Genomic DNA, 55,848 nt, shown 5'->3' with positions numbered 1-55,848 from the left:
GAACATGGGTGCGCCGGCAGCATACCAGAGCCGCCGGCGCGCCAGGGAAGCGGAAGGGTCCTTCCCCGGCCGCTCCGGCTGGTGTAGCGGTGCCGCATGCAAGGACGCCTCGAGCTCCTGACCCTCCGCGCGCCGTCGCTCGACGGCAATCCGCTCGGCGACCCGGCGGAGCGCCCGCTCCACCTCTACCTGCCGCCGGGGCACGACGGCGCGCGGGAGCGCTTCCCGGTCGTCTACTTCCTCCACGGCTTCTTCGGGACGGCGGACGGCTGGGTGGCCCGCAGCCCGTTCCAGCCCACCGTGCCCGAGCGGCTCGACGCGCTCGTGGCCGCGGGGGTCATCCCGCCGGTGGTGGCCGCCTTCCCCGACGGCTTCACGGCGCTCGGCGGCAGCCAGTGGGTGAACAGCGAGGCCAGCGGCCGGTACGAGGACTACCTCGCCCGCGACGTGGTCGCCGCGGTGGACGCCCGCGCCCGGACCGTGCCGGCCCCGGAGGCGCGCGCGCTCGTCGGCAAGAGCTCGGGCGGCTACGGCGCGCTCTCGGTCGCGCGCCACCGCCCGGACGTCTTCGGCCACCTCGCGGCCCACTCGGCCGACGCCGCCTTCGAGTACTGCTACCTCCCCGACCTGCCGCGGGCGGCGGCGGCGCTGGAGGGGACCGATCCGGCGAGCTGGCACGCGGAGTTCCTGCGCCGCGCGCGCGAGACCAAGCCCCGCTCCGACGACCACGCCGTGCTGACGGTGCTCGCGATGGCGGCGGCCTACTCGCCGCGCGCCGGGCAGCCGCTCGGGCTCGAGCTGCCCTTCGAGCCGGGCACGGCGCGGCTGCGGACCGAGGTCTGGGAGCGCTGGCTCGCGCACGACCCGGTCCGGTTCGCGCCGCGGTCGCTCGAGGCCTTCCGCCGGCTCGGGAGCGTGTTCGTGGACTGCGGGCGGCGCGACGAGTACCAGCTCCGCTGGGGCGCGCGGCAGCTCGTCGAGACGCTCCGCCAGGGCGGCGTCGCGGTGGTCCACGAGGAGTTCGACGACGGGCACCGCGGCACGAGCTACCGCTACGATCGCTCGCTCGCCTTCCTCGCCCCGCGGCTCGCGCGCGGGTGAGTCAGGCCTGCGCCAGCCGCTCGCGCAGCGCCTCGAGCCCGGCCCGGTCCTCGGAGTAGAGGAGGCCGAGCCGCTGCCGCTCGCCGGAGCCGGCCACCCAGCGCACCGAGAGCCGCCACCGCTTCGAGTGGCAGATCTCCGTGACCTCGTACGTCAGCTCGGCGCCGGTCCGGCGCACCACGTCGAGCGCCTGCGCCGCCTGCGAGGAGAGCTCCATGCGGCCATGAGACCACGGGAGCCCTCCTCGCGCCAGCGGCTAGCCGAGCTCGAAGCCGACGCGGCCGACCGCGCCGTAGTCGGGGTTCCCGAACTCGCCGCCCGAGGTCGGCCAGCGCACGATGCCCGTGATCCCGATCCGGATGGGCGACGGCCAGAGCCGGAAGCTCACGCCCGGGCGCACGCCGAGGAACATCTGCCCCTTGTCGCTCGAGAAGATGTCGCCGAAGCTCGAGTTGCCCCAGCGGCCCACCTCGCCCAGCAGCTCGAGCCGGAGGCTCGGCAGCGGGTCGACCAGGAAGCCGGCCATGATGAACCCGGCCCACGGCTCGGGGCCGCCGCTGTTGAGCGTCTTGTCCACGCCGACGCCCAGGCCGAAGCCCTCGAGCCGCGCCAGCGCGCTGCCGCCGACCATGCCGCTCGCGTCGCGGACGAAGTCGGATACGCCGGTCTGGCTCGCGGCGGGCCGGCGGAAGCTCTGGATGCCGCCGAACCCCTCGATGGTGAGCGAGCTGCCGGCGCGCGCGGGCGCGGCGGCGGTGATCGCGGCGAACGCCGCGGCGAAGATTGCGAGACGACGGATCATGTCCCCTCCCCGGCGGCCGACGGGCCGCCCCGGGGAAAAGTTAGTTCCGCGGCGCGTCGAAGGTGGGTTCCCGCGCGGGTGGACGGCGCTCCAGACGTCCGGCTGGACAGGGGGCGCCCGCGCCGTTAACCCGCACCGGGGAGGCAGGCGACATGCGCGTGTTCGTGACGGGTGGTACGGGGTACGTCGGCTCGGCGGTGGTCCGGGCGCTGGTGGAGGCGGGGCACGAGGTCACCTCGCTCGCACGGAGCGCCGCGAAGGAGGCGGCGCTGTCGCGGCTCGGGGCCAGGGCGATCCGCGGCGACCTCTCCGACCCGGCGGGGATCGCCCGCGCCGCCCGGGGGAGCGACGGCTTCGTCCACGCCGCCATGGACTACGGCCTCGGACCGCCGGCCGACCGGGCCGCGCTCGAGGCGCTCCTCGAGGCCGCGCGCCAGGGCGAGGGGCCGCGGGTGCTGGTCTACACCTCCGGCGTCTGGGTGCTCGGCGACACCGGGCCGGAGGGGGCCGACGAGTCCACCGCGATCACCCACCCCGCCGCCGCCGTGGCGTGGCGCCCCGCGCACGAGCAGCTCGCGCTCGGCGCGGCCGCCGGGGGGCTCGTCACCGCGGTGATCCGGCCGGGGATGGTCTACGGGGGCAAGGGCGGGCTGCTGGCGCCGTTCTTCGAGACCGCGGTGAAGGACGGCGCGGCCGCCTTCGTCGGCGAGGGGCGCAACCGCTGGAGCCTGGTGCACCGCGAGGACCTCGCCCGGCTCTACCTCCGGGTCCTCGAGTCGCGCGCCAGCGGCGTCTACCACGGCGTGGACGGCGAGGCCCCCACCCTCGCCGACCTGGCGCGGGCCGCCTCGCAGGCCGCCGGCAAGGAGGGCGCCGTCCGGCCGGTGCCGCTCGAGGAGGCCCGGCGCGGCATGGGGCCGATGGCGGACGCGCTCGCCCTCGACCAGGTGGTCCGGGGCGAGGCGTCTCAGCGGCTCGGCTGGCGTCCCGCCTGGAGCGGGTTCCTGGCCCGCGCCCGGGACGCCTTCCGGGAGTGGGCGGCCTGAGAAACCCGCCGCGAGCCCGCCCGCCGGCCGCCCGCGTGCGCTACCATGCGCGGCGGAGGAGTGAATGGACCGCGACCTCGAGCAGCTCCGGCTGCTCTCGATCTTCCACTACGTGCTGGCCGGCATCGCCGGGCTCTTCTCGCTCTTCCCCTCCATCTGGATCGGGCTCGGCGTCTACATGGCCACCACGGGCCCCCGCCAGCCGGGCCTGCCGCCGCCGCTCTTCGGCTGGGCGATGGCCGTCCTGGGCGTGGCGCTCGTCATCTGCGGGCTCGGCTTCACCGCCCTCGTCGTCCTCGCGGCGAGGGCGCTGCAGCGGCGCCGGCATCACACCTTCTGCGTGGTGGTGGGCGCGCTCTCGTGCGGCTTCTTCCCCTTCGGCACCGTGCTCGGGGTGTTCACCATCCTCGTGCTGGCGCGCCCCTCGATCCGGGCGATCTTCCAGGGGGATGCGGCCGTCGCGCCGGCCGTTGAATAACCTCGGGGCAGGGCCGTCCCTCGGGTAACCAACCGGGCAACGGAGCCCGAGGGAGGACCAGATGACCCGCACCCTGAAGACCCTGTTCGCCGCTGCCCTGCTCGCCGGCGCCACCGCCGCCCTGGCCGCGCCCCCCACCACCGTGACGCTGCCGGCCAAGAACGGCAACGTGACCTTCGACCACAAGGCCCACCAGACGCAGGGCTGCAAGAAGTGCCACGAGGGCGCGCCGAAGAAGCTCGAGCTGACGAAGGAGACGGCCCACAAGCTCTGCTGGAGCTGTCACGCCGAGCAGCAGAAGGGCCCGACCGAGAAGAACTGCACGCAGTGCCACAAGAAGGCGTAGGCCTTCGGTCCTTGCAGCCCCTCCTCGCCGCTGGCGGCGGGGAGGGGCTTCTCGTTTCCACCGCTCGCTCCCCCGGGGCACCCCGCGCGCGCCGGGTGCGATCGCCCGGGCCCCCGCTTATCTCCCCGGCCGGAGGATCACCTCATGGCCGAAGAGCCCCTCGAGTCCGGCGGCCCCGCCGAGCGCGCCCGCGCGGTGCTGCGCCTCTTGACCCAGGAGCGGACCGGCGTGCTCGCGACCCTGTCCGCCCGCGAGCAGGGCTGGCCCTTCGGCTCGCTCACCCCCTACGCGCTCGACGGGGACGGCCAGCCGCTCTTCCTCATGAGCGGCCTCGCCCAGCACACCCGCAACGTCCTCGCCGACCCCCGCGCCTGCCTCTTCGTGGCCGACGCCGGGGCCCGGGACGACCCGCAGACCGGCGCGCGCGCCGCGCTGCTCGGACGCGTCGCCGCGGTGCCCGAGGCGGAGCTCGCCCCGGTGAAGGAGCGCTACCTCGCGCGCCACCCCGAGACCGAGCCCTACTTCGAGCTCGGCGACTTCCGGCTCTACCGGCTGGCGGTGGAGAAGGCGCACTACGTCGGCGGCTTCGCGCAGGCCGGCTGGGTCTCGGGGGGCGAGTACCGCGGCGCGCGTTGATGACGCGGCGGTGGCGCGGCCCGGGGCCCCGCGCGAGAATGGCGCGATGCGCCTCGAGCTCACCCTCCCCTACCGCCCGCCCTACGATCTCGAGGCGCTGCTCCGCTTCTTCGCCGCCCGCGCCATCCCCGGCGTGGAGCAGGTGGAGAGCGGCGCCTGGCGCCGCGCCGTCTCCACGCCCGGCTTCCAGGGCGTGATCTCGGTCCGGGCCGCCACCGACGGCTCGCCGGCCCTCGAGCTCTCCCTCACCTCGGCGCGGCGCCCCGCCGCCCCGGTGGTGGAGGCGATCCGGCGCGGCGTCACGCGCGTCTTCGACCTCGACGCCGACCCGGAGGCGGTCCAGGCCCACCTCGGCAAGGATCGGCGCCTCGCGCCGCTCCTCGCCGCCCGGCCCGGCCTGCGCATCGCCGGCGCGTTCGATCCCTTCGAGATGTCGGTGCGCGGGATCGTGGGGCAGCAGATCTCGGTGAAGGGGGCGGTGACGATCCTGGGGCGGATCGCGAAGGCGCACGGCGCGCCGCTCGAGGACGCCCGCGGGCTCACCCGCCTCTTCCCCGGGCCGGAGGCGCTCGCCGAGGCCGACCTCGCGCCGCTCGGCCTCACCCGCGCCCGCGCCGAGGCGGTCCGGCGCATCGCCCGGGCCCTCCGCGACGGCGCCCTCTCCCTCGAGCGCGGGCCCTCCCTCGAGGAGACGGTCGCGCGCCTCGTGGCGCTCCCCGGCATCGGCCCCTGGACCGCCCAGTACATCGCCATGCGCGCGCTCGGGGAGAAGGACGCCTTCGTCGCCGGCGACCTCGGGGTGCGGAAGGCGCTGGCGCGCGGCGGCGCGCTGCCCACGGTGGCGCAGGCGGAGCGGCGGGCGGAGCGGTGGCGGCCGTTCCGGGCGTACGCGGTGATGCAGCTCTGGGCGGGAGCGTAGCGGCCGCCCGCCATGGTACGACGCGGGCATGGACCCGTCGCTCGAGACCCCCCGGCTCCTCCTCACGCCGCTCACCCTCGGCGACGTCGGCACCCTGCGCGCGCTGATGATCGACCCGGACGTGCGCCGCTGGGCGGCGGAGGGACGCGTCCTCTCCGAGGCCCGCGTGCGCTACCTGACCCTGCGGAGCCTCGCGACCTTCCAGCGCCACGGCACCGGCGCCTTCGGGCTGCGGCTCCGCGCCGGCGGCGCCTTCGTCGGGTACGCCGGCCTGCTGCCCGCCCACGCGCCCGAGGGCGGGCTCGAGCTCGGCGCCGGGATCTGGCCGCGCTACTGGCGGAGCGGGCTCGCCTCCGAGGCGTGCCGCGCCGTCCTCGACGACGCCTTCGGCCGGCTCGGCCTCGCGCGCGCGCTGGCGTGCGCCGACGCCCCCAACTTCCGCTCCCTCGCGCTCATCGCGCGGCTCGGGTTCCGCCAGATCCGCACGGCCCCCGGCACCTTCGGCGCCATCCGCTGGTTCGTGCGCGAGCGGCCGTGAGCCCGGGCGGGCGCGGCCCCGAGCTCACCCGTGGACCACGCGCCCGAGCTCGCGCATCCAGGCGAGCTCCTCCTCCGACATCGGCCCGCGCTCCAGCGCCAGGAGGTTCTCGCGCAGCCGCTCCGGCGTGCCCGGGGCCGAGAGCACCACGTCCACGTGCGGCGAGGTGAGGCAGAACCGGTAGCAGTCGCCCGCCGTGGGGACCTTCCCCTTCCAGCCCTTCGGCGGGCGCAGGAGCTTCGTCCAGCTCGTCGCCGTGTAGGCCACCACCGCCGGGCGGCGCGCCGCGAGGTGCGGGAAGATCTCCCGCTCCGCGCCCGGGTGCGCGGCGTTGTAGCGGATCATGAGGAGGTCGAGCGGCGAGTCCTCCGCCAGCCGCCCCGCCCGCGGGCGGTCGTGGATGGAGCACCCCAGCGCGCGCACCTTGCCCTCCGCCTTGAGCCGGACGAGCTCGTCCACCACCGCCGGCGTGAAGGCCGACATCTTCCCGAGCCAGTAGAGCTGGAAGACGTCGAGGTAGTCGGTGCCGAGCACCGTGAGCGCCCGCTCCACCCGCTTGCGCAGCGAGCCCGGCAGGAAGCCGAAGGTCGGCCCCGTGGCGAGGATGAGCTCCTCCCGCCGCGTCCGCGCCACCTCGCGCAGCACGCGGGTGAGCTTCTTCGCCATGGGGTTCCAGAAGACGTAGTTCATCCCCCGGTCGAGCGCCTCGCGGATCCCGGCCTCGTCGAGGCCGTAGCTCGCGGAGAGCCCGAGCCGGAAGGCGCGCTTGCCCGCGAAGGCGGGCGGGGCGCGGTGGAGGAAGTCGCCGTCGTTGGCCATGGCGGCGAGCATCCCGCCGGCGGCGGCGGGCGGCAAGGGGAACGGTGGGCGCTCCTGGCGAGCCTTCCGCCCGCTCCGCCGTCAGTACCCGCTCATCCCGGCTCCCCCGGTCGCGGCCCCGGCCGCGGCCCCCTGGCTGGCCGTCGCGAGCGCCTGGCGGGTCGCGTCCACGGCGGCGGCCAGCGCCAGGCGGGCGCCGTAGAGGTCGCCCTGCGCGACCAGGGCCCGCGCGGTCGCGAGCGCCTCGTCGGCGGCGCGCGCCTGCGCCGCCTCGGCCCCCACGCCGAACCGGGCCGCCTCCTCGCGCAGCCGCGTGAGCCGTGCCTGGGCGGCGTCGAGGTCGTCGCCGACCGAGCCGGTGCCGAGCGAGAGGAGCTGGGCCGCCTCCTGGGTCGTGGCGAGCGCCTCCGCCGCGAGGCTCGCCCGGACCTGCGGGCTCCGGGCCTGGGCCTGCCGGTCGGCGTCCACCGCCGAGAGCTGCCCCTCGAGGGCGGTCACCCGCTCCCGCATCGCGGCCAGCGCCGCCTGCTGCGCCTCGTCCCGCGCGCGGAGCGCCCCGAGCTCCGACTCGAGCGCCGCGAGCCGCCGCGCGGAGTCGGCCTGCGCCGCCTCCGAGGGCGGCGTGGTCTCCGGCCGCGGCGACGCCGGCCCCGCTCCACCCGCCGCGGCGGAGGATTCCTCGGGCGGGCTCGCGCCCGCGGCCAGGGCGGGAGCTGCGGAAGCCGTCGCCTCGCGCGCCCCGGACGGTGGTGGCGGCTGGTCGGGCGCGGTCGCAGGCGGCGCCGAAGCCACGGCGGGCGGAGCAGCAGCCGGGGCTGGCGCCGGCGCGCCGATCGGGGACGGGGCCGCGCCCGGCGCGTCCGCGGGCGAGTCGCCGCCGGCGGCTGGGAAGGCGGAGGGCTCACCGGCGCCGTCCCGCCGCGCGTCCGCGGAGGCGACGGTCGCGACCCGCCGCCGGGCCTCCGCCCGCCCGCGCCAGGTCCTCGCCCCGACCGCGGCGAGGGCCACGAGGAAGAGCAGCAGGAGCAGCGCACGGATCCGCGTCATCGCCCTCGCCTCCGGGTCGGCCGAGCGGGGCGCCCCGCCGGTCCGCCCCCTCCAAGCTGGGGGCTCGCCCGTCGGCCCGGCACCCCCGTTCCGGCTGGAATTTCGCGGGCCTGGATCCCCTGGCGTCCCGTCAGACCCGCCTGCTAGAACTGCCCCTCCCCAAGGGAGCGCACCGCCTTGTCCGACTTCGTCCACCTGCACCTGCACACCCTCTACTCCCTGCTCGACGGGGCCATCCGCATCAAGGACCTGATCGAGAACGTGAAGAAGAAGGGGATGACCTCGGTCGCGGTCACCGACCACGGCAACCTCTACGGCGCGGTGGACTTCTACAAGAAGGCGAAGGACGCGGGCGTGAAGCCCATCCTCGGGTTCGAGGCCTACGTCGCCGGCGAGAAGGGGCGCAAGGACCGCTCCGAGCGCGTCGGGCGCCACCTGATCCTGCTCGCGAAGGACAACGAGGGCTGGGCGAACCTCCGCTACCTCTCCTCGATGGCCTTCACCGAGGGCTTCTACTACGACCCCCGCATCGACAAGGAGCTGCTGCGCGGGCACGCCAAGGGGCTCGTCGGCATGACCGCCTGCCTCGCCGGCGAGGTGCCGCGCCTCATCCGCAAGGGCGACATGGACGGCGCGCGCGCGGCGGCGCGCGAGTACCGCGACATCTTCGACCCCGGCTCGTTCTTCCTGGAGGTGCAGTCGAACGGGATGAAGGAGCAGATCGAGGTGAACGCCCGGCTCGCCGAGCTGGCCGAGTCGGAGGGCATCCCCCTCGTCGCCACCGCCGACGCGCACTACGTCTCGCGCGCCGACGCCAAGGCGCACGAGGTGCTGATGTGCATCGCCTCCAACAAGACCTTCAGCGACCCGAAGCGGCTCCGCCACGACACCGACGGCCTCTTCATCACCAGCGCCGACGACATGCGGCAGGCGCTCCCGGAGTACAAGGAGGCCATCGCCAACACGCTGCGCATCGCCGACATGTGCAACGTGAAGCTCGACCTGGGGAAGAACTTCCTCCCCCGCTTCCAGCTCCCCGACGGGCTCTCCGAGGACGACTACATCGTCAAGCTGGCGCGCGAGGGGCTCGACCGGCGCTTCCGGGAGGTCGCCGGGCAGTACGAGGTCGACCGCGACCTCTACCGGCAGCGGCTCGAGATGGAGCTCGGCGTCATCAAGAAGATGGGGTTCTCGGGCTACTTCCTCATCGTCCAGGACTTCATCAACTGGGGGAAGCAGCACCAGGTCCCGGTGGGCCCGGGCCGCGGCTCGGGCGCGGGCTCCATCGTCGCCTACGCGCTGCGCATCACCGACCTCGACCCCATCCGCTGGCACCTCCTCTTCGAGCGCTTCCTCAACCCCGAGCGCGTCTCGATGCCCGACTTCGACGTCGACTTCTGCCAGAACCGGCGCGACGAGGTGATCCGGTACGTCACCGACAAGTACGGGCGCGACAACGTCGGGCAGATCGTCACCTTCGGCTCGCTCAAGGCCCGCTCGGTGATCCGCGACGTGGTCCGGGTGATGGGGCTGCCCTTCTCGGAGGGCGACCGGATCGCGAAGCTCGTCCCGGATCCGGTGCAGGGCAAGACCCCGCCGCTCAAGGAGCTGCTCTTCGGCACCGAGAAGGCGGCGGCCGAGCCGCGGCTCAAGGAGCTGTACGAGAAGCCGACGGTGGTCTCCACCTGGACCGACGCCCAGGGCGCGCAGCACCAGGTCACCACCAAGGACGTCCTCGACATCGCGGTGGCGCTCGAGGGGCTGAACCGGCAGACCGGGCTGCACGCCGCCGGCGTGGTCATCGCCGACAAGCCGCTCTGGGAGTACGTCCCGGTCTCCCGCGACGACGACTCCGGGATGCTGGTCTCGCAGTTCGCCAAGGAGGAGGCGGAGAAGGCCGGCCTGGTGAAGTTCGACTTCCTCGGCCTCAAGACCCTCACCGTCATCGACGACGCCATCCGGCTGGTCCGCAAGAACCACCCGGACCAGGCCGGCCTGGAGGCGAGCCAGATCCCGCTCGACGACCCGGCGGTCTACGAGCTCATCAGCCGCGGCGACACCGCCGGCGTCTTCCAGATGGAGTCCTCCGGCTTCACCGAGATGGTGATGAAGATGAAGCCCTCGCGCTTCGAGGACGTCATCGCCGCCGGCGCGCTCTACCGGCCGGGGCCGCTCGACCAGAAGCTGGAAGACGGCCGCACCATGGTGGACGTCTACATCGACCGCAAGCACGGGCGCGACAAGGTCACCTACGCGCACGAGAAGCTCGCGCCCATCCTGGCCGACACCTACGGCGTGATCGTCTACCAGGAGCAGGTGATGCAGATCTCCCAGGTGCTGGCCGGCTACAGCCTCGGCCGCGCCGATCTGCTCCGCCGCGCCATGGGCAAGAAGAAGGCCGAGGAGATGGCCAAGGAGCGGGTCGGCTTCATGGAGGGCTGCCGGAACCTCCACGTGGACGAGACCGTCGCCGGCGGCATCTTCGACCTGATGGAGAAGTTCGCCGCCTACGGCTTCAACAAGTCGCACTCGGCGGCCTACGGCCTCCTCACCGTCCAGACCGCCTGGCTCAAGGCCCACTACCCGGTGGAGTTCATGGCCGCGCTCATCTCGAGCGAGGCCTCCAACACCGACAAGGTGGTGACCCACATCTCGGAGGCGCGCGCCGACGGGATCGCGGTGCTCCCGCCGGACGTCAACGAGTCGCTGGCCGAGTTCTCGGCCCTGCCCTCCGGGGAGGCGGGGAAGAAGGGGCGCATCCGCTTCGGCCTGGGCGCGGTGAAGGGCGTCGGCGAGTCGGCGGTGCAGGCCGTCCTCGCGGCGCGCGGCGAGGGCGGGCCGTTCAAGGGGCTCTTCGACTTCTGCGCCCGCATCGACCCCCGCAAGATCAACAAGAAGGTGCTCGAGGCGCTCGTGAAGTGCGGCGCCTTCGACTTCGAGGGGCTGCCGCGCTGGAAGCTCTTCTACGGCATCGACGCGGCGCTCGCCGCCGGCTCCTCGGCCGCCGCCGACCGGGCCAGCGGCCAGAAGAGCCTGTTCGGCGGGGTGGCCGCCGCGGCCGAGGTCAAGCCGCGCTGGCCGGAGCCGGGCGACCCGGTGGGCGAGTCCACCGTGGAGGAGTGGCCGGAGCGGGTCCGGCTCGCCTTCGAGAAGGAGGCGCTCGGCTTCTACATCACCGGCCATCCGCTGCAGGGGCACGAGAAGGAGGTGCGCCGCTACGGCTCGGTCACCGCCGCGCAGGTGGCCCAGAAGCGGCCCGGCGACCGGGTCACCGTGGTGGGCGTGGTCTCGTCGCTCCGCGAGAAGGTGAACAAGGAGAAGGGGACGCGCTTCGGCTTCTTCACGCTCGAGGATCTCTCGGGCACGGTCGAGGTGATCTGCTGGGGCAGCCGCCCGGCGCAGGGCAACCGGCCGGCGCAGAAGGGCTGGGCCGACTGGGAGCTGATGGTGAAGTCGGACGAGCCCATCGTGATCCACGGCGAGGTGAAGCAGAACGTCCGCGACGAGGAGAACCCGCGCGCCGAGGTGCAGGCCGCCGACATCCTGCCGCTCGCGCTCATGCGGTCCCAGAAGACCAACGAGGTGGCGCTCCGGATCGACGCCGACCGGCTCGACCGAGACCGGGCCACCGCGCTCAAGGCGCTCCTCGCGAAGCACCCAGGCAACTGCCCGGTGACCGTCCGAGCCATCATCCCCGAGGAGAGCGAGACCACGCTGCGGGTGCCGTCCCGCGTCACGCCCGCCGACGAGCTCCTCGAGGCGGCCCGCCGCATGGGCTTCGAGGTGGACCTGCGCTGAGGGCCGGCGGCGAACGCCCCCGTGAAACACTCCGTCTCACCGGTGAGACGCTCCGTCTGTGTGCACTGGGGGAGAAGGTGCGCGGATTGGCCTGCAAAACGGGCAATTCGCGCGCGACTCACCTGAACGGGGCACCCCTCGATCACGGGGACCCGAGCGCTCTTCGCCCCCGAGTACTGCTTTTGCGCTAGTATTCCGCTCGACTCATTGCGTTGGGGGGAGTCGCCATGGAGTCCAGCGTCCGGGCAGCGATGCCCAGAGGTGCGTCAGCGTACTGTGATGTGAGCGGTGTGCTGGCCTGTGATCGTCAGGCGGAGGAGCTGCTCCGCTCGTTCTGGGGAGACGTCCACGACGGCGCCCCGATGCCGGCGGAGCTGCGCGGGCTCGCGGAGGGGGCGCAGTCCGGTCCGCCGGGCGTGCGTCGCGCGCTCACCATGGAGCGCCCGGGCGAGCGGCTGCGGATCGAGGTGACGGCCGTCGGTCGCGGCCGGACGCACCTCCACCTGTGGCGCGAGCGGATGCTCGCCGCCCTTCAGTCCGCGCCGCCCGCCACCGTCGAGGGTGCCGGCATCGAGCCGCCGCACGTCTCCGACAACCTCACGCAGCGCGAGCGCGAGGTGGCGCTGCTGGTGGCCGACGGGCTGCGGTCGCGCGAGGTCGCCGAGCGGCTCGGGATCGCCGCCCAGACGGTGAAGAGCCACCTCAAGACCATCTTCGACAAGCTCGGCGTGCGCAACCGCGTCGAGCTGGCGCGCCGGCTCGGCGCGTAGCGCCGCAGCGGGAGGAGACGGCTCGCGGCACCGGCGGGAGCGCCCGCTGCCCCTTGCTCCAGGGGAGCGCAGGGGGTAGCGTCGCTCCTCCCCATGTACGTCACGCTCGAAGAGATCGCGGCGGCGCGCGAACGGATCGCGGGCCACATCTACCTCTCGCCCTGCTCGCCGAGCGAGCTCCTGTCGCGCCTCACCGGGTTCCGCGCGCTGCTCAAGCTCGAGAACCTGCAGATGACCGGCGCCTACAAGGAGCGCGGCGCCCTCAACCGGCTGCTGCTCCTCTCGGCGGAGGAGAAGAAGCGCGGCCTCATCGCCGCGAGCGCCGGCAACCACGCGCAGGCGGTGGCCTACCACGCCGGCCGCCTCGGCCTCTCCGCCACCATCGTGATGCCGGAGGCCACCCCGATCATGAAGGTGGCCAACACCCGCGCCCACGGCGCGCGGGTGGTGCTCCACGGCTCCTCCTACGACGAGTCCTACGCCGAGGCGCGGCGGCTCGAGCAGGAGGAGAAGCTCACCTTCATCCACCCGTTCGACGACCCGGCGGTGATCGCCGGCCAGGGCACCATCGGCCTCGAGCTGCTCGAGCAGGTCGAGGGGCTCGACGCGGTGGTGGTGCCGGTCGGCGGCGGCGGCCTCGTCTCCGGCATCGGCGTCGCGGTGAAGGAGCGCGCCCCGCGCGTGAAGGTCATCGGCGTCGAGACCGAGGTGCTCCCCTCGATGCTGGCCTCGGTGGAGGCGGGCGAGCTCGTGACCCTGGAGTCGGCCTCGACGCTCGCCGACGGCATCGCGGTGAAGCGCCCGGGCGAGCGCACCTTCGAGCACGTGAAGCGCTACGTGGACGAGATCGTCACCGTGAGCGAGGAGGAGATCGCGAGCGCGATCCTCTACCTCATCGAGAAGGAGAAGACGGTGGCCGAGGGCGCCGGCGCCGCGCCGGTGGCGGCGGCGATGCACCGCAAGCTCTCCGGGCTCGCCGGCAAGAAGGTCGCGCTCGTCCTCTCCGGCGGCAACATCGACGTGAACGTCATCGCCCGGGTGATCGAGCGCGGCCTGGTGAAGGACGGCCGCCTCGTGCGCATCGACGTGGCCCTCCTCGACAAGCCGGGCCAGCTCGCCAAGGTCTCGTCGATCATCGCCACCCACAAGGCCAACGTGATCGAGGTGCACCACACGCGCGCCTTCACCGACCGCTTCGGCGACACCCGGCTGCAGCTCACGCTCGAGACCCGCGGCCCCGACCACGCCGAGGAGGTCATGCGCGGGCTGCGCGAGCGCGGCTACCACGTCGAGCGCTCCTGAGGCGCGCCGCGCGGCCCCCGCCCGGCCGCTCCGGATCCGGCCCCGCCGGTGCGGTTGACGCGGGCGGGAGCCGCGCCCATCTCAGCGCGGGGCTCGGGCCATGGTGGAGCGCAGGAGCGCGCGAGGAGCGGACGGTGAAGCGGCCCTCCGGGACGCCGCCACCTCGCTCCTGCGCCAGCACGGCAGGCAGATCCTCCGCTACCTCTCCGCCCTGCTGCACGACCGGGAGGCGGCCGCCGACGTCTTCGGCGCGTTCGAGGAGGACCTGTGGCGAGGGCTCCCCTCCTTCCGCGGCGAGTGCTCACGCAAGAGCTGGGCCTACCGGCTCGCCCTGCACGCCGCCATCCGGTACCTGCGCGATCCGTGGCGGCGGCGCGCGGTGCCGCTCGGGCCCGGCGCCGGCCTCGACGCGGCGGACGACCTCGCGCCCGGCGCCGCGCAGCCGACCTCGTCGGATCGGGCCGAGCAGCGGACGCGGGCCGTGGCGGCGCTCCGCGAGCAGCTCCGGCCGGCGGAGCGGACCCTGCTCGCGCTGCGCGTCGATCAGCGGCTCTCGTGGGAGCAGGTCGCGGCGGTGCTGTCACGGCCCGGCGAGCCGCCCGCCCAGCCGAGCGCGCTCCGGAAGCGCTTCGAGCGGCTCATCGCGAAGCTGGGCCGGCAGGCGCAGGCCATCGGGCTGCTCGGATCGACGGTCCCGGCGCGGACCCGAGGCTGAGGTCCCGGTCGCCGTGGCGCGGGTCACGCAGAGGGCCGTCACAAACATCGACCGCCGGACTCCATGATGCGTCCCCACGCCATCCTCGTGGCCGGGACTCTGGAGGTCGCCATGCTGTCGTCCAAGCCCACGCCGTCGCCGTTCACGCTGCCGAGGCGGCACTACGTCCGGGACGCGATCATGGTGACCGCCTGCCTGTCGATCATCGGAGGGTTCGTGGCCCAGGCGTCGATGACGCCCTCCGCGCCGGCCGCCTCGCTCGCGGGCGCGCCGCTCCTGGCGGAGCGCACCCCCTCTCGCGAGCGACTGGGCCGGCGCGGCGCCCAGGACCTCGGGGCCTTCGCGACCGGCACGCCGGCGCTCTACCCTCCGTGCGCCACCGCCACCGTCGCGCGGTGAGCTCGCCGGGCCGCTCCGTGAGGCTCGCCGTCCCTACCGCGGCAGCCCCGCCAGCACGTCGCCGAGCGCGCCGAGGAACCCGTCCACCTGCTCCGGGGCGTGATCCGCCGAGAGCGTGACCCGCAGCCGGCTCGTCCCCGCGGGCACGGTGGGCGGGCGGATGGCGCGCACGAGGAAGCCCCGCTCGCGCAGCCGGCGCGAGGCCTCGAGGGCGAGCCGCTCGTCGCCGAGGATCACCGGGAAGATGGGCGCGACCACCTCGCCCATCGGGAACCCGAGCCGCTCGAGCCCCGCCTTCATGCGGGCGGTGAGCGCGCCGAGCCGCTCGCGCCGCTCCGGCTCGGCCGCGAGGAGGTCGAGCGCCGCGAGCGCCGCCGCGCAGGCGCCGGGCGGGAGCGCGGTGGTGAAGACGAAGGTGCGGGCGCGCGAGACGAGCCACTCGCGCAGGTCGTGGCTGCCGGCCACCACCGCCCCGAAGCTCCCGAGCGCCTTGCCGAGCGTGCCCATCACCACGTCCACGCGGCCGGAGAGGCCGAGCGCCTCGCAGAGGCCGCCGCCCCGCGCCCCGAGGATCCCGGTGGCGTGCGCCTCGTCCACGTACAGCATGGCGCCGTGCCGCTCGCAGAGCGCGGTGAGCTCGGCCAGCGGGGCGGCGTCGCCGTCCATCGAGAAGACGGCGTCGGTCACCACCAGCTTGCGCCGGGCGCGGCTCGCCGCGAGCAGGTCGTCGAGCTCCTGCAGGTCCTTGTGCCGGTAGCGCACCGTGCGCGCGAAGGAGAGCCGGCAGCCGTCCACGATCGAGGCGTGGTTGAGGACGTCGGAGAAGATGGCGTCGTCCTTGCCGGTGAGCGCGGCGGGCACGCCGAGGTTGGCGTGGTAGCCCGAGGAGAAGAGGAGCGCCGCCTCCTTGCCCTTGAGCCGCGCCAGCCGCTCCTCGAGCTCCCGGTGGACCGGGAGGTCCCCGCAGACGAGCCGGGACGCGCCGGCGCCCGCCCCCTCCGCCTCGCTCCGCGCCGCGGCCGCGGCGCGCACGCGCGGGTGGGCGGCGAGCCCGAGGTAGTCGTTGGAGCAGAGGTTCACGAGCGCGGCGCCGCCGAGCCGGACCACCGGCCCCTGCGGCGAGCCGAGCGGCTCGAGGCCGCGGCGGAGCCCCTGCGCCTCGAGCTTCTCGAGGGCGCCGGGGATCCAGTCGAGGGCGCCGCTCACGCGCAGCCCGGCCGCTGGCCCACGACCGGCAGCCGCGGCTTCGCCGTGCGCGCGTCACCCTCCGGCGCCCGCGTGTTCCACCCCGTCTGCCCCGGCGCCTGGCCGCGGAAGGCCCAGCGCTCGGGCTCGGGCGTGGGGCGCACCTCGAGCCCCTGCCCGCGGATCATCGACACCACCTGCTCCGGGGTCATGCCGGCGCTGGTCAGGTAGTTCCCGACCATGGTGCCGTCGGCGCCGGCCTCGAAGATGAGGTCCTGCCGGCCGCCCAGGTTCACCTCGCGCCCGCCCATCACGAAGACGTGGGCCGCCGGCATCACCAGCCGGAAGACCGCCAGCGCGGCGAGGCACTCCTCCGGCGTGATGGCCTTCAGGTCCTGCATCGGCGTGCCGGGCCGCGGGTTGAGGAAGTTCACCGGGATGCAGTCCACCTCGAGCTCGCGCAGCGTGAGCGCCAGCTCGACCCGCTGCTCGGGCGTCTCGCCCATGCCGAGGATGCCGCCGGTGCAGAGCTCGAACCCGAGCGCCTTGGCGGCGCGGACGGTCTCGAGCTGCTCGTCGTAGGTGTGCGTGGTGCAGACGTTCCCGAAGTGGCTGCGGGCCGTCTCGAGGTTGTGGTGGTAGTGCATGAGCCCGGCCGCCTTGAGCCGCTCGAGCTCCGGGCGGCGCATGAGGCCGAGCGAGGCGCAGGGCTCGACGGTGGTCTCGGCCCGGATGCGCCGCACCGCCTCCTCGAGCGTGCGCAGCTCCGACTCCTTCGAGACGCGGGTGCCCGACGCGACGATGGAGAACTCGCGCGCCCCGGCCTGCTCGGCCAGCTTCGCCTGCGCCACCATCTCGTCGGCGCCGATCATCGGGTACTCGGGCGCGCCGGTGTCCTTGAAGTGGGCCGACTGCTGGCAGAAGCCGCAGTCCTCGGGGCAGTGGCCGCTCTTCGCGCTGGTGATGCCGCAGAGCGAGACCTCCTTCCCGTGCACCGCCTCGCGCACCGCCCTGGCGCGCGCCATCAGGGCGGCGAGCCCCTCGGGATCGGTCTGGCGGATGAGTCGGTAGGCTTCTTCGGCGGAGATGGGCTCGATGCCGGGAGGGAGCGGTCGCTTGCTCATGGGTGGGGGAACCTTACCAGGGAGGAAGGCGTCGTCAACCAGCCCCACACACCAGGGTTGACCACGGACCGGCCGCCACTTCGTCAGGGGCGCCTGCTATGGAGCCGCATGGCCCGCGCCGCAGTGAAGACCGTCTACGCCTGCACCGAGTGCGGGCAGTCGAGCCCCAAGTGGCTCGGCCAGTGCCCCGCCTGCCGGAAGTGGAACACGCTGCAGGAGGAGGTGGCCGTCCCCGAGCCCCGCGCCGGCGGGCGCGTCCACCCGGCCGGCTTCGGGAGCGCCCGGCCGCTGCCGCTCTCGGAGGTCGAGGCCGGGGAGGCGGCCCGCACCCGCACCGGCATCGGCGAGCTCGATCGCGTGCTCGGCGGCGGCCTCGTGCCCGGGCAGCTCATCCTCCTCGGCGGCGACCCCGGCATCGGCAAGAGCACGCTGCTCCTCGCCGCCCTCGACCAGCTCTGCCGCGCCTTCGGCGACCGCCCCGTGCTCTACGTCTCCGGCGAGGAGTCGGCCCGCCAGGTGAAGCTCCGGGCCGACCGGCTCGGCGTCGCCGCGGGCAGCCTGCGGGTCTTCGCCGAGACCGACGCCGTGAAGGTGCTCCACGCCGCCGAGCAGCTGAAGCCCGCGGTGCTGGCGGTGGACTCGATCCAGACCCAGTACCTCCCCGAGCTCGCGAGCGCGCCCGGCACGGTGTCGCAGATCCGGGAGGTCACGGCCCGCCTCATGGCCTTCGCGAAGACCAGCGAGACCGCCACCTTCCTCGTCGGCCACGTCACCAAGGACGGCGCCATCGCCGGCCCGCGCGTGCTCGAGCACATGGTGGACACCGTCCTCTACTTCGAGGGCGGCGGCGCGCACCCGTACCGCGTGCTCCGCTCGCACAAGAACCGCTTCGGCTCGGCGAGCGAGATCGGCGTCTTCGAGATGAAGGCCAGGGGGCTGCAGGAGGTGCCGAACCCGTCGGCGCTGTTCCTGGCGGAGCGCCCGGAGGACGCCCCGGGGAGCGCGGTCACGGCGGCGCTGAACGGCAGCCGCACCGTGCTCGTGGAGGTGCAGGCGCTGGTGGCGCCGACCGGCTTCGGCACCCCGCGCCGCACCGCCCTCGGCCTCGACTCCAACCGCGTCGCGCTGCTGGCCGCGGTGCTGGAGAAGAAGGTGGGGCTCGAGATCCTGGGCTGCGACCTCTTCGTCAACGTGGCCGGCGGCCTCACCCTCGACGACCCCGCGGCCGACCTCGCCTGCATCGCCGCGCTCGCCTCGAGCTTCCGCGAGAGGTCGATCCCGCAGCGCACGCTCGTCCTCGGCGAGGTGGGGCTCGCGGGCGAGGTCCGCGCCGTCTCGCAGGCCGAGTCGCGCCTCGCCGAGGCGGCCCGGCTCGGGTTCGACCGGGTGCTGCTCCCGGCCGCCAACGCGCGCCACGCCGAGCTGCCGGCCGGGCTCGAGGCGGTGGCGGTGACGACGGTGGACGAGGCGCTCGAGCGGCTCTTCTAGGGCGCCGCGTCGGAGGTCGTGGGCGCGGGCGCGGGCTGCGCGGGCGGGGCCGAGGGCGCTGGCTCGGCGACCGGGGGCGCCGCCGTGGCCGACGGGGCGGCGGCGGGCGCGGCCCAGCCGACGGCGAGCGCCAGCGCCTTCCGCCACCGGCCGAGGTGCCGCTCGCGCTCCTCGGGCTTCATCTTCGGCTCGAAGCGCTTGCCCACCTTGAAGTAGCGGCCGATGTCGGCCCGGTCGGGCCAGAGCCCCACCGCGAGCCCGGCCAGGAAGGCGGCGCCGAGCGCGGTGGTCTCGATCATGCGCGGCCGCTCCACCGGGACGCCCAGGAGATCGGCCTGGAACTGCATGAGCAGGTCGTTCTGGGACGCGCCGCCGTCCACCCGGAACGCGGGGAAGGGCCGGCCGGCCTCGACGCTCATGGCCTCGGCGAGGTCGTGGATCTGGAAGGCGATCCCCTCGAGCGTGGCGCGCGCGAGGTGGCCCGCCGTGGTGCTGCGGTCGAGGCCCGCGATGACGCCGCGCGCCTCCGGCTTCCAGTGCGGCGCGCCGAGCCCCGAGAGCGCCGGCACGAAGATGACCGCGCCCGAGTCCTTCACCGTCTTCGCGAGCGCCTCCACCTCCGACGACTTCTTGATGAGCCCGAGCCCGTCGCGGAGCCACTGCACCGCCGCGCCGGCCACGAAGGCCGAGCCCTCGAGGGCGTAGCTCACCTCGTCGCCGATCTTCCAGGCGACCGTGGTGAGGAGCCCGCGGCGCGAGAAGACCGGCTCCGGCCCGGTGTTCTGGAGCAGGAAGGCGCCCGTGCCATAGGTGCACTTGGCCGCGCCGGCGTCGAAGCAGGCCTGGCCGAAGAGGGCCGCCTGCTGGTCCCCGGCGATGCCCGCCACCGGGATGCCGTCGGGCAGGCTGCGCACGCCGCGCGTCACCCCGAGCACCTCGGACGAGCCGCGGATCTCCGGCAGCATCTGGCGCGGCACGCCGAAGAGGTCGAGCAGGTCCCGATCCCAGTCGAGCGTCCGGAGGTTCATGAGCAGCGTGCGGCTCGCGTTCGAGACGTCGGTCACGTGGGCCGCGCCCTGGGTGAGCCGCCAGACGAGGTAGCTGTCGATGGTGCCGAAGACCACCTGCCCGGACTCGGCCTTCTCGCGCGCCCCGCGCACGTTCTCGAGGATCCACTGCAGCTTGGTGGCCGAGAAGTACGGGTCGAGCACGAGCCCCGTCTTCTCGCGCACGACCGGCTCGTGCCCCTCCGCCTTCAGCCGGGCGCACAGGTCGGCCGTGCGCCGGTCCTGCCAGACGATGGCGCTCTGGAGCGGCTTGTGGGAGCGGCGGTCCCAGACGGCGGTCGTCTCGCGCTGGTTGGTGATGCCGATGCCGGCGATCTCGCCGCCGCGCACCCCCGCCTCGCGCAGCGCCTTCTCCATCGCGCCGTGGATGGAGCCCCAGATGTCCTCGAGGTCGTGCTCCACCCAGCCCGGCTTCGGGAAGAGCTGGCGGAACTCCTGGTTCACCCGCGCGCGGACGTTGAGCCGCTTGTCCAGGATGAGGACGGTGGTGCCGGTGGTGCCCTGGTCGATCGCGACGATGTGGGTGGCCGCCATGGTCGCCCTGTTTACCCGGAAGGGCCGACATCGACCATGCTCCTGACGTGACCTCGACCTTCTTTCGCCGCGCGGATTCGGGTAGAGCGTGGCCCATGCCCGACCAGCCGCCGAAGCCGCCGCAGCCCGTCCAGATCCAGATCGAGCTCGACCCCGCCATCGCCAACGGCGCGTTCGTGAACCTCGCGATGGTGAACCACACCGAGACCGAGTTCACGCTCGACCTCATGTACCTCCAGCCGCAGGCCCCCCGCGCGACCGTCCGCGCCCGGGCCATCACCACCCCCAAGCACGCGAAGCGGCTGCTCCACGCCCTCCAGGAGAACCTGGCGCGCTACGAGGCCCGCTTCGGCCCGATCGACCTCGACACGCCGCACTTCCCGGGGACCCCCGGGAACCCGATCGTCAACTGACGCGGCGAGTCATCCCGCGGGGCTGGACGGCGGCCGGGCGGGCGACGGGGGCACCCCTTGCGGGACGCGGCGCAGGTGACTAGTCTGCGCCGCCTACACCTCCAGAGGAAACGACAATGACCCTGCCGAAGTGGCTCGCAGTCCTGGTGCTGGCCTCCGTCGCGGTGACCGCCCAGGCCCGCACGTTCGAGGAGATCAAGAAGGACGGCAAGATCGTCATCGCCTCCGAGGGCGCCTTCCCTCCCTTCAACTACTTCCAGGGCCCGACGCTCAGCGGCTTCGAGATCGACCTCGCGAACGCGCTCGCGAAGCGCATGGGGCTGCAGGTCGAGTGGCGCGCGCTCTCCTTCGACGCGCTGCTCGCCGGGCTGCGCCAGGACCGCTGGGACATGGTGATCGCCTCCTTCGGCATCACCGACGAGCGCTCCAAGGCCGTCACCTTCAGCAGCCCCGAGTACTGCTCGGGCGGCATCATCGTGGCGAAGGACCCGGCCATCCGCGCCTCGAAGGACCTCGCCGGCAAGGTGGTCGCGGTCCAGACCGGCACCACCTACCTCGAGAACGTGAAGAAGCTCTCCTCCGTCAAGGAGGTGAAGAACTTCCCGCGCGACACCGACGCCCGCTCGGCGCTCGCCAACGGCCGCGTGGACGCCTGGGTGACCGACAAGTTCGTCGCCAAGGCGGCCCTCGCGTCGAACCCCGGCGGCATGCACATGGGCGAGTTCGTGTTCGTCGAGCGGATCGCCCCGGCCGTGAAGAAGGGCAACGCCTCGCTCGCCAAGGCCCTCGACAAGGCCCTCGCCGAGATGATGGCGGACGGCAGCTACGGCGCCCTCTCGCAGAAGTACTTCGGCGAGGACATCCGCTGCCGCTAGCGGCTCCGCTCCACCCGCGCCACCCGCACCGCCCCCCCATGCCGACCGCCCCGCAGGACGGCTCCCGGACCCTCTGGCCGGCGAGCTGGACCCGCCAGCAGCGGAGCACCGCCACCATCCTGGTGTCGAGCTTCGCGCTGGTGCTCTTCATGTGGCTCGTGGCCCGCCCGTTGGCGCGCATGCCCGAGCCGATCGGCCCGGCCGCGGAGCAGTTCGCGGAGGGCACCCGGGTCACCGTCGAGCTCACGCTCGTCGCCGGGCTCATGGGGATGGTCGCGGGGGTGCTCGCGGCGGTGGGGAAGCTGTCGCGCTTCGCCCCGCTGCGCTGGGCGGCCGAGTTCTACGTCTGGGTGATCCGCGGCACGCCGCTGCTGGTCCAGGTGCTCTTCGTCTACCTGGCCCTGCCGATGATGGTGCCGCAGCTCAAGCTCTCCGACTTCAACTCGGCGGCCCTGGCGCTCGGGGTCAACGTGGGCGCCTACAACGCCGAGGCCATCCGGGCCGGCATCGGCGCCATCCCCAAGGGGCAGACCGAGGCGGCGCGCTCGCTCGGGCTCTCGCCGCTCCAGACCTTCGGCTCGATCGTCTTCCCGCAGGCCCTCAAGATCGCGCTGCCGCCGCTCGTGAACAACGTGGTGGCGCTCCTCAAGGACTCCTCCCTCGCCTACGTCATCGGCGTGGTGGAGCTCTCCAACATCGGCAACCGCGTCCAGGCGGCCACCTTCCAGCCGGTGCCGGTCTTCATCGCCACCGCGAGCATCTACCTCGTGCTCACCACCGTCCTCACCCAGATCGCCGGCGCCATCGAGCTGCGGATGGACGTCGAGCAGCGCCACTAGCCATGTCGCACGTCCACCCCACGGCGGCGGCCGCGCCGCGCGCGCCGCTCATCACCGCCGAGCGCGTCAACAAGCACTTCGGCCCCGCCCACGTCCTGCGCGACGTCACCACCGCCTTCTACGAGGGCGAGGTGGCGGTGATCGTCGGCGCCTCCGGCTCGGGCAAGTCCACCTTCCTGCGCACCCTGAACCGGCTCGAGAAGCACGACTCCGGCCGCATCGTGGTGGACGGCATCGAGCTCGACGACAGCGTGAGGAACCTCGACGCCATCCGGCGCGAGGTGGGGATGGTGTTCCAGCAGTTCAACCTCTTCCCGCACCTCACCGCCCTCGAGAACGTCTCCCTCGCGCCGCGCAAGGTGCGCAAGGCGCCGCGCGAGGAGGCGAACCGGGCGGCGCTCGAGATCCTCACCCGCGTCGGGCTCCAGGACCACGCCCACAAGCACCCGCACCAGCTCTCCGGCGGCCAGCAGCAGCGCGTCGCCATCGCGCGCTCGCTGGCGATGCAGCCCAAGGTGCTGCTCTTCGACGAGCCCACGAGCGCCCTCGATCCGGAGATGATCAACGAGGTGCTCGACGTGATGAAGGACCTCGCGGCGGCCGGGATGACGATGGTCGTCGTCACCCACGAGATGCGCTTCGCCCGCGAGGCCGGCGACCGGATCCTCTTCTTCGACCAGGGCAGCATCCTCCAGGAGGCCGCCCCCGACCCGTTCTTCGACGACCAGCAGCACCCTCGCATCCGGGCCTTCCTCGGCCAGATCGAGCACTGACGCTCCACCGCAACGCCGCTTCAGACACCCCAGACCCGGAGCTCCCGACACATGAGAGTGACTCGCACGCTCGGCGGCGCCTGCGCCGCCGCCGCCCTCCTCCTCGGCTCGCCCGCCCTCGCCGCCGACCCCGCCCCGAGCCAGGACGACCTGCGCGCCGAGGTGAAGAAGCTCCGCGCCGAGCTCGACGCGCTGAAGGCCCAGAAGGCCCCGGCCCCCGAGGCGCAGGCCGGCGCCGAGGAGGGCCCGTCGGTCGCCGACCGGCTCGACCTCCTCGAGATCAAGCAGAAGGACGCGGTGGTCGCGGGCGACATCCCGAACTCGTTCCGCATCCCCGGGACCGAGACCTCGCTCCACCTCTACGGCTTCGCCGAGCTCAACTACGTCCACGAGTTCCGCGGCGACAACGCCGACATCGACTACTCGACCTTCGCGCCGTACCTGCCGCTCTACGGGTCGGCGGAGTCGGAGCGCAAGGGGCGCGACTACCTCACCGCCCGCACCTCGCGCGTCGGGATCGACGCCTCCACCCCGACGAAGTTCGGGCCGCTGGTGATCAAGATCGAGGGCGACTTCAACAACGAGCCGCGCACCGGCGGGACCGACCTCTACGGCAGCGTGAAGGACATCTACACGCAGCAGGCGACGAGCAGCTACGGCTTCCGCATCCGCCACGCCTACGGCGTGTTCGCCGGCCTCCTCGCCGGCGAGACCTGGTCCACCTTCATGGACGTGGACAACTCGCCGGAGACCGTGGACTACAACGGCCCCATCGGCGCCACCTTCATCCGCCAGGCGCAGCTCCGCTACACCTACGCCACGCCGACCTGGGGCAACTTCACCGTCGCGCTCGAGAACTCGGACGCCTACGCGCTCGACCAGAACCTCACCCCGACCACCGCCGGCTTCTCGCGGCTGCCCGACCTCATCGCCCGCTGGGACGGCTCGTTCGACTGGGGCACCATGAGCGCCCGCGCCCTCACCCATGAGATCCGGGTGCAGGCCGGCAACAGCGCCCAGGCCGCCTCGTACCGCGGCTACGGCGTCGCCGCCACCGCGCTCGTGAAGATGCGCGACAACCAGGACTACCTCAGCCTGGGCGTCACCTACGGCGACGGCATCGGCCGCTACATGAACTACATCGAGGGCGCCTTCTACGACCCGAACACCAATCGGGTCATCGTGGAGCAGGCCATCGGCGCGGTCGTCGGCTACCAGTTCAAGCCGACCGACTGGGTGCGCTTCAACCTCGTGGGCGGGTTCACCCGCAACTTCGACAACGAGTACACCACCTACGCCGCCGCCAACGGGCTCGACTCCGGCCGCTTCGGCATCAACCGGATGGTCCGCCAGGTCCACTTCGGCCCCATCTTCACGCCGGTGCGGAACATCGACCTGGGCGTCGAGGGCATCTGGGGCGATCGCGAGACGCTCAAGGGCGAGAAGGGCGACATGGCCCGCCTGAACTTCTCGGCCAAGTACTACATCTTCTAGCCGCGCCGGGCGGGCGGCCCCGGTCCTCCGCGGGCCGCCGCCCCCTCCCTCACCCTCCCCCGCTCGCGCGGGAGAGGGGAAGAGGGTCCCTGGTGAGCCGGCCCGCGGCACCTCGGCCACCTCGCAGTACCTCGCAGCAGCCCGCTGCGCCCGAGCCGCTCCCCCGCGGCCCTTCCCCTCCCCGCCGGGCGGGGAGGGCCAGGGAGGGGCGGCCAGCAGGATCCGCGGCCCCGCCGCCCACCCACCCGCCGCGCCCCGCAGCCTCGCGGGCGCGGCGTCGTTATGTGCGGGGCGTGCCCCTCCCCGTCGCCCTCGTCGGACCCGACCCGCTCTCGCTGGGCGGCCTCGCCGCGCTCCTCGCCGCGCGCCCCGAGCTCTCGCTCGTGGCGCAGCTCGCGCCGGAGCAGGCGTCCCCCGGCGCCCTCGCGTCGGCCGGGGCCGCGGCCGCGGTGGTGGACCCGGGGCTCCCCGCCCGCTTCGAGGCGCTGCGCGCCGTCGCCGCCGCCCTCCCCGCCATCGCGCTCGTCTCCTCCGAGGCGGAGGCCCCCGGCGCGCTCGCCGCCGGCGCGCGCGGGGTGGTGCGGCGCGACGCCGGCCCGGCGCGGCTCGCGGCCGCCCTCCTCGCCGCCGCCGAGGGGCTCCTGGTCCTCGACGCGCCGCTCTCGGACCGGCTCCTCCGCCCGCCCCCCGCCCTCGCCGACCCCGAGCCGCTCACGCCGCGCGAGCGCGAGGTGCTGGCGCTCCTCGGCGAGGGGCTCGCCAACAAGTCGATCGCGCAGCGGCTCGGGGTGAGCGAGCGCACCGCCAAGTTCCACGTCGAGGCGATCCTCACGAAGCTCGGGGCCGAGAGCCGCGCCGAGGCCATCGTGCGCGCCGCCCGGCAGGGCTGGCTGGTGCTCTGACCCCTGTCCTTCCGGACAGGTCCCGCCCCGTCCCTCCGCACGATGTGGCGCCGGCGGCCCCGGGCTACCTCTCCCTCGCGCCCGCCGTCGCGGGCCGGAGGAGAAGGACGATGGAACGGAGCCTGGCGGTGCAGCTCTCGGACGCCCTCGCGGATCTCGCGGAGCGCGCCGAGGCGAGCGTGGTGCGCGTGGAGGGCGGCGGGCGCTTCCCGATGAGCGGGGCGGCCTGGTCCGCCGATGGCGTCGTGGTGACCTGCCACCACGGGCTCGAGCGCGACGAGGGGATCGAGGTCGGCCTCCCGGGCGGCGAGACGGTCCGCGCCGAGCTGGTGGGCGCCGACCCGGCGACCGACCTCGCGGTCCTGCGGGCCGCCACGGGCGGGCTGCCGGTGCCCGCCTTCGCCGAGGCGCCGCCCCGCGCCGGCGCGCTCCTCCTCGCCCTCTCGCGCCCGGGCCGCGCCGTCCGGGCCGGGCTCGCCGTCGCGGCCCGCGTCTCGCCGCGCCCCTGGCGCACCCCCGCCGGCGGCCGGCTCGACCGCTACGTGGAGCTCGACCTCTCGGCCGCCCCGGGGCTCTCCGGGAGCCTGGTGCTCTCGCTCGACGGCGCCGCCGTCGGGATCGCCACCGCCGGCTTCGGCCGGGGCGCGCCGGTCGCCCTGCCGCCCGCCACCCTGCGCCGCGTCGTCGGGGCCCTGCTCTCGCACGGGCGGGTGCGGCGCGGCTACCTCGGCCTCGCCAGCCTGCCGGTGGCGCTCTCCCCCGCCGCGGCGCGCGCCGCCGGCGCGGGCGCGGGGCTCCTCGTGACGGCCGTGGAGGAGGAGAGCCCGGCCGGGCGGGAGGGGCTCCTGCTCGGCGACGTCCTGCTCGCCGCCGACGGCGAGCCGCTGCGCCACCCCGGCGACCTGCAGCCCATCCTCGAGGAGGAACGGATCGGCGCCGCCGCGCGCCTGCGCGTGTTGCGGGCCGGGGAGGTGCGCGAGCTCGCGATCACCGTCGGCGAGCGGCCGGGGGCGCGGCCGTGACCGCCCTCGCCCAGCTGTCGCGCGACCTCGCCGACCTCGTGGCGCGCGCCTCGCCGTCGGTGGTCGGCGTCGAGCACCGCCGGGGCCAGGGCTCCGGCCTCGTCCTCACGCCCGACGGCTACCTGCTCACGAACGCCCACGTGGTGCGCGGCGCCGAGCCGCACGCCCACGGCCGCCGCGGCCACGAGCCGCTGCAGGTCCGGCTCCCGGGTGGCGCGGCCGCCCCGGCGACGCTCGTCGGCGCCGACGCCCGCACCGACCTCGCCGTCCTGCGCGCCGACGCGCCGGCCCTCACGCCGCTCGCGCTCGCCGAGGCGCGCCGGCTGGAGGTGGGCGAGCTCGTCGTCTCCATCGGCAACCCGCTCGGCTTCGAGCGGTCGGTCTCGACCGGCGTGGTGAGCGCCCTCTACCGCGACCTCCCGGCCGCCGAGGGCGGGCTCCTCCAGGGGCTCGTCCAGACCGACGCCGCGGTCAACCCCGGCAACTCGGGCGGGCCGCTGCTCGACGCCACCGGGACGGTGGTGGGGATCACCACCGCCATGCTCCCCTGGGCGCGCGGCATCGGCTTCGCGGTGCCGGCCCACACCGCGAGCTGGGTCGCGGCGGTGCTCCTGCGGGACGGCGAGGTGCGCCGCCCGGTGCTCGGCGTCGCCGCCCGCAGCGAGGAGCTGTCGCCCGAGGCGGCGCGGCGGTGCGGCCAGCCGCGCGCGGTGCGGCTCGTGGCGGTCGAGGCCGGCTCGCCGGCGGAGCGGGCCGGGCTGCGCGAGGGGGACCTCCTCCTGGCCGCCGCCGGCGCGCCGCTCTTCACGCTCGACGACCTCGCCCGCGCCATGGTGCTCGCGGGGGGCGAGGGGCGGACCGGCGAGGTGCCGCTCGCGGCGCTGCGGGGGGCGGAGCGGCTCGCCGTCGCGGTCCACCCGAGGCCGCCGCTCCGGGAGGCGGCCTGAGCGGGTGGAGCGGGCGAGCGGCCGCGGGCCGCCCCGCCGGGCCCGGTTCCCCTGCGGGGCGGGGGCTGGCGCGGTCCGGCGAGCGGGGCGCAGGATCGTTCACCGGAGGGCCGCGCGCCCTCCCGGAGGAGGCCGCCATGATCCCGAGGAGCATCGAGGCGCACCTGCACGAGCACCACGCCGGAAGCGAGCCGAGATTCCACTTCCGCGCCGTCACCGCCCAGCGGCTCGCGGCGGCGGAGCACATCAGCGGCCGCAGAGTGGCGAAGCCGGTCGTGGTGCGGCTCGACGGGAAGCTCGCCCTGTGCGTCGTCTCGGCCGCCGAGCGGCTCGACCTCGGCGCGCTCGAGCAGGCCACCGGCGCGCCGGCGCGGCTCGCCACCGAGGACGAGTTCGCCGAGCTGTTCCAGCCCTGCGAGGCGGGCGCCGAGCCGGCGCTGGGGATGTTCGGCCTTCCCATCTACGTGGACGCCGACCTGGCGCGGGAGCGGACCCTGCTCATGCGGGCCGGCACGCACGAGGACGCCGTGGAGCTCGACACCGCCGAGTGGATGCGCTGCGAGGGCGCCCGGCCGGTGGAGCGGCTCGGCGCGCGGCTCCACTGATCCGTCACCACGGCTCGCGCCGCCCCAGGACCGCCCTCCCCGGTCCGCGCGCCGTCCCCGCGTCCGCCGCGCGGTCCGCTCCCGGTGAGCGCAGGCGCGCTCCGGCGAGCGCTCGGCGAGGGCACGCGCCTTGCGATGCCCGGTGCGCGGCGCGCGCACTCCCGCGCGCGCCTTCGCAAGGGAGCGCCTGTGAACGACCCCACGACCCACAAGAAGCAGCTGTCGGTGTTCGCCATCATCGACCGCAAGGACCCGAACCGCGCCGCCTACTGGATGAAGATCGGCAGCGCCTTCACCAACCAGGACGGCTCCATCTCGCTCTACCTCGACGCCTTCCCGCTCGGCCCGCACCAGAAGCTGCAGGTGCGGGAGGCGCGCCCGTTCGACGGCCCGCGCCCCACCCGCGCCGAGGCGGGCCTCTCGGAGCTCGCGCCGTGAGCCGGCTCGCCACCGCGGCGCTCGCGGCCGCCCTGCTCCTCCCGGCCGCCCCGGCCCTCGCCGCCAAGAAGCCGCTCGCGCCGGGCGAGCGGATCGACCTCAACCGGGCCAGCGCCGCCCAGCTCATGCGGCTGCCGGGCGTCGGGCGGAAGAAGGCCGAGGCCATCGTGGCCTACCGGCAGCAGCACCCCTTCCAGGCCGCCGAGCAGGTCACGCGCGTGAAGGGGGTGAGCCCGGGCTGGTTCGCCAAGGTCCGCGCCCACCTGTCGGCCGCGGAGCCGCCCGCGAGCCGCGCCGCCGGCCCCAAGGTGGCGCACGCGAAGGGGCCGGGCGCGCACCTTCCGCCGAGGTCGCCGCGCGGCGCCGCGGACCGGCGTCCTTGACAGGCGGCGACGCGAAAGGTTACGCACCGAGCCGCTTCACCCGCTCGGAGGAACAGGGAAGCCGGTCCAAGTCCGGCGCGGTCCCGCCACTGTAGCCGGGGTCAAGCGTCTGCACGCAGTAGCCACTTCCGGCCGTCGCGCCGGAGGGAAGGCCGCAGACGCCGCGGCGTCGTCGCCGCACCCCGGGAGCCAGGAGACCTCCCTCCGAGCAGCGCCGCGAATGGTTCGCGGCGCATCAACGGGTCCGCGTCCGAAGGAGACGCGAAGACTTGGCGCTCGACCGTCACGCCCTCGGGGGCGAAGCCCGCCTGTTCGCGCTCGCCCTCGCGGCGACCGGCGCCCTCGCGCTCGCGCCCGTCCCGGCCGCGGCCGGCGAGGGCGCGCCGGCGCCCGCCGCCGAGGAGCCGCCGCCCGTCACCCTCGACGAGGTGGTGGTCCGCGTCCCCCGCGCCGAGGTCGCCGCGGATCCGACCGCGGCCGCCTCGGTCGTGGAGGCGCGCCGCTTCGCCGGCGAGGCGAAGGAGGTGGCCGAGCTGGTCTCGACCGCGCCCGGCGTCGCGGTGAACGAGTACGGCGGGCTGGGTCACCTCTCCACCGTCTCGATCCGCGGCTCGAACTCGGACGGCGTGAAGGTGCTCCTCGACGGGCTCCCGCTCTCGGGCGCGGCCGGCGGCGGCTTCGACCTCTCCACCGTGCCGCGCCAGTGGCTCTCGCGCGTGGAGGTGGTGCGCGGGGCCGAGGGGGCCCGCTACGGCGCCGGCGCGCTCGGCGGCGTCGTGAACCTCGTCACCCGCCCGGCGGCCGCCGGCAGCTGGTCCTCCGAGCTCTCCTGGGGCTCGTTCTCCACCGGCGCGGCCTCGGCCGACGTCGCGCTCGGCGGCGAGGGCTGGGGCGCGCTCGTCGCCGCCACCGCCCAGGGCTCGAAGGGCGACTTCACCTGGCTCTTCGCCGAGCGGCCCACGGTCCCGGGCAGCGCCCGGATCGAGCGGACGCGCACCCACGACGACGTGGCGAGCGGCGGCGCGCTCGCGAAGGGCTGGCTCGACGCGGCGGGCGGCCGCTTCGACTGGCTGGCGCAGCTCTCCGGCGGGGAGCGGGACCTCCCCGGCTTCCCCTACCAGCTCACGCCGCGCGACTGGGAGCACGACCTGCGCGCCGCGCTGCTGGTGCGCCACGCGCGCGAGCTCGGCGACGGGCTCGTCCTCTCCTCCGGCCTCTCCGGCCGGCTCGACCGCACCGACACCCTCGCCGCCATGACCCGCCCCGACCCGTTCCGGCAGCGGGACCTCGACGGGGAGGCCTGGCTCGGCGCCACCCTCACCCGCGGCGCGCGGGTCACCGACGCCGAGCTCCGCGCCGGGGTCGAGCGGCTCTCGTCCGACGGCGAGGGCGACGCGCGCGCCAGGCCGCGGGCCGCCGTCGCGCTCTCGCACGAGGCGGCCGTCGCCGACGGCCGGCTGCGGCTCACCGCCGCCGGCCGCGCCGAGGCGCAGGGGCAGTACCGCGGGCTCTCGGGCAAGCTCGGGGCGAGCCTCGCGATCGCGGGGCCGCTCTCGGTCCGCGCCAGCGCCGGCCGCACCTTCCGCGCGCCGAGCTTCGCCGAGCTCTTCCTGCAGCAGGGCATCCTGCAGCCGAACCCGGGCCTCGCCTCCGAGACGAGCTTCACCGCCGACGCCGCCCTGGTGGCCGACGGCCGGCTCGGGCTCGCCAGCCTCGGGGCGTTCGGCGCGCTCTACGACGACCTCATCGTCTACCAGCCGGCGAGCCAGGGGCGGCTCAAGCCGTTCAACGACGGCAAGGCGTCCGCGGCGGGGCTCGAGGCGGAGGTGGCGAGCGCGCCGGTCGGGCCGCTCGGCCTCTCCGCCGCCGCGGCCTACACCTACCAGGTGACCGAGACCCTGCGCGGCGAGGCGGCCGAGCTGGGGCGCGACGTGCCGCACCGGCCCCGCCACCGCGTCTACGCCCGGCTGGCGGTGGCGCCCGGCCCCTTCGGCGGCCACGTGGAGCTGCACCACGTCTCGTCGCAGTACCAGGACTCGCGCAACCTCCTCGCCGTCCCGGCCGCGACCACGCTCAACGCCGGCGCCTCCCTGCGCCTCCTCTCCCGGCCCGACGTCCGCGCCGGCGTGGAGGTGAAGAACCTGCTCGACGACCGCACCCTCACCGATCCGTTCGGAAACCCGCTCCCCGGCCGCATGATCCTGCTGGTCCTGCGCGCCGGGAGCACCACCCCAGGAGCCCCATGAAGCGCACCGCCCTCACCACCCTCCTCCTCGTGGCCCTCGCCGCGCTCTCCGGCTGCAGCAAGGACCTCGTCTGCGCGGGCGACCAGCTCGTCTGCTCCGACGCCTGCACCTCGATCCGCACCGACGCGAAGAACTGCGGCGCCTGCGGCCACGCCTGCGGCAGCGGCGAGGCCTGCCAGGCGGGGGTCTGCACCGACTGCGCCGCCACCGGCACCTGCGCGGTCGCGGTCTACGCGGCCTGCTTCGACACCAACGCCATCCAGGGGGCGACGCAGGATCTCGTCGCCGCCGGCGAGCCGCTCGCCACCGACGCCGGCCCGGACGCCCTCGTCCCGGTGGGCGGCGAGCTCTGGGTCGCCAACGACCTCAGCAACACCCTCTCGCGCGTGACCTTTGCCGGCACCCGCGCCATCCAGAACCAGGCGGTCACGCTCACGAGCGTCGGCTACTCGGACCTCTCCTACCTCGCGGTCCACGCGGGCCTCCTCTACGCCTCCAACGCCCCGGCCGGCACGCTGGTGGTGATCGACCCGGTCGCGAAGGCGGTGCGGGACGAGATCCCGCTCGGCGCGGCGGGCGAGGGGGTGAACCCGCAGGGCATCGGCTTCGTGCAGGACCGCGCCTACGTCGCCCTCCAGGCCAACTACGGGTACGCGCCGCTCAACGCGGTGGCGGTGGTGGACGTCTCGAAGGAGGCCACCTGCGCCCACCCCGCGAGTGGCTCCTGCGGCCAGGTGCTCGCACGCATCGACGCCGGCGCGAACGCGCTGCCCTACCGCGTCCTCCCCTTCACCGAGGGCGTCGGCGCCACCGGGAAGGTCTACGTGACGCTCGCCAACCTCGATGCGAGCTTCAACCCCGCCGGCGACGGCAAGCTCGCGGTCATCGACCCCTCCACCCAGACCGTCGCGCAGACCGTCACGCTCACCGGCTGCCAGGACCCCGCCGAGCTGGCGCTCGTGGGGAGCACCCTCTGGGTCGCCTGCGGCTTCCAGGCCTACGGCACCACGCCCCCGGCGACCGGCGCCGGCTTCCTCCCGGTGGACCTCTCCACCAGCGTGCCCACGGTCCAGTCGCTCGTCGCGACCACCCAGCAGCCCGGCAGCGTCGCCCTCTGCGGCGGCAAGATCTATGCTGGCGACCGCGCCTCCGGCGCCATGCTGCGCCTCGACCCGGCGGCCCGGACCGTGACCGTGAGCGGCTCCCCGATCTGCCCGGCCAACTCCCACGGGAACGCCCTCGTGTCCGCCGTCTCATGCGCCTTGTAGCCGTCCTCGCCCTCGCGCTCCTCTCCGCCCCGGCGCTCGCCGCGCCGGCGGAGGGGGGCCGCGCCCACGCGCTCTGGCTCGGGCCGAGGCCGCCCGCGGTCCCGCGCCGCGTGGTGGCGCTCGCGCCGAGCCTCACCGACATGGTGGTGGCGCTCGGCCACGCCGACCGGCTGGTGGGCGTCACGCGCTACGACGACGCGCCCGAGGTGGCGCGCCTGCCGCGGGTGGGCGGCTTCCTCGATCCGTCGCCGGAGCGGGTGCTCGGGCTGCGGCCCGACCTCGTGCTCTGGCTCACCGATCGCGGCGCCGACGCGGCGGTGCGGCGGATCGCCGACCTGGGCGTGCCGGTGCTGGCGACGCCGGTGGTGAGCGTCTCCGACGTGCTCGCGACGGCCCGCGTCCTCGGCGCCGCGCTCGGCGACGCCCCGGCGGGCGACCGGCTCTCGGCCTCGCTCTCCCGGGCCATCGAGGCCGCCCGGGCCCGCGCCGCCCGGGCCCGGCGCGTGCGCGTGCTGTTCGTCGTCGGGCGCGACCCCCTGGTGGTGGCCGGCCCGGGCAGCTATCCCGACGAGGTGCTCCGGCTCGTGGGCGGCGAGAACGTGGTCCAGGGCACCCGGCCCTGGCCGGTCTACCCGCTCGAGAAGGCGGCGGCCGACGATCCGGAGGTGGTCATCGACGCGGCCGTGCTCGAGCCGAGGGAGGGCATCTCCCGGCTCTCGGCCATCCCGGCGGTGCGGCGCGGCGCGGTGCGCCGGCTCGCGAACGACGACGCGCTCCGCCCCGGCCCCCGGCTCGCGGGCGCGCTCGAGGCCCTCTACGCGGCCGTCCACGGCGAGGCCCGGCCTTGAAGCGGGCCCTGGGGACGCGGCTCGGGCTCACGGTCGCGGCGGGGCTCCTGGCGCTCGCCGCGGCCATCGCCGTCTCCTCCACGCTCGGCTCGCAGCCCGTCTCGCTCGCGGCCGCGCTCCGGGGCGGCGAGCCCGACCGGACCATCCTGCTCGGGCTGCGGCTCCCGCGCGCCCTCCTCGGCGCCCTGGTGGGCGCGGCCCTCGCGGCGGCCGGCGCCGCGCTCCAGGCGCTCCTGCGCAACCCGCTCGCCGAGCCGTTCGTGCTCGGCGTCTCGGGCGGCGCGGCGCTGGGCGGCACCCTCGTCCTCCTCGCCGCCACGTTCGTGGGGCAGGTCGCGGCCGGGGCCGGCGCGCTGCTCGGCTCGGCGCCGCCGGTCGCGCTCGGCGCCATCGCGGGGGCGGCCGCGGCCACCGCGCTCGTCTTCGCGCTCGGCCGGATCGGCGGCCGGCTCGTCCCGGAGGCGGCGCTCCTCGTCGGCATCGTCTTCAACGCCTTCGCGGCGGCGGTGATCACCATCCTCAAGGTGCTCGTGCCCCCCGACGAGGCGGCGCGGCTGCTCTACTGGCTCATGGGCTCGCTCGGCTACGTCTCCCCCGGCACCCTCGCCATGGGGGCGGTGGGCGTCCTCGCGAGCGTGGCGCTCCTCGGGGCGCTCTCGGCGCGGCTCAACCTCCTCGCGCTCGGCGACGACGAGGCGGCCTCCCTCGGGGTGGACGTGGGGCGCGCCCGCGCCCTGGTCTTCCTCGGCGCGAGCGCCGCCACCGGCGCCGCGGTGGCCCTCTCCGGCATGGTCGGCTTCGTCGGGCTCATCGTGCCGCACGCGGCGCGCCGGGTGCTCGGCCCCGACCACCGGGTGCTCGTCCCGGCCTCGGCCCTCTTCGGCGCCGCCTTCCTGGTGCTGGCCGACGCCGTGGCGCGGGTCGCCTTCCTCCCGCTCGGGACGGAGCCGCCGGTGGGCGCGCTCACCGCCTTCGCCGGTGGCCCGCTCTTTCTCTGGCTGCTGCGGCGCGGGGAGCGGCGGTAGGATGCCGCCGTGATCCCACCCCGGCGCATGTGGCTCGCGGTGCTCGCGCTCTGCCTCGCGGTCACCGGCGCGGTGCTCGGCGTCGCCGGGTGGTCCTTCCGCCGCGACGCCCCGGAGCGCGCCCGGCGCTTCCGCCCGCTGCCCATCCCCAAGGTGGACGTGCACCAGCACGTCGGCCCCCGCACGCTCGCCGACGCCGTCCGGCTCGGCGCCTCGCAGGGGATCCGGGTGGTGGTGAACCTCTCCGGCGGCGCCGACGACGAGGCGCTCCAGGCCCAGCTCGCCGCCGCCGCCCGTCACCCGGGCCGCGCCCTGGTCTTCATGGGGCTCGACCTCGAGGGCTGCTGCGACGAGGGCTGGCAGCGGCGCGAGGTGGCGCGGCTCGAGCGCGGCAAGGCGGCCGGCGCCCGCGGGCTCACCCTCTACAAGGCGCTCGGGCTCACCGCGACCGACGCCGCCGGCCGGCGCGTCCCCGTCGACGCGCCCGCGCTCGACCCGGTCTTCGAGGCGGCGGGCCGGCTCGGCCTGCCGGTCTCGCTGCACGCCGCCGACCCCAAGGCCTTCTTCGAGCCGCGGGGCGAGGACAACGAGCGCGAGGCGGAGCTCGCCGAGTCGCCCGAGTGGTCCTGGGCGGACCGGGCCCGGTACCCCGCCTGGCAGGAGGTCTTCGACGAGTACGTGCGCCGCGTGGCGCGCCACCCCCGCACCACCTTCATCGGCGTCCACTTCGGCAACGACGCCGAGGACCCGGCCGAGGTGGGCCGACTGCTCGACCGGCTGCCCAACCTGTGGGTGGACACCGCCGGCCGCGCGCCGGAGCTGGGCCGCCGGGCCGCCACCCGCGCGGTGATCCTGGCCCACCCCGACCGCGTGCTCTTCGGCACCGACCTCCAGTGGATCGAGGGGGCCGAGGGCGAGAAGGGGGTCATCGCCGGCGCGGGCTGGGCGGCCGGCGCCGAGGAGCTGCGCCGCTTCTTCGACGGGAACTTCCGGTTCCTCGAGACGCGCGACCCGGCCATCCCGAGCCCGACGCCGCTCCAGGGCGACTGGAACCTGCCCGGGCTGGGGCTCCCGCGCGACGTGCTCGAGCGGCTCTACCACCGCAACGCCGAGGCGCTCCTCGGCCTCCCCCCGCTCGATCGCCCGTGACCGCGCCCTTCCCCGACGGCGACCTCATCGAGGTCCGCCAGGCCTCGTTCCGCTACGGCGACGCCCTCGCGCTCGATCGCGTCTCCTTCACGGCGCGGGCCGGCGAGCTCGTCGGGCTGGTGGGGCCGAACGGCGCCGGCAAGAGCACGCTGGTGCGGCTCGTGGCCGGGCTCGCCGCGCCGCACGAGGGCTCGGTGCGGCTCGCCGGGCTCGACCCCTCCCGCGCGGCGCGCCGGGAGGTGGCGCGGGTCTGCGCGCTCGTGCCGCAGGAGCCGCCGGTGCACTGGCCCTTCACGGTGCGCGAGGCGGTGATGATGGGGCGCGCCCCGCGCCAGAACTTCTTCGCGGCGGCCGGGCCGCTCGACCGGGGCGCCGTCGAGGGCGCGCTCCAGGCCTGCGAGCTGCTCCACCTCGCCGACCGCCGGCTCGACGCGCTCTCCGGCGGCGAGCGGCGCCGCGTCTTCTTCGCCCGCGCGCTCGCGCAGGAGCCGCGCGTGCTGCTCCTCGACGAGGCCACCGCCTTCCTCGACCTGGCCCACCAGGTGGCCGCGATGCGCATGGCCGAGGTGGCCGCGCGGGCCGGCCTCTGCGTGGTCGCGGTCCTGCACGACCTCAACCTGGCCGCCGCCTCCTGCGACCGGCTGGTGGTGCTGTCGCGCGGCCGGGTGGTGGCCGAGGGGGCGCCGCGCGAGGTCCTCACCGAGGCGCGGGTGGAGGCGGTCTGGGGGCTGCCGGTCTGGCGCGGGGAGAACGGCGCCACCGGCGACCCGGTGGTGCTGCCGCGCGGCCCTACATCCCCGGGAGCATCATCTTGAGCGCCACGCCGACGGTCCGGCGCGAGCCGTCGTCCACCGCCTGCCGGTAGCCGACGTCGAGCGCCACCCCGCCCGCGGTGACGATGCCGGCGCCGGCCGTCCAGAACGAGCCGCCGAGCGTGTCGTCGGAGACGAAGCCGGCGCGCAGCGGGAACATCTCGGCGAGCAGGTACTCGACCCCGCCGCTCCAGGCGTTGGTGAGCTTGGCGTCCTTGCGGTCGAAGTCGCCGCGCCAGTCGCCGACCACGTGGAAGCTCCGCTCGTCGCCGAGGGCGATCCCCACGCCCGCCCCGCGCGGCATCTGCTCGCGGTGGCTCGAGGAGAGGAGGTTGTACCCGGCCGCGCCGAGCGAGAGGTACGAGTTGACGCGCCAGTAGAGCCCGGCGTCGGCGTTGAGGTCGCGGACCCGGTCGCCCGGGCCGTCCACCTGGAAGTACTTGCCGGTCACGCCGAAGAAGAGGCTCTCGCCGATCGGCGTCGCCAGCGCCAGGTGGTAGGCGTTGCCCTGCGTCTTGCCGGCCGGGAAGCGGGTGTAGGCCATGCCGGCCGCCACCGAGGCGCCCGCCGAGTCCACCACCGAGAGCCCGAGCCACTGGGCGTCGGTGTCGGCGCCGGTGCGGTCGGTCACGAACTGCGCCTCGAGCGAGTAGCGCTTCTGCGCGGCGAGCGAGGCCGCGTTGAGGAAGATGCCCTCGTTGCCGCCGGTCAGGCCGCGGAAGGCGCCGCCGAGCGAGAGGGCGCGGATGCCGCCGAGGTCGGCGGCGGTCATCGGGCCGGGCGTCGCGGCCCGGGCGGGCCCGGCGAGGAGAGCCAGCGTGGCGGCGAGGGCGAGCGAGCGCATGGTGGGCGAAGATTACCGGCGCGGGCGGGGGCGCGGCAATCGCCGCTTCACGCTCCGGGCGGACCCGGTTAGATTCCCGGCCCATGTCCACGCGCCCCATCCGCAAGGCCGTGATCCCCGCCGCCGGCCTCGGCACCCGCTTCCTCCCCGCCACCAAGGCGGTCCCGAAGGAGCTGCTGCCCATCGTGGACAAGCCCACCATCCAGTACATCGTGGAGGAGGCGGTGGCGGCGGGGGTGCGCGACGTGATCCTGGTCTGCGCCCGGGGCAAGGACTCGATCGTCGATCACTTCGACATCGCCGGCGAGCTCGAGCACAACCTGGAGAAGCACGGCAAGACGGCGCTGCGCGACCAGATGCGCGCCATCGCCCGGATGGCGAACGTGGTCACCGTGCGCCAGCAGGAGCCGCTCGGGCTCGGCCACGCCGTGCTCTGCGCCAAGGACCTCGTCGGCGACGAGCCCTTCGTGGTCATGCTCGGCGACGACATCATCGACGCCCCGGTCCCGGCGACGAAGCAGCTCGCCGACTGCCACGCGCGCACCGGCCTCGGCGCCATCGCGCTCATGGAGGTGCCGCCCGAGGAGGCGCACCTGTACGGCGTGGCGGCCGGCGCGGCGCTGGACGAGCGCACCATCCGGATCGACCGGCTGGTCGAGAAGCCGAAGCAGGACGCCCCCTCCAACCTGGCCGTGATCGGCCGCTACGTCCTGCCGCCGCGCGTCTTCGAGATCCTGGAGCGGCAGGAGCCGGGCGTGGGCGGCGAGATCCAGCTCACCGACGCCCTCGCCGTGCTGGCGCGCGAGGAGGGGCTCGCCGGCTACCGCTTCGAGGGCGAGCGCTACGACGCCGGCGACCGGTTCGGCTACCTCAAGGCCAACATCGCCTTCGCCCTGAAGCGCCCCGACCTGCGCGACCCGCTCCGCGCCTTCATGCGCGAGGCGGCGGGCGAGGAAGGGTAGCGCGGCGCTGCTGGCCCCGAGCCCCTCCTCCCCTCTCCCCGCGCGCGGCGACCTGCTCACCCTGAGCACCCCGAGGTTCCCCTCTCCCGCGCAGCGGGGAGGGACAGGGAGGGGGCGCCCCCCGCGCCGTCCGGCTCGCTGCTACACTCCGCCCCGTGCTCGTCGAGGTCGCCGTCGCCGCCGCCGTCCGCGGCACCTTCACCTACCGGGTCCCGGCGTCGCTCGAGCCCGAGGTGACCCTGGGGCGCCGGGTGGCGGTGCCGTTCGGGCGCAGCCCGCGGGCGACCGGCTACGTGCTCGGCTTCCCGGAGTCGGCGCCGGACGGGGTGGCGCTGCGCGACGTCGCCGCGGTCCTCGACCAGTTCCCGCTCTTCACCGCGCCGCTCGTGAAGCTCCTCCGCTGGGCGGAGGACTACTACCTCGTCCCGCCGGGCGAGCTCTTCCGCGCGGCGCTGCCGCCGGGGCTCAACGCGCGCGGCGGCGGGGAGGCCCCGGCCCGGCGCGCGGTGGAGTTCGCGGCGCCGTGCGACGGCGCGGCCGGCGCGCTCGACGGGCTCGGGCGGGCCCCCGCGCAGCGCGCCGTCCTCGAGTACCTCCTCGCCCGCGGCCGCATCCCGCTCGAGGAGCTGCGCGCGGCGCTCCCCAAGGCCCGCCCGGCCCTCACCGCGCTCGTGAAGCGCGGGCTGGCGCGGGTGGAGGCCGAGGCGCCCGCCCCGGCCGGCGCCGAGCTCCCCGCGTCGGCCGCCGCGCCGGCGCTCACGCCCGCGCAGGCGGCGGCGCTCGCCGCGGTGGAGGAGGCGGCCGGGGCCTACACGCCCTTCCTGCTCCTCGGCGTGACCGGCTCGGGGAAGACCGAGGTCTACCTGCAGGCCATCGCCCGGGCCCGCGCCCGCGGCAAGGGGGCGCTGGTCCTGGTGCCGGAGATCGGCCTCACCCCGCAGCTCGCCGGCCGCTTCCGGGCCCGCTTCGGCGCCGACGTGGCGGTGCTCCACAGCGGCCTCACCCCGCCGGAGCGCCACGCGGAGTGGCTCCGGCTCCGGCGCGGCGAGGCGCGCATCTGCGTGGGCGTGCGCAGCGCCATCTTCGCGCCGGTGGAGGACGTCGGCGTCATCGTGGTGGACGAGGAGCACGACGGCTCCTTCAAGCAGGAGGACGGCCCGGCCTACCACGCCCGCGACCTCGCCGTGGTGCGGGCCCGGCTCGAGCAGGCGGTGCTCCTGCTCGGCTCGGCCACGCCCTCGCTCGAGACGCTCGAGAACGCCCGGCGCGGCAGGTACCGCCTGCTCGAGCTCCCCGAGCGCGTGGACGGCCGCCCCATGCCCGAGGTGGAGGTGGTGGACCTCTCGCGCCGGCGCGGCGGCGGGCGCGGCGCCGCCAGGCCGGAGCTCGGGCTCCTCTCCCCGCGCCTCGCGGAGATGCTCCGGGAGACGCTCGCCGCCGGCCAGCAGTCGATCCTGTTCCTCAACCGGCGCGGCTACGAGACGCTGGTGGTCTGCGAGGACTGCGGGCGCGAGGAGCAGTGCGAGCGCTGCTCGGTCTCGCTCACCCACCACCGGAGGCGCAACGTCCTCACCTGCCACTATTGCGGTTACTCGGTCCCGGTCACGCCGGAGTGCCCGGCCTGCGGCGGGATGCGCCGGGGGCTCGGCGTCGGCACCGAGCAGGTCGAGGCCGGCGTGAAGGCGCTCCTCCCCGGCGCCCGGGTCGAGCGGCTCGACCGCGACGCGGTGTCCGGCGCCGACGACCTCGCCTCGGTGCTGGCCCGCTTCGCCCGCCGGGAGCTCGACGTGCTGGTCGGCACGCAGATGGTGGCGAAGGGGCACGACTTCCCCGGCGTCACCCTCGTCGGCGTGGTGCTCGCCGACACCTCGCTCGCGCTCCCCGACTTCCGCGCCCGCGAGCGGACCTTCCAGCTCCTCGCGCAGGTGGCCGGCCGGGCGGGGCGCGGGGGCGAGGCGGGGCGGGTGCTGGTGCAGACCTTCCACCCCGAGGAGCCGGCCATCGACTGCGCCCGCACCCACGACTACGCCCGCTTCGCCGAGGGGGAGCTCGCCTGGCGACGGCAGCTCGCCTACCCGCCCCACGGCCGGATGATGGCGGTCCGGGTGGAGGGGAGCGAGGCGGGCGCGCGGCGCACCGCCGAGGCGCTGGGGCAGGCGGCCCGGCCGGCGCTCGGGCGGGCGATGATGCTCGGGCCCGCCCCGGCGGCCCTCGAGCGGCTGCGCGGCAAGAGCCGGTGGCACCTCCTGTTCAAGGCGCCCGACGCCGCGTCGCTGCGCCCCGTCCACCGGGCGCTCGCCCGGGTGGCGGCCAGGCCCCCGGGCGGGGCGGCCGTCCGGTTCGACATGGACCCGTACTCGATGCTCTGACGGGCGCTCTGGAGTGCGCGGCCCGTTCTGGCCGTTTAGAAAAGGTCTTGATAGACTGGACTACTCCATGATTCGTGAAATCGTCATCTGGCCCGACCCCGTCCTGAAGAAGGTCGCGAAGCCGGTGGACGCCGTCGACGACGGCATCCGCCGCCTCCTCGACGACATGTCGGAGACCATGTACGCCGCCGACGGCGTCGGTCTCGCCGCGCCGCAGATCGGCGTGGACAAGCGCTGCATCGTGATCGACACCTCGCCGCGCCAGGAAGGGCAGAAGCTCATCCACCTCGTGAACCCGGTCATCGTGAAGGCCGAGGGCGAGACCACCTACACCGAGGGCTGCCTGTCGATCCCGGGCGAGGCCGAGGACGTGGACCGGTTCGCCAAGGTCTGGGTCCGGGCGCTCGACTACTCCGGGAAGCCGTTCGAGCTGGAGTGCGACGAGCTGCTCGCCATCGCGGCGCAGCACGAGCACGACCACCTCGAGGGCACGCTCTTCGTGGACCACCTCTCGAGCCTCAAGCGCGAGCTCATCCGGCGGCGCATGAAGAAGCTGAAGCAGGACCGCGCCGCCGAGAAGGCGGAAGACATCAAGACGGCCGCGAAGCACAAGTCGGCCTTGTAGTCGCCTCATTCGTCCCCGAGCGCCGCATCAACGGCCGACGGGAGCCCTCCCGAGGCGCGCAGCGCAGGCGGGCCGCCCGCCGGCGTCGGACCGCGTGACACGATGGAAGCGCCGCTCCCCCCTGCAACGCCGCAGCCGGAGCCGCACGCCAGAGCCAGATCGGCACCGCAGCGGGGTCGAGCGCTCTGCGCCCAAGGCGCCGGTCACCGATCAGCGACCGGGCGGAGCCGCCGGAGCGAGCACCGCAGCGGTGGGCTCCCGGCGGCCCCGCGGCGCGGGCCGCGAACGTGGTGCAAAGGAGGCGCGTTGCACCGCTGGCCGCCCCTCCCCTGCCCTCCCCGCCCGAGCGGGGAGGGAGTGCCGCGGGGCGCGCGCTTCAACCAGCTATCCCGGGCGGCCTCTCTTCACCCCGCGCTTCGGGCACAGGTCGCCGACCGCGCACCGGGGACAGGCCGGCGCGCGCGCGGTGCAGGTGAGCCGGCCGTGCCAGACGAAGAGCTGGTGGGTCCTGCCCCAGCGCGCCTCGGGGTAGAGCGCGCAGAGGTCCCGCTCCACCTTGTCCGGATCCTCCTCGCGCGTGAGGTCGAGCCGCCGCGATACCCGGCCGACGTGGGTGTCCACCGGGAAGGCGGCCCCCGCGCCGAGGTGCACGAGCACCACCCCCGCCGTCTTGCGCCCCACCCCCGGCAGCTGCTCCAGCGCCTCGCGCGTCCGCGGCACCCGCCCGCCGTGCTCCCGCGCGAGCGCCCCCATCGCCGCCACGATGGCCTTCGCCTTGGCGCGGTAGAGGCCGAGCCGCTGGATGTAGGGCCAGAGCTCCTCCGGGCGGACCGCGGCGTAGCTGGCGGCGTCGGGGAAGCGGGCGAAGAGGGCCGGGGTGGCGAGGTTCACCCGGGCGTCGGTGCACTGGGCCGAGAGCACCACCGCGACCAGGAGCTCGAGATCACTCCGGAACTCGAGCGCGATGCGCGCCTGCGGCAGCGCCTGCCCGAGCCGCTCGGCCACCTCCAGCGCGCGCTGGCGCTTCTCTGTCCTCGATTCACGCACGGCGGTTCCGGGTGCGAGGGCGCAACTTACCGGATACGCCCACACTGTCCCACCCGGAACCGGCTTCGCGCTCGACAAAGCCTCCCCTCCGTGCCAGCCTCCGCCGCAAGAAAGGAGGTTGGACCCCCCTTCCGGGCCCCCCGGCGGGCTTTCCCAGCCACCGCCGCCCGCAAGGTCTCGACCCGATGCAGATCAACCTCCGCAAGGCGATGTTCGTGCTGCCCAACCTCTTCACGGTCAGCTCGATCTTCCTGGGCTTCTACGCGATGACGCTCTGCGCCGGCGAGCCCACCCCGGCCCAGCTCAACCGCGCCGCCCTGGCCATCTTCTTCGCGATGTTCTTCGACGCCTTCGACGGTCGCGTCGCCCGCATGACGAAGACGCAGTCGGAGTTTGGGGTGGAGCTCGACAGCCTGGCCGACGTGGTGAGCTTCGGCGCGGCCCCCTCCCTCCTCGTCTACAAGTGGGCGCTCGCCCCGCTCGGCTTCGCCGGCCTGGTGGTCAGCTTCGCCTTCGCGGCCTGCGGCGCCCTCCGGCTCGCCCGCTTCAACGTGCTCGCGCACCGCGGCGAGAAGGGCTCGTCCCGCTTCTTCGTCGGCCTGCCCATCCCGCTCGCGGCCGGCGCGCTCGTGTCGCTCGTCATCGCCCACTACCGCACCTACGGCGAGCTCACCGCCCCGGCCGACCGGATCCCCATCGCCATCGTGGTGGGGCTGCTCTCCTTCCTGATGGTCTCCACCGTCCGTTACCGCACCTTCAAGGACGTCCACCTCTCCCCCAAGAGCCTCCTCACCTTCGCCTTCCTCTGCATCGCCGGCCTGGCGATGGGGATCGTCACCCGCGCCTCCTTCGTGATGGTGGTCTACATGGCGGCCTACATCGCCATGGGGCTCGCCGAGGCGGTATTCGCGCGCCGCCGTCCCACCGAGGAGGTGGTGGCGGCGCTGCCGCCGGGCGTGCGCGCCGAGATCGAGGCCGACGAGGCGCTCGAGCCCGACGACGACGACGTTCCCGGGGCGGAGAAGGAAGGCGACGAGTACATCTAGCCCGTGTCCGACCCGAAGCCCGAAGCTCCCGCCACTCCCGATCTCTCCACCCTCCAGCGCGTCTCCGGCGAGCTCAAGAAGGGCCGGCCCGACGGCCCGCCCGACGGCTGGACCCTGCTCGCCGCCTGGGGACCCTGCGGCTACGTCCCGGTCGCGCCGGGCACGGCCGGCACGCTCGGCGCCATCCCGCTCTTCTACGTGCTGCGGGACCTGCCGCTCCCGCTCTACCTCCTCACCACGGTCGCCTTCATCGCCCTCGCCTGCTACGCCTCGCACCGGGCCGGGCGGTACTGGAAGGTGGTGGACGCCTCGCAGATCGTCGTGGACGAGGTGGCGGGCTACCTCGTCACCATGGCCTTCGTCCCCTGGAGCTGGCCGGCCGCGGTGGCCGGGTTCGTCTTCTTCCGCATCTTCGACGTGCTGAAGCCCTGGCCGGCGTCGCACTTCGACCGGAAGGTGAAGAACGGCTTCGGCGTGGTGATGGACGACGTCATGGCCGGCGTCTGGTCGGCCTGCGCGATGGCGGTCCTGATGCTCGCGCTCCGGCTCTGGTTCGGCTGCGAGGGCGGCGCGCTCCACTTCTGGTGCGCCGAGCTGACGCCGTGATCCCCACCGTCGAGATCCTCTCCACCGGCGACGAGCTGCTCACCGGCCAGGTGGTGGACACCAACTCCACCTGGCTCATGGACCGGCTCTGGGACCTCGGCCTGATGGTCCGGCGCAAGACCCTCGTCGGCGACGACCGCGGCGACCTCCAGGCCGCGCTGCGCGAGGCGACCGCCCGCGCCGACGTGGTGGTGATGAGCGGCGGCATGGGCCCGACCGAGGACGACCTCACCGCGGAGTGCGTCGCCGCCGTGCTCGGCGTGCCGCTCGAGCGGCACGAGCCGTCGCTCGAGGCCATCCGCCGCCGCTTCCAGCACTTCGGGCGCCCCATGACGCCCAACAACGAGAAGCAGGCGCTCTTCCCGAGGGGCGCGGCGGTCATCCCCAACCGCTTCGGCACCGCCCCCGGCTTCTCGGTGCAGCTCGGGCGGGCCCGGCTCTACTGCCTCCCGGGCGTGCCGGTCGAGTACAAGGGGCTCTGCGACGAGGCGGTGCTGCCGGCGCTCGCCGCCGGGCTCGAGAGCGTCCCGGCGGGGCGGGTGGTGAAGCTCTTCGGCCTCGGCGAGTCGGCGGTGGACCACGCCATGCGCCCGCTCATGGACGCGCCCGAGAACCAGGGCGTCCGCTTCGGCTACCGCGCCCACTGGCCCGAGGTCCACGTGAAGTGGACCGTCGGCGGGGAAGACGCGACGGCCCGGGCCGACCGGCTCCTCGGCGAGGTGCGGGCCCTCTTCGGCGACGCGGTCTGGGGCGAGGGGAAGGACGAGCTGCCGCGGGTGGTGGTCGAGCGGCTGCTCTCGCGCGGGGAGCGGGTCACCACCGCCGAGAGCTGCACCGGCGGCCTCGTGGCGGAGCTCCTCACGAGCGTACCCGGCTCCTCCGGCGCCTTCGACATGGGCGTGGTCGCCTACTCCTACGAGGCGAAGAGCGCGCTGGTGGGCGTCCCGGCGGAGCTCATCGCCGCCCACGGCGCGGTGTCCGAGCCGGTGGCGCGGGCGCTCGCCGAGGGGTCGCGGGCGCGCGCCGGCGCCACCTGGGGCGTCGGCATCACCGGCATCGCCGGCCCGGGCGGCGGCACCCCGGAGAAGCCGGTGGGCACGGTCCACCTCGCGCTCGCCGGGCCGGGCGGGACCGCGCACGTGGCGCGGCTCTACCGCGGCGACCGCGACCGGGTCCGGCGCAGCACCGCGTTCGAGGCGCTGTTCCTGCTCCTGCGGGCCATGCGGTGAGGCGGGCGGAGCCGGCCCTCTTCGTCGGCTCGCTCGCGATCTTCGCGGCCTTCGCCGGCCCCCACCTCCTCCAGACCTCGCAGGCGCCCCACTTCCTCTGGCAGGCCCAGGCCTGGCTCCACGGCCAGCTCCACCTGCTCGCGCCGCCGCCGAACCTGAACGACTGGGCCCGCGTCGGCGAGCGCTGGTACGTCTCGTTCCCACCCGGGCCGGCGCTCCTCCTCGTGCCCGGGGTGGCGCTCCTCGGGCTCGGCTTCCCCGACGTCGCCTTCACCGTGGCCTTCGCGGCGCTCAACGTGGTGCTGGTGTTCCGGGTACTCGAGCGGCTGCGGGAGTCGGGCGAGGACCGGCGGACGCGCGCCGAGGACGTCGCCCTGGCGCTCCTGTTCGCCTTCGGGACGGTGAGCTTCTCCTGCTCCATCCGCGGCGAGGTCTGGTTCACCGCCGAGGTGCTGGGGGTGACCGCGAGCTGCCTCTTCCTCCTCGCCGCGCACCGCGCCGCCCACCCGCTCGCGGCGGGGGTGGCCTGGAGCTTCGCCGCGGTGACGCGCGCGCCGCTCCTCTTCTCGGGCCTCTTCTTCCTGCTCGAGCTCGCGGCCGGCGGGGGCGCGCTCGGGCGCGGCCTCGGGTGGCGCGCGGCGCTCGCCGACCGGGCCCGCTGGCGGAAGCTCGGGCTCTTCCTCCTCGGCGCGGCCCCGCTCCTCGGGCTCGCGGCGGCCTTGAACCAGGCCCGCTTCGGCTCACCTTTCGACTTCGGCCACGCCCACCTCTGGCACAACCGCGTCAACGCCGACGTGGCGCGCTGGGGGCTCTTCTCGCCGCACTACCTCGAGAAGCAGCTCCACGCCGCCTTCACCCGGCTGCCGCACCTCGCGGGCGGCCGGCTCGCCTACGACCCCGACGGCCTGTCGCTCTTCGTGACCACGCCGCTCTTCCTCTTCCTGCTCTGGCCCCGCGAGCGGCCGCGCCTGCACCGGATCCTCTGGCTCACGGTCGCCGCCACCGCCCTCCCCGGCTTCCTCTACCAGAACACCGGCTACGTGCAGTTCGGCTACCGGTTCAGCCTCGACTACACGCCGCACCTCTTCCTGCTCCTGGCGCTCGGGGGCAGGCCCATGGACTGGCGCTTCCGGGCCGCCGGGCTCGCGGGCGTGGCGGTGAACACCTGGGGCGCGCTCGCGTTCCGGGGAGGCTAGCGGCGCAGGCAGAAGAGCTCGAGGAACCGCTCCCAGGAGACGAACCCGCCCGCCGTGGCGACGAGCTCCGCGTGGAGCGCGGCGGCGCCCGCGAGCAGCTCCGGCTCGGGCCGCAGCGCGTACCGGTCGGCGAGCCCGGCCTCGGAGAGCACCCGCTCGCAGAGGTTCTTCACGTTGGCCGCCCGGCCGGCGAGGTCGCCCTGGCGGTCGAGGAGGTACCCGATGAGCCTGCCGATCTGCTCGCGGGCGGCCACCCTCGCGTGGGCGCCGCCGGCCACCAGCGCCTCGTTGACGCGGTCGGGGTGGGCGTCGGGCACGACGAGCCAGGTGAGGGCGCTCCGCGGCGCGTACCCGGCCCGGGTGAGGGCGGCCACGCAGCGGGCCTCCTCCTCGGGCGTCTTGCAGCGGATGCGCACCAGCGGCTCCGTCTCCATGCCGCTCGCTTACCCTGGCGCCCCCGGGCCCGCAAGGGCCACCCGCTCCCGCCCGGGCCGCTTATCATCCAGGGGGTGACCGCCCCCGACCCCGCGCTGCTCGAGCTCCTCCGGGAGCGGAGCGGCCTCTCGATCGACCTCGAGGGTCGCTTCCTCCACCGCGGCGAGCCCATCACCCACGCCCGGACCCTGGCGGTGCTCTGGGGCTCCCTGGAGCGCGCCCCGGACGGCCGCTACCTCGTGCACGTGGGGCGGGAGAGCGGGTACGTGCGGCTCGCCGACGCGCCCTACGTGGTGCGCGCCGTCTCCGAGGCGCCCGGGGGCCCCGTCCTCCACCTCACCGACGGCACCTCCGAGCCGCTCGCGCCGGCCACCCTGACGGTGGACGGCGAGGGCGTGCTGCACGCGCGGGTGAAGGGCGGCCACCGGGCCCGCTTCTCGCGGGCGGCGCAGGTGACGCTGGGGCTCGCGCTGGAGGAGGACCCGTCGGCGCCGGCCGGGTTCGCGCTGCGCCAGGGCGGGACGCGGCATCCGCTCGGGAAGGAATGACGGACCGTGACGGAGTGGGTATCTTCCGGGGGATGACGAGGGCCCTCGCGCTCCTGTGGCTCGCCGCGGCGCCGGGGCTCGCCCTCGCCCAGTCGGCGTTCGGCACGCCCAGCTTCGGCGAGGCGCTCCTGCAGGTGGACCGGATGCTGCAGCTCCACGCGGGCGAGCTGCGCCTCGGCGACCCCCTCCCGCAGACCTTCATCCTCCCGGAGCGGCCCGGGCAGAACCAGGTGGCCTGGTTCGAGTTCGACTGGCGGCGGCTCGACGTGCCCCCGCCGGCGGGCGGCAAGGGCGGCATCCGGCTCTACTACTACGAGCGGGAGCGCGAGGTGGCCGAGCGCGCGCTGCCGGCCATCCGCTCCTCGTACCTGCGGCTCGTGGACCAGTTCCACTACAGCCCGACGAAGCCCATCCCCTACATCCTCTACAGCTCGCAGCGCGAGTTCCAGACCACCAACGTCTTCCAGGTCACCGAGGCGGTGCTCGGCGTCACCTCGCCGCTCGACCTCAAGATGTCGCTGCCGTACTTCGGCGACCACGAGAAGTTCCGCGAGGTCTCGACGCACGAGATGGTGCACCAGTTCACCATCCAGAAGCTGCTGGATCTGGCCGGCGGCGACGACGTCGCCTCGCCCCTCGACAACTTCCCGCTCTGGTTCATCGAGGGGATCGCCGAGTACTACGCCAAGGGCGGGCTCGACCCGGAGTCGGACGCCTTCCTCCGCGACCTGGTCTGGAACCCCGACCCCGAGCACCACTACGAGATCCTGCCCTTCGCCGAGGACCGCTACCGGGGCTACATCCCCACCTACAAGCTCGGCCAGGCGCGCGTCACCTTCATCGCCGAGGTCTACGGCAAGGAGAAGATCCAGGCCTATCTCGAGAACGCCTTCCTGATGGGCTCCGGGCGCGAGGGCGCCCCCACCGAGCGCGGCTTCGCCTCGCTCACGAAGCGGGTGCTCGGCGAGCCCATCGACCAGGTGGACGCGCGCTGGCGGGCCTGGCTCAAGAAGCGCTACTACCCGGAGTACCTGCGCATCCGGCAGGACCTCCCGAACGTGCGCGAGATCCAGCGGCTCCCGGCCGAGCCCGAGGCCTTCGTCGCGAGCGCCGACGGGCAGCTCCTCTTCTTCCGCGGCCTCGACCGCGAGGAGGGGCGGGCCCGGCTCTACCTCGCCGACGTGCGCAGCCCGCAGTCGGCCGAGCAGGTGGCCGAGGACGGCGGGCCGGGGGTCGAGTCGCTCCACCCGGTCGAGCACGGGGTGCTGGCGCTCGCGAAGGACCGGCTCGCCTTCGCGGCGCAGGTCGGGCCGGGGGACGTGCTCTACCTGCAGGAGTTCGCGCACCGGCCGCCGGAGAAGGGGCACGGGCCCGAGATCACGCTCGGCCCGCGGCGCGTCCTCCCCCTGCGCCACCCCCAGGGGCTCCGGTTCATCGAGCTCTCCGATCCGGTCTTCTCGCCCGACGGGAAGGAGCTCGCCTTCGCCGGGCTGACCGAGCGCGGCCAGCAGGACGTCTACGTGGTGCCGGTGGAGGGCGGGACGGCGCGGCAGCTCACCGACGACGACTACGCCGAGCGCGACCTCGCCTGGGGCGCCGACGGGATCACCTGCTCCTCCGACGCCACCGACCACGGCCGGTTCAACCTCTTCCGCATCGACCCGAAGGACGGCCGGCGCACCCGGCTCACCACCGCGGCCGTCAACGACCGCTACCCGCGCCCGCAGGCGGACGGCTCGCTGCTCTTCTCGAGCGACCGCGGGGGGCGCACCGACCTCTACCTGCTCAAGGACGGCCAGGCGCGCCGGCTCACCGAGTTCGCCACCGGCGTGCAGAGCCCGTTCCCCGCCCCCGACGCGCGCGGCATCTACGCCTCCACCTTCTACCGCGGGCGCTTCCGGCTCGTGGAGGTGCCGCGGGCGGCGGTGCTCGAGGACGACTTCGAGCCGCAGCCGGAGGCGGGCGGCGAGCCGCTCCGGATCCCGCTCGCCTCGATCCCGCCGCAGACGCCGACCTACCAGCCGTTCAAGCTCGCCAACTGGAAGCCCGACGCGGGCATCGTGTACGGCGGCGGGGGCGCCGGCGCGGTGGCCGGGCGGGCGGCGCTGCTCTTCACCGACATCCTGCGCGACCACGTGGTCTACCTCGACCTCGCGGTGTACGGCTCCTTCGACTACACGCAGGCGATGGTGCTGTACGAGGATCGCTCGCGGCGCCGCAACTGGGCCTTCGGCGCCTACCACTTCGTGCAGCAGCAGCTCGACCGGCTCGACCCGAACCTCTCCTACTTCCAGCGCGACTTCGGGCTCATCGGCTCGCTCCGGTTCCCCCTCGACCGGTTCCAGCGGCTCGAGACCGAGCTCTCCTTCGGCGCCCTCCAGCGCTACTGCCTCACCGACCTCAGCCCCAGCGTGCAGACGGTGAAGGATTGCACCGGCATCCAGACCGAGCACAGCCCGGCCGGCCGCACCGACGACTGGCGGAACCGCAACGGCGGCGTGACCCCGACCGTCACCCCCACCGTCCGCTACGGCTACGACACCGTGCGCTTCGACCCGTTCACCGGGCCCATCGAGGGGAGCTCGTTCCTGTACGAGCTCGGCGGCCAGTACCTCCCCAGCCGGACGGCCGTGACCGGCTTCACCCGCTTCGACGCCGCCCACTGGTTCCAGATCGTGGGGCGGATGAACCTCATGGCCCGGCTCGCCGCCGGGTCGAGCTTCGCCTCCGAGCCCAACAAGACCTGGGCCAAGAGCTGGTGGCTCACCTCGGCCGACAACCTGCGCGGCTTCAACCCGCTCGACACCGCCTTCCTCGTCGGCCAGAGCTATTACGTCGCCAACGTCGAGCTGCAGGTGCCGCTCGACGCGCTCATCCACCTCTTCATCTTCGACTACGTCGAGGGCGTCGCCGCGATGGACTTCGGCGGCGTCTTCAACGAGCTCGAGAGCCGCAACTACCAGATCTGCGACGGCGGCTCCGGCCAGTGCTTCGCCGGCCACCAGGCCGGGGCCTGGGAGTCTCGAACCCTCACCGGCGTGCTCGGGGCCAACGTGCTCTTCGGCCCGCTGCTGCTGCGCGTCCACTTCGGGCACCCGTTCGACATCAAGGGGCAGAAGACGCCGGCGATGATCGACCACACCTCGTGGGTGACGAACATCACCCTGCGGTACTTCTTTTTCTGAGCGGGGCTCGCCCGGCAGGGGACTCGCCGCGAAGGATCGGGGCGTGCCACCTTGCTGGAATGCCGCCATCCGGAGAGGGCATCTGGCGATCCGCACTTTGCGGGTCACTCACGGTGGCCATCTTTCTGGGGGGATGTGGACCGAGCGTTGCGGTCCAACCCGCCCCCTCGACGCCATCTCAGAAGGACGGATCACTTGGGCCGCCTCACTCTGGCGGCCTGTTGCGATGGAAGCGCACCATTGCTGGCCAGGGTAATGATCGCGTGACGGGCGTGGCCACAGGGCCCGATGGAACGGTTTCCGTTTTCGGCATCGACACCCTGGCGGGCTCCTATCGGTACTTTCTCGAACGCTTGAACGAGTCAGGGGAAACCGACTGGCTCGCGGCATTCGCGGACCCAACTCCGATCTCCCAGGAACTGGTGGCAAGCCCGGGAGGCACGCTGTACGTGCACTTCCTTCCCGGCGCTGTTCTCCTGGGAGGACAGCTATTCAAGAACCCGGTCATCGCCGAGTTTGCTTCCGACGGTGCGTACGTCCGAATCGTCGACGGGTGCGGTCAAGACTGCAACGTATACACGCAAGCCGCCAGTGATACTGGCAGTCTGCTCCTGTCCGGCACCTCTGAACTGGGCAGTTACACCTATCTATTTTTGTCGGACGGGACATACACGGCCCTGAGTCGAGACACCTTCACGTCGACTGCCCATGGGCTTCTCGGCAGTAGCGGCTGTCAGTTCGCAGGGTTCGCCTCGAACGGTGATGCCGTGTGCGCCGGAACGGCCGATAGTCCTCTCTCGGTCGGTACGGTCATTGTCGGGAACGGTCCAAGCCCGACGCTTTTCCTCACGAGGCTCTCCGTATCGGGAGAGATCGTCTGGGTGGCGAGCATCGAGAACTTCACCGGCACCCTCTCCGGCATCGCGGTAGGGCCAGATGGAACGACCGTCGCCATCGGCACCTTCTCCGGCGCATTGAGCTGGGGCCGCTCGTCCGTCGCAGCCTCCGCCGGCACCGCCGGGTTCATCGCCGTGGCCCGCGGTGACGGCGCGCCGCGATGGGCTCGGTTGGTCAACGACGGGCTCCTGCCTCAGGGCGTGGCCATGGACGACGACGGCGACGTGGCCGTGGTCGCGAGGGGCTCGGATTGCGCCCCGAGCAAGGTCGCCCTGTACGACCCCGACGGCAGTCGGCGGTGGGCAAGGGACGTTCCGACGTGGTGCGTCGGGGGGCGGCCTTACGAACGCCCCGTCGTCGCGATGCGTGGTCACGACGTGGTGATTGGTGGAACCTTCACGGACACGTTCGATTTCGGGGACGGCCCTGCTTCGGCCATCGGGACGGACGGGTTCGTGATCGATCTCGCGCCGTGACTCCACGGCTACGCCCCCTCGGCCACCGCGGACACCGGCGGCTCCGACTCGGCGGGCGCGGCGAGGCGCGCCACCAGCCGCTCCATCGCGGCCGGGTTCTGGCGGAGCCACTCGGCGGCGCGCTCGCGGCCCTGGCCGATCCGCTCCCCCTCGAAGGCGTAGTAGGCGCCCGACTTCTCCACCGCGTTCCGCTCGGCGGCGAGGTCGAGCGCCTCGGCGAACCGGTCCACCCCCGAGCCGTAGCGGACGTCGAACTCGGCCTCGCGGAAGGGCGGCGCCACCTTGTTCTTCACCACCTTCACCCGCGTGCGGCTCCCCACCGCGGCGTCGCCCTCCTTCACTTGGCCGATGCGCCGGATGTCGAGCCGCACCGAGGCGTAGAACTTGAGCGCGTGCCCGCCGGTGGTGGTCTCCGGGTTCCCGAAGACCACGCCGATCTTCATCCGGATCTGGTTGATGAAGATGACGGTCGAGAGGTTGCGCGAGACCACGGCGGTGAGCTTGCGGAGCGCCTGGCTCATGAGCCTGGCCTGCACGCCCATGTGCGCGTCGCCCATCTCGCCCTCGATCTCCGCCCGCGGGACGAGCGCCGCCACCGAGTCCACCACCACGAGGTCCACCGCCCCCGAGCGGACCAGCTGCTCGGCGATCTCGAGCGCCTGCTCCCCGGTGTCGGGCTGCGAGACGAGGAGGTCGGCGAGGTTCACGCCCAGCTTCTTCGCGTAGCCGACGTCGAGCGCGTGCTCCGCGTCGATGAAGGCCGCCACGCCCCCGAGCCGCTGCACCTCGGCGATGGCGTGGAGCGTGAGCGTGGTCTTACCCGACGACTCGGGCCCGAAGATCTCGATGACCCGGCCGCGCGGGTAGCCGCCCACGCCGAGCGCGAGGTCGAGCCCCACCGAGCCGGTCGGGATGACCGGGATCGGCCCGGCCGCCTCTCCTTCGCCGAGCCGCATGATGCTCCCCTTCCCGAACTGCTTCTCGATGGCCCCGACCGCGGCGGTGAGCGCCTTCATCTTCTCCGTGAGCTTCCCCATGTGCCCTCTCCTTCGTCGTGGATGGACGCGCCCCTCCGGGCGCGGTGCGTGAGATCGTCGCGGCGGCGCCGCCGGAGGCCCGCGGGCCGGCGGCTCAGGCCGGCTGCCGGTCGAGGCTCCGGTACTGGATGGCCTCCCCCAGGTGCGGCGCCCGCAGCGCGTCGCTCCCCTCGAGGTCGGCGATGGTGCGGGCGAGCCGCAGGATCCGGTCGTGGGCCCGCGCCGAGAGGCCGAGCTTCTCCACCGCCTGCGCGAGCAGCCGCCGGCCGGCGTCGTCCGGCTGGCAGGCGCGCCGCTGGGCCGCGCCGCGCAGCCGGGCGTTGCAGCGCGGGTGCGCCCCCCGCCCGGCCGGGGCGGTCCGGGCCCGCTCGAGCTGCGCCTCGCGCGCCCGCGCCACCCGGGCGCGCACCGCCTCGGTCGGCTCGCCCGCGCCGGCCGAGGCGAGGAGCCCGCAGGGGACGGCCGGGACGTCGATCTGGATGTCGATCCGGTCGAGGAAGGGGCCGGAGAGCCGGCGCCGGTAGCGCTGCAGCTCGTGCACCGTGCAGAGGCAGGGCCGCCCCTTGTCGCCGTAGTGGCCGCACGGGCAGGGGTTCATGGCGGCGACGAGCATGAACTGCGCCGGGTAGCGCACGCTCCGGCCGGCGCGGGCGATGGTCACCTCGCCGTCCTCGAGCGGCTGGCGGAGGCAGTCGAGCACGTGCCGGCGGAACTCGGTGAGCTCGTCGAGGAAGAGCACGCCGTGATGGGCGAGCGAGATCTCGCCGGGGCGCGGGACGTTGGAGCCGCCCACGAGCCCGGCGTCGGAGATCGAGTGGTGCGGGGCCCGGAACGGCCGCTCCTCGATGAGCCCGCGGCCGCGGGTGAGGCCGGCCACGCTGTGGACCACGGTGAGCTCGAGCGCCTCCTCGAAGGCGAGCGGCGGGAGCACGCCCGGCAGCCGCCGCGCCAGCATGGTCTTGCCGCTCCCGGGCGGGCCGAAGAGGAGCAGGTTGTGGCCGCCGGCCGCCGCCACCTCGAGGGCGCGCTTGGCGTGCTCCTGGCCGGCGATGTCGGAGAGGTCGAGCGCCGCGTCGCCGCCCGGGGGGAGCGGCGCCGGGAGCTGCTCGGGCAAGGGCGCCTCGCCGCGGGCCCAGGCCACGATCTCGCCGAAGTGGCGGGCCGGGTGGACCCGGATGCCCTGGACCACCGCCGCCTCGAGCGCGTTCTCGGCCGGCACCACCAGCCCCCGGGCGCCCGCCCGGCGCGCCTCGATGGCCATCGGCAGCGCCCCGCGGACCGGCTTCACCTCGCCGGAGAGCGAGAGCTCGCCCGCGAAGTGGAGCCCCTCGAGCGCCTCCGGCGGCAGCTCGTGGCTCGCGGCGAGCAGGGCAACGGCGATGGGCAGGTCGTAGCTCGTGCCGTCCTTGCGCAGGTCGGCCGGGGCGAGGTTGACGACGGTGCGCTTCTCCGGGAGCCTGACGCCGATCGCCCGGACCGCCGCCAGCACCCGGACCATCGCCTCCTGGACCGCCCCGCCGGCCAGCCCCACGAGCCTCGTGGACGGCATCCCGGGGAAGGACTCCACCTCCACGTCCACGCCCACGGCGGAGACGCCCAGCACCGACTCGGTTCGCACGCGCACCAGCATCGTGCGCCGGTCGAGAGCACCGGGCGTGCCACGGGCGGAGCAGCGGGATCCGCGGGCGTCGGCGGACGGTGCGGGCCGCCGCGCGGACGGGTGGACGCGCGGCGGACGAGGCGGCTACTTCTTCCCGGCGCCCGCGTCCTTCCCGCCGGCGTCGCCCTTCTTCTCGAGCTCGCCGGGCGCGAGCGGGCGCGGGCGCGTGACCTCCACCTCGGTCGCGTTCACGCCGCGCCAGGCGAGCTGGCCGATGCAGCGCTCCCCCTCGGCCCGCACCCCGGCCACGCGGCGCCGGGCGACGTCGATGGCGAGCGACTCGGTCTCGGCCCCCTCGCCGCTCCCCTCGAGCGCCGCCCGCAGGGCCTTCTCGGCCCGCTCCGCCGCGCCGAGCAGCGCGGCGGCCTGGTCGAGCGCCTCGCCGCAGCAGGCGAGCTTGGCGGCGTCGCGCTCGGCGCGGGCCTCGTCGCACTGGGCCACGAGCTGGCCGGTGAGCCGGCGGACCTCGGCCACGTTCGCCGCCGCCTGCTCGAGCCGCTCGGCCTTGCCCACCTCGGCCGCCCGCGCCGGGCCGCCGCCGGCGAGCGCGGCCGCGAGCGCGAGGGCCGCGGCCCGGGAGGCCGAAGCCCGCCTCACTCCCGCGCCCCCGGCGCCGCCGAGACGCGCGTCCGGGCGGCGCCGCCGGTCCCGACCGACACCTCGGCGCTGGAGGCGGCCGGGCCGTTCTGGTCGCCGTCGAAGGGGGTGGCGGTGCAGCGCCAGTGGTCGGCCAGCTTCACGAGCCGCCCCGGCACCTCCGCCGAGGACTCGGCGAAGGACTGGGCGACGCCGTTCTTCACCCAGGCGTAGCGGTAGCGGATGGCGTCGCCGTCCGGATCGGTGGAGCGGGTGGCGAGCTCGCAGCGGAGCGGCTCGCCCACCCGCGGCGAGGCCGGGGCGATCCGCACCACCGCCGGGCCGGGCGGCGTGTTGGCCACCTTCCGCTCGGCCTGGCCGGGCTGGCCCTGCGCCGCGCCGTCGCTCGCGGTGACGGCGCAGCGCCAGCGATCGCCCTTGTGCACCTGCGCGCCCGGGATCCGGCTCGGGTCGTCGCCGGGCGCCTGCGGCTGATCGTTCTTCCACCAGGCGTAGGCGTAGCTCACCGGGTCGCCGTCCGGGTCCACCGCCTCGCCGGCCACCCGGCACGCGAGCGGCTGGCCGGTGCGCGGCCGGTCCGGCTCGAGCGCCACCTGCGGCGCGCCGGGCGGGCTGTTGCGCACCTCGACCTCGGCGAAGGCGTGGAGGCCGTCGTTGAAGCCGTCCGAGCCCCAGGCCTCGCAGCGCCAGCGCTCGCCCCGCCGCGTGACGCCGGCGGGGAGCTGCAGCGCGTCCTCGGCCACCGCCACCGGCTTGCCGTCCACGGTCCAGCGCACGTGGAGCTCCACCGGCTCGTGGTCCTCGTCCTGCGCCGGCGCGCGGACGGCGCACTCGAGGGGCTGCCCGCCCGCGGGGGCGGGCGGCGCGAGCGCCACCGCCGGGGTGGCGGGCACGGTGTTGCGCACCAGCGCCGTCGCCGCGGCCGGCGCGCCGAGC

55 protein-coding genes and 1 riboswitch (2 of these 56 only partly in view) are annotated in these 55,848 nt (G+C 74.7%); of the genes, 40 read left to right on the top strand and 15 right to left on the bottom strand.

The window, feature by feature from the left end; all coding sequences use genetic code 11:
- Positions 1–6 carry the beginning of a cache domain-containing protein gene (locus AMPC_RS18390; RefSeq protein ID WP_248342997.1) on the bottom strand. 1,194 nt of this gene lie to the left of the window's left edge, so only the first 6 of its 1,200 coding nucleotides appear in the window; its start codon is at positions 4–6; the stop codon falls past the left edge of the window.
- 90 nt (positions 7–96) lie between these two features.
- Here AMPC_RS18390 and AMPC_RS18385 point away from each other — a divergent pair, with 90 nt between their 5' ends.
- Positions 97–1,101, top strand: a complete 1,005-nt coding sequence (locus AMPC_RS18385) for an alpha/beta hydrolase (protein ID WP_248342996.1) — start codon at positions 97–99, stop codon at positions 1,099–1,101.
- 1 nt (position 1,102) lies between these two features.
- Here the strand turns inward: AMPC_RS18385 and AMPC_RS18380 are convergent, their stop codons facing one another.
- Together AMPC_RS18380 and AMPC_RS18375 are read right to left on the bottom strand one after the other, a co-directional pair.
- Positions 1,103–1,318: a hypothetical protein gene (locus tag AMPC_RS18380; protein ID WP_248342995.1), complete on the bottom strand. Its 216-nt coding sequence runs from the start codon at positions 1,316–1,318 to the stop codon at positions 1,103–1,105.
- A gap of 39 nt (positions 1,319–1,357) precedes the next feature.
- Positions 1,358–1,903, bottom strand: a complete 546-nt coding sequence (locus tag AMPC_RS18375) for a hypothetical protein (RefSeq protein ID WP_248342994.1) — start codon at positions 1,901–1,903, stop codon at positions 1,358–1,360.
- Positions 1,904–2,055: 152 nt separating this feature from the next.
- On the opposite strand from AMPC_RS18375, the gene AMPC_RS18370 reads away from it, so the two are divergent.
- The 6 genes from AMPC_RS18370 (at position 2,056) to AMPC_RS18345 (ending at position 5,866) form a co-directional block, all read left to right on the top strand.
- Entirely contained in the window at positions 2,056–2,949 is an 894-nt protein-coding gene (locus tag AMPC_RS18370; protein ID WP_248342993.1) for an NAD-dependent epimerase/dehydratase family protein, read from the top strand.
- Between the two features lie 64 nt (positions 2,950–3,013).
- Entirely contained in the window at positions 3,014–3,427 is a 414-nt protein-coding gene (locus tag AMPC_RS18365; protein ID WP_248342992.1) for a hypothetical protein, read from the top strand.
- 61 nt (positions 3,428–3,488) lie between these two features.
- Positions 3,489–3,773, top strand: a complete 285-nt coding sequence (locus AMPC_RS18360) for a cytochrome c3 family protein (RefSeq protein ID WP_248342991.1) — start codon at positions 3,489–3,491, stop codon at positions 3,771–3,773.
- Positions 3,774–3,917: 144 nt separating this feature from the next.
- Entirely contained in the window at positions 3,918–4,409 is a 492-nt protein-coding gene (locus AMPC_RS18355; protein WP_248342990.1) for a HugZ family pyridoxamine 5'-phosphate oxidase, read from the top strand.
- Between the two features lie 46 nt (positions 4,410–4,455).
- Complete coding sequence (locus AMPC_RS18350; protein ID WP_248342989.1) at positions 4,456–5,328, top strand: DNA-3-methyladenine glycosylase family protein; 873 nt, start codon at positions 4,456–4,458, stop codon at positions 5,326–5,328.
- A gap of 28 nt (positions 5,329–5,356) precedes the next feature.
- Positions 5,357–5,866, top strand: a complete 510-nt coding sequence (locus tag AMPC_RS18345; RefSeq protein ID WP_248342988.1) for a GNAT family N-acetyltransferase — start codon at positions 5,357–5,359, stop codon at positions 5,864–5,866.
- Positions 5,867–5,890: 24 nt separating this feature from the next.
- Here the strand turns inward: AMPC_RS18345 and AMPC_RS18340 are convergent, their stop codons facing one another.
- A complete protein-coding gene (locus AMPC_RS18340; RefSeq protein ID WP_248342987.1) occupies positions 5,891–6,685 on the bottom strand; it encodes an aldo/keto reductase in 795 nt (264 codons plus the stop codon).
- Positions 6,686–6,766: 81 nt separating this feature from the next.
- A complete protein-coding gene (locus tag AMPC_RS18335; protein WP_248342986.1) occupies positions 6,767–7,732 on the bottom strand; it encodes a hypothetical protein in 966 nt (321 codons plus the stop codon).
- A gap of 177 nt (positions 7,733–7,909) precedes the next feature.
- Between AMPC_RS18335 and dnaE the strand changes: the two genes are divergently transcribed.
- From dnaE to AMPC_RS18310, 5 genes are all read left to right on the top strand, one after another.
- Positions 7,910–11,530, top strand: coding sequence for a DNA polymerase III subunit alpha (gene dnaE / locus AMPC_RS18330; RefSeq protein WP_248342985.1), 3,621 nt, complete (start codon positions 7,910–7,912; stop codon positions 11,528–11,530).
- 290 nt (positions 11,531–11,820) lie between these two features.
- On the top strand, positions 11,821–12,300 hold the full coding sequence (locus AMPC_RS18325; RefSeq protein ID WP_248342984.1) for a helix-turn-helix transcriptional regulator: 480 nt from the start codon (positions 11,821–11,823) through the stop codon (positions 12,298–12,300).
- 93 nt (positions 12,301–12,393) lie between these two features.
- Positions 12,394–13,602 carry a threonine ammonia-lyase gene (locus AMPC_RS18320; protein ID WP_248342983.1) on the top strand — a complete coding sequence of 403 codons (1,209 nt, stop codon included), beginning with the start codon at positions 12,394–12,396 and terminating at the stop codon, positions 13,600–13,602.
- A 100-nt stretch (positions 13,603–13,702) separates the two neighbouring features.
- Positions 13,703–14,317, top strand: coding sequence for an RNA polymerase sigma factor (locus AMPC_RS18315; RefSeq protein ID WP_248342982.1), 615 nt, complete (start codon positions 13,703–13,705; stop codon positions 14,315–14,317).
- A 63-nt stretch (positions 14,318–14,380) separates the two neighbouring features.
- Complete coding sequence (locus tag AMPC_RS18310; protein WP_248342981.1) at positions 14,381–14,716, top strand: hypothetical protein; 336 nt, start codon at positions 14,381–14,383, stop codon at positions 14,714–14,716.
- 33 nt (positions 14,717–14,749) lie between these two features.
- On the opposite strand, the gene bioF is transcribed toward AMPC_RS18310, so the two are convergent.
- Both bioF and bioB read right to left on the bottom strand, forming a co-directional pair.
- The gene (bioF, locus tag AMPC_RS18305) at positions 14,750–15,922 is read right to left on the bottom strand and encodes an 8-amino-7-oxononanoate synthase (protein ID WP_248342980.1); all 1,173 of its coding nucleotides are present in this window, start codon (positions 15,920–15,922) and stop codon (positions 14,750–14,752) included.
- Positions 15,919–17,025 (bottom strand): biotin synthase BioB, encoded by a 1,107-nt coding sequence (gene bioB, locus AMPC_RS18300; RefSeq protein ID WP_318654305.1) that lies wholly within the window; start codon positions 17,023–17,025, stop codon positions 15,919–15,921. Before bioB ends, bioF begins: the two co-directional genes overlap by 4 nt.
- A gap of 108 nt (positions 17,026–17,133) precedes the next feature.
- Here bioB and radA point away from each other — a divergent pair, with 108 nt between their 5' ends.
- Positions 17,134–18,513 (top strand): DNA repair protein RadA, encoded by a 1,380-nt coding sequence (radA, locus tag AMPC_RS18295; protein ID WP_248342979.1) that lies wholly within the window; start codon positions 17,134–17,136, stop codon positions 18,511–18,513.
- Here the strand turns inward: radA and glpK are convergent.
- Positions 18,510–20,114, bottom strand: coding sequence for a glycerol kinase GlpK (gene glpK, locus AMPC_RS18290; protein ID WP_248342977.1), 1,605 nt, complete (start codon positions 20,112–20,114; stop codon positions 18,510–18,512). The two genes, radA and glpK, sit on opposite strands and share 4 nt — an antisense overlap.
- A 95-nt stretch (positions 20,115–20,209) precedes the next feature.
- On the opposite strand from glpK, the gene AMPC_RS18285 reads away from it, so the two are divergent.
- The 17 genes from AMPC_RS18285 to AMPC_RS18205 all read left to right on the top strand — a co-directional run bounded on the left by AMPC_RS18285 (position 20,210) and on the right by AMPC_RS18205 (position 36,156).
- A complete protein-coding gene (locus tag AMPC_RS18285; RefSeq protein WP_248342976.1) occupies positions 20,210–20,527 on the top strand; it encodes a DUF3467 domain-containing protein in 318 nt (105 codons plus the stop codon).
- 116 nt (positions 20,528–20,643) lie between these two features.
- Positions 20,644–21,402, top strand: coding sequence for an ABC transporter substrate-binding protein (locus AMPC_RS18280; protein ID WP_248342974.1), 759 nt, complete (start codon positions 20,644–20,646; stop codon positions 21,400–21,402).
- A 38-nt stretch (positions 21,403–21,440) separates the two neighbouring features.
- On the top strand, positions 21,441–22,241 hold the full coding sequence (locus AMPC_RS18275; RefSeq protein ID WP_248342972.1) for an amino acid ABC transporter permease: 801 nt from the start codon (positions 21,441–21,443) through the stop codon (positions 22,239–22,241).
- A 2-nt stretch (positions 22,242–22,243) separates the two neighbouring features.
- Positions 22,244–23,014: an amino acid ABC transporter ATP-binding protein gene (locus AMPC_RS18270; RefSeq protein ID WP_248342970.1), complete on the top strand. Its 771-nt coding sequence runs from the start codon at positions 22,244–22,246 to the stop codon at positions 23,012–23,014.
- Between the two features lie 51 nt (positions 23,015–23,065).
- Positions 23,066–24,508, top strand: a complete 1,443-nt coding sequence (locus AMPC_RS18265; RefSeq protein ID WP_248342969.1) for a DcaP family trimeric outer membrane transporter — start codon at positions 23,066–23,068, stop codon at positions 24,506–24,508.
- 293 nt (positions 24,509–24,801) lie between these two features.
- Entirely contained in the window at positions 24,802–25,410 is a 609-nt protein-coding gene (locus AMPC_RS18260; protein WP_248342968.1) for a helix-turn-helix domain-containing protein, read from the top strand.
- A gap of 110 nt (positions 25,411–25,520) precedes the next feature.
- Positions 25,521–26,432 carry a S1C family serine protease gene (locus AMPC_RS18255; RefSeq protein WP_248342967.1) on the top strand — a complete coding sequence of 304 codons (912 nt, stop codon included), beginning with the start codon at positions 25,521–25,523 and terminating at the stop codon, positions 26,430–26,432.
- On the top strand, positions 26,429–27,379 hold the full coding sequence (locus AMPC_RS18250) for a trypsin-like peptidase domain-containing protein (RefSeq protein ID WP_248342966.1): 951 nt from the start codon (positions 26,429–26,431) through the stop codon (positions 27,377–27,379). The genes AMPC_RS18255 and AMPC_RS18250 overlap by 4 nt, the downstream gene beginning before the upstream one ends.
- A gap of 137 nt (positions 27,380–27,516) precedes the next feature.
- Positions 27,517–27,984, top strand: a complete 468-nt coding sequence (locus AMPC_RS18245; protein WP_248342958.1) for an aminoacyl-tRNA deacylase — start codon at positions 27,517–27,519, stop codon at positions 27,982–27,984.
- Positions 27,985–28,173: 189 nt separating this feature from the next.
- Positions 28,174–28,422: a hypothetical protein gene (locus AMPC_RS18240; RefSeq protein WP_248342956.1), complete on the top strand. Its 249-nt coding sequence runs from the start codon at positions 28,174–28,176 to the stop codon at positions 28,420–28,422.
- Complete coding sequence (locus AMPC_RS18235) at positions 28,419–28,805, top strand: ComEA family DNA-binding protein (RefSeq protein ID WP_248342954.1); 387 nt, start codon at positions 28,419–28,421, stop codon at positions 28,803–28,805. The genes AMPC_RS18240 and AMPC_RS18235 overlap by 4 nt, the downstream gene beginning before the upstream one ends.
- Positions 28,806–28,830: 25 nt before the next feature.
- Positions 28,831–29,005, top strand: a riboswitch (cobalamin riboswitch).
- A gap of 69 nt (positions 29,006–29,074) precedes the next feature.
- Positions 29,075–31,051 carry a TonB-dependent receptor gene (locus AMPC_RS18230; RefSeq protein ID WP_248342952.1) on the top strand — a complete coding sequence of 659 codons (1,977 nt, stop codon included), beginning with the start codon at positions 29,075–29,077 and terminating at the stop codon, positions 31,049–31,051.
- Positions 31,048–32,319: a hypothetical protein gene (locus AMPC_RS18225; RefSeq protein ID WP_248342950.1), complete on the top strand. Its 1,272-nt coding sequence runs from the start codon at positions 31,048–31,050 to the stop codon at positions 32,317–32,319. The genes AMPC_RS18230 and AMPC_RS18225 overlap by 4 nt, the downstream gene beginning before the upstream one ends.
- Positions 32,307–33,167, top strand: a complete 861-nt coding sequence (locus AMPC_RS18220) for an ABC transporter substrate-binding protein (RefSeq protein ID WP_248342948.1) — start codon at positions 32,307–32,309, stop codon at positions 33,165–33,167. Before AMPC_RS18225 ends, AMPC_RS18220 begins: the two co-directional genes overlap by 13 nt.
- Positions 33,164–34,192 (top strand): FecCD family ABC transporter permease, encoded by a 1,029-nt coding sequence (locus AMPC_RS18215; RefSeq protein WP_248342946.1) that lies wholly within the window; start codon positions 33,164–33,166, stop codon positions 34,190–34,192. Before AMPC_RS18220 ends, AMPC_RS18215 begins: the two co-directional genes overlap by 4 nt.
- A gap of 9 nt (positions 34,193–34,201) precedes the next feature.
- The gene (locus tag AMPC_RS18210) at positions 34,202–35,341 is read left to right on the top strand and encodes an amidohydrolase family protein (protein WP_248342944.1); all 1,140 of its coding nucleotides are present in this window, start codon (positions 34,202–34,204) and stop codon (positions 35,339–35,341) included.
- On the top strand, positions 35,338–36,156 hold the full coding sequence (locus AMPC_RS18205) for an ABC transporter ATP-binding protein (RefSeq protein WP_248342942.1): 819 nt from the start codon (positions 35,338–35,340) through the stop codon (positions 36,154–36,156). The genes AMPC_RS18210 and AMPC_RS18205 overlap by 4 nt, the downstream gene beginning before the upstream one ends.
- Here the strand turns inward: AMPC_RS18205 and AMPC_RS18200 are convergent.
- Positions 36,131–36,997 carry a PorV/PorQ family protein gene (locus AMPC_RS18200; RefSeq protein ID WP_248342940.1) on the bottom strand — a complete coding sequence of 289 codons (867 nt, stop codon included), beginning with the start codon at positions 36,995–36,997 and terminating at the stop codon, positions 36,131–36,133. The genes AMPC_RS18205 and AMPC_RS18200 overlap by 26 nt on opposite strands.
- An 83-nt stretch (positions 36,998–37,080) precedes the next feature.
- On the opposite strand from AMPC_RS18200, the gene galU reads away from it, so the two are divergent.
- From galU to def, 3 genes are all read left to right on the top strand, one after another.
- Positions 37,081–37,959 (top strand): UTP--glucose-1-phosphate uridylyltransferase GalU, encoded by an 879-nt coding sequence (gene galU / locus AMPC_RS18195; protein ID WP_248342939.1) that lies wholly within the window; start codon positions 37,081–37,083, stop codon positions 37,957–37,959.
- A gap of 155 nt (positions 37,960–38,114) precedes the next feature.
- Positions 38,115–40,328, top strand: coding sequence for a replication restart helicase PriA (priA, locus tag AMPC_RS18190; RefSeq protein ID WP_248342937.1), 2,214 nt, complete (start codon positions 38,115–38,117; stop codon positions 40,326–40,328).
- A gap of 67 nt (positions 40,329–40,395) precedes the next feature.
- Positions 40,396–40,953, top strand: coding sequence for a peptide deformylase (def, locus tag AMPC_RS18185; protein ID WP_248342935.1), 558 nt, complete (start codon positions 40,396–40,398; stop codon positions 40,951–40,953).
- A gap of 384 nt (positions 40,954–41,337) precedes the next feature.
- Here the strand turns inward: def and nth are convergent, their stop codons facing one another.
- Positions 41,338–42,000: an endonuclease III gene (gene nth, locus AMPC_RS18180; RefSeq protein WP_248342934.1), complete on the bottom strand. Its 663-nt coding sequence runs from the start codon at positions 41,998–42,000 to the stop codon at positions 41,338–41,340.
- A 185-nt stretch (positions 42,001–42,185) separates the two neighbouring features.
- On the opposite strand from nth, the gene pssA reads away from it, so the two are divergent.
- Genes pssA through AMPC_RS18160 form a run of 4 tightly spaced genes read left to right on the top strand, consistent with a single transcriptional unit; the run spans position 42,186 to position 46,077 of the window.
- Positions 42,186–43,046, top strand: a complete 861-nt coding sequence (gene pssA, locus AMPC_RS18175) for a CDP-diacylglycerol--serine O-phosphatidyltransferase (protein ID WP_248342932.1) — start codon at positions 42,186–42,188, stop codon at positions 43,044–43,046.
- Positions 43,047–43,049: 3 nt separating this feature from the next.
- On the top strand, positions 43,050–43,652 hold the full coding sequence (locus tag AMPC_RS18170; RefSeq protein ID WP_248342930.1) for a phosphatidylglycerophosphatase A family protein: 603 nt from the start codon (positions 43,050–43,052) through the stop codon (positions 43,650–43,652).
- Complete coding sequence (locus tag AMPC_RS18165; RefSeq protein ID WP_248346356.1) at positions 43,652–44,881, top strand: competence/damage-inducible protein A; 1,230 nt, start codon at positions 43,652–43,654, stop codon at positions 44,879–44,881. Before AMPC_RS18170 ends, AMPC_RS18165 begins: the two co-directional genes overlap by 1 nt.
- Entirely contained in the window at positions 44,878–46,077 is a 1,200-nt protein-coding gene (locus tag AMPC_RS18160; protein ID WP_248342928.1) for a hypothetical protein, read from the top strand. The genes AMPC_RS18165 and AMPC_RS18160 overlap by 4 nt, the downstream gene beginning before the upstream one ends.
- On the opposite strand, the gene AMPC_RS18155 is transcribed toward AMPC_RS18160, so the two are convergent.
- On the bottom strand, positions 46,074–46,511 hold the full coding sequence (locus tag AMPC_RS18155) for a hypothetical protein (RefSeq protein ID WP_248342927.1): 438 nt from the start codon (positions 46,509–46,511) through the stop codon (positions 46,074–46,076). The genes AMPC_RS18160 and AMPC_RS18155 overlap by 4 nt on opposite strands.
- Positions 46,512–46,586: 75 nt before the next feature.
- Here AMPC_RS18155 and AMPC_RS18150 point away from each other — a divergent pair, with 75 nt between their 5' ends.
- The 3 genes from AMPC_RS18150 to AMPC_RS18140 all read left to right on the top strand — a co-directional run bounded on the left by AMPC_RS18150 (position 46,587) and on the right by AMPC_RS18140 (position 51,618).
- Positions 46,587–47,060, top strand: coding sequence for a hypothetical protein (locus tag AMPC_RS18150; protein WP_248342926.1), 474 nt, complete (start codon positions 46,587–46,589; stop codon positions 47,058–47,060).
- Positions 47,061–47,092: 32 nt separating this feature from the next.
- Positions 47,093–50,245: a hypothetical protein gene (locus tag AMPC_RS18145; protein WP_248342925.1), complete on the top strand. Its 3,153-nt coding sequence runs from the start codon at positions 47,093–47,095 to the stop codon at positions 50,243–50,245.
- 263 nt (positions 50,246–50,508) lie between these two features.
- Positions 50,509–51,618, top strand: coding sequence for a hypothetical protein (locus AMPC_RS18140; protein ID WP_248342924.1), 1,110 nt, complete (start codon positions 50,509–50,511; stop codon positions 51,616–51,618).
- 8 nt (positions 51,619–51,626) lie between these two features.
- Here the strand turns inward: AMPC_RS18140 and recA are convergent, their stop codons facing one another.
- From recA to AMPC_RS18120, 4 genes are all read right to left on the bottom strand, one after another.
- Positions 51,627–52,655 (bottom strand): recombinase RecA, encoded by a 1,029-nt coding sequence (gene recA / locus AMPC_RS18135; protein ID WP_248342923.1) that lies wholly within the window; start codon positions 52,653–52,655, stop codon positions 51,627–51,629.
- Between the two features lie 94 nt (positions 52,656–52,749).
- The gene (locus AMPC_RS18130; RefSeq protein ID WP_263009623.1) at positions 52,750–54,285 is read right to left on the bottom strand and encodes a YifB family Mg chelatase-like AAA ATPase; all 1,536 of its coding nucleotides are present in this window, start codon (positions 54,283–54,285) and stop codon (positions 52,750–52,752) included.
- Positions 54,286–54,399: 114 nt separating this feature from the next.
- The gene (locus AMPC_RS18125) at positions 54,400–54,912 is read right to left on the bottom strand and encodes a hypothetical protein (RefSeq protein WP_248342921.1); all 513 of its coding nucleotides are present in this window, start codon (positions 54,910–54,912) and stop codon (positions 54,400–54,402) included.
- On the bottom strand, positions 54,909–55,848 hold the 3' portion of the coding sequence (locus tag AMPC_RS18120; protein ID WP_248342920.1) for an FG-GAP repeat domain-containing protein. It continues 2,864 nt past the right edge of the window; 940 of the gene's 3,804 nt are visible here — the last part of the coding sequence; the start codon falls outside the window, past its right edge — the gene reads right to left on this strand; it ends in the stop codon at positions 54,909–54,911. Before AMPC_RS18120 ends, AMPC_RS18125 begins: the two co-directional genes overlap by 4 nt.

The sequence above is a fragment of the Anaeromyxobacter paludicola genome, assembly GCF_023169965.1.
In the GTDB taxonomy this organism is placed as follows: domain Bacteria; phylum Myxococcota; class Myxococcia; order Myxococcales; family Anaeromyxobacteraceae; genus Anaeromyxobacter_B; species Anaeromyxobacter_B paludicola.
This window is presented reverse-complemented; position numbering and strand designations above follow the sequence as displayed.

Coding starts and splice junctions, on each gene's coding strand:
- AMPC_RS18385 (WP_248342996.1), top strand. CDS start 97: ATGCAAGGACGCCTCGAGCTCCTGACCCTCCGCGCGCCGTCGCTCGAC.
- AMPC_RS18380 (WP_248342995.1), bottom strand. CDS start 1,318: ATGGAGCTCTCCTCGCAGGCGGCGCAGGCGCTCGACGTGGTGCGCCGG.
- AMPC_RS18375 (WP_248342994.1), bottom strand. CDS start 1,903: ATGATCCGTCGTCTCGCAATCTTCGCCGCGGCGTTCGCCGCGATCACC.
- AMPC_RS18370 (WP_248342993.1), top strand. CDS start 2,056: ATGCGCGTGTTCGTGACGGGTGGTACGGGGTACGTCGGCTCGGCGGTG.
- AMPC_RS18365 (WP_248342992.1), top strand. CDS start 3,014: ATGGACCGCGACCTCGAGCAGCTCCGGCTGCTCTCGATCTTCCACTAC.
- AMPC_RS18360 (WP_248342991.1), top strand. CDS start 3,489: ATGACCCGCACCCTGAAGACCCTGTTCGCCGCTGCCCTGCTCGCCGGC.
- AMPC_RS18355 (WP_248342990.1), top strand. CDS start 3,918: ATGGCCGAAGAGCCCCTCGAGTCCGGCGGCCCCGCCGAGCGCGCCCGC.
- AMPC_RS18350 (WP_248342989.1), top strand. CDS start 4,456: ATGCGCCTCGAGCTCACCCTCCCCTACCGCCCGCCCTACGATCTCGAG.
- AMPC_RS18345 (WP_248342988.1), top strand. CDS start 5,357: ATGGACCCGTCGCTCGAGACCCCCCGGCTCCTCCTCACGCCGCTCACC.
- AMPC_RS18340 (WP_248342987.1), bottom strand. CDS start 6,685: ATGGCCAACGACGGCGACTTCCTCCACCGCGCCCCGCCCGCCTTCGCG.
- AMPC_RS18335 (WP_248342986.1), bottom strand. CDS start 7,732: ATGACGCGGATCCGTGCGCTGCTCCTGCTGCTCTTCCTCGTGGCCCTC.
- AMPC_RS18320 (WP_248342983.1), top strand. CDS start 12,394: ATGTACGTCACGCTCGAAGAGATCGCGGCGGCGCGCGAACGGATCGCG.
- AMPC_RS18315 (WP_248342982.1), top strand. CDS start 13,703: ATGGTGGAGCGCAGGAGCGCGCGAGGAGCGGACGGTGAAGCGGCCCTC.
- AMPC_RS18310 (WP_248342981.1), top strand. CDS start 14,381: ATGATGCGTCCCCACGCCATCCTCGTGGCCGGGACTCTGGAGGTCGCC.
- bioB (WP_318654305.1), bottom strand. CDS start 17,025: ATGAGCAAGCGACCGCTCCCTCCCGGCATCGAGCCCATCTCCGCCGAA.
- radA (WP_248342979.1), top strand. CDS start 17,134: ATGGCCCGCGCCGCAGTGAAGACCGTCTACGCCTGCACCGAGTGCGGG.
- glpK (WP_248342977.1), bottom strand. CDS start 20,114: ATGGCGGCCACCCACATCGTCGCGATCGACCAGGGCACCACCGGCACC.
- AMPC_RS18285 (WP_248342976.1), top strand. CDS start 20,210: ATGCCCGACCAGCCGCCGAAGCCGCCGCAGCCCGTCCAGATCCAGATC.
- AMPC_RS18280 (WP_248342974.1), top strand. CDS start 20,644: ATGACCCTGCCGAAGTGGCTCGCAGTCCTGGTGCTGGCCTCCGTCGCG.
- AMPC_RS18275 (WP_248342972.1), top strand. CDS start 21,441: ATGCCGACCGCCCCGCAGGACGGCTCCCGGACCCTCTGGCCGGCGAGC.
- AMPC_RS18270 (WP_248342970.1), top strand. CDS start 22,244: ATGTCGCACGTCCACCCCACGGCGGCGGCCGCGCCGCGCGCGCCGCTC.
- AMPC_RS18265 (WP_248342969.1), top strand. CDS start 23,066: ATGAGAGTGACTCGCACGCTCGGCGGCGCCTGCGCCGCCGCCGCCCTC.
- AMPC_RS18255 (WP_248342967.1), top strand. CDS start 25,521: ATGGAACGGAGCCTGGCGGTGCAGCTCTCGGACGCCCTCGCGGATCTC.
- AMPC_RS18245 (WP_248342958.1), top strand. CDS start 27,517: ATGATCCCGAGGAGCATCGAGGCGCACCTGCACGAGCACCACGCCGGA.
- AMPC_RS18225 (WP_248342950.1), top strand. CDS start 31,048: ATGAAGCGCACCGCCCTCACCACCCTCCTCCTCGTGGCCCTCGCCGCG.
- AMPC_RS18220 (WP_248342948.1), top strand. CDS start 32,307: ATGCGCCTTGTAGCCGTCCTCGCCCTCGCGCTCCTCTCCGCCCCGGCG.
- AMPC_RS18200 (WP_248342940.1), bottom strand. CDS start 36,997: ATGCGCTCGCTCGCCCTCGCCGCCACGCTGGCTCTCCTCGCCGGGCCC.
- galU (WP_248342939.1), top strand. CDS start 37,081: ATGTCCACGCGCCCCATCCGCAAGGCCGTGATCCCCGCCGCCGGCCTC.
- def (WP_248342935.1), top strand. CDS start 40,396: ATGATTCGTGAAATCGTCATCTGGCCCGACCCCGTCCTGAAGAAGGTC.
- pssA (WP_248342932.1), top strand. CDS start 42,186: ATGCAGATCAACCTCCGCAAGGCGATGTTCGTGCTGCCCAACCTCTTC.
- AMPC_RS18155 (WP_248342927.1), bottom strand. CDS start 46,511: ATGGAGACGGAGCCGCTGGTGCGCATCCGCTGCAAGACGCCCGAGGAG.
- AMPC_RS18145 (WP_248342925.1), top strand. CDS start 47,093: ATGACGAGGGCCCTCGCGCTCCTGTGGCTCGCCGCGGCGCCGGGGCTC.
- recA (WP_248342923.1), bottom strand. CDS start 52,655: ATGGGGAAGCTCACGGAGAAGATGAAGGCGCTCACCGCCGCGGTCGGG.
- AMPC_RS18130 (WP_263009623.1), bottom strand. CDS start 54,285: ATGCTGGTGCGCGTGCGAACCGAGTCGGTGCTGGGCGTCTCCGCCGTG.